Raw genomic sequence first — 41340 nt, 5'->3', positions numbered from 1 at the left:
CTTTAACTGATCGGCATTAGTCTTAGTGACGGCATTTTTATTTCCATTCAACTTCACTAAATCATTCATTTGGCAAAACTAACTCGCAAATAGCCCACTGACACTCTCCTTTAAGAGACTTGCCAATTCATGACAAATTCAAACCTCGAAAGCTCATCAATCGCCGCGTTGACTTCTCAATGTCATCAAGTATTTATGTTGCTTTGGTACATGTCACTTTTAACCAAGGCTAGAAATGGCTCTGTATAATCCTGTTGCAACTGCAAACTCCTCCCTACATCGAAACCAAGAAAACTAACCTGTTTACATAGGGTTAGGATTAATCACGTTCTAAAAACCAACCTTAAACACCTAGCCATGAGTGGTTGAGAATACTTCATGTGTAAATACAAGCTCGTACGAGCGACCTAAGCTTATCGTTCCCAGTATCATTGCATGTAACCGCTATTTACTAAGATAGGCACGTGAGGCGAATGGGAAGCTGTATTGAAGATTGAGCAAAGGATAGGGAGGCAAATTTAGAACTGAGCACCAAGGCCAACCACTAGCCCTCTACTTGATCTATTTAACGGCCTAATATTTCCTCTACCTAAACAGCAGGCACAAAAAAGCCTCCAAACCCTGAGGCTGGAGGCTATTGCGATAACTTAAATATTAAGTGTTATTCGATCAGATTACTTTTGGTATTGATCGTGCGATACGTCTAGCTGGTAGAAAGTCGCTTGTGAGTAATCGTCTAGATCGCCGCTGATGTTTTGGTTGTAAACACCTGCTTTGAAGTACATGTACTTGCCGCCTACGTCGTAACCGCTGTTGCTCATATCAACCACTTGTACAACGTCGTCTTTGCCTTCACGCATTAACGTTACAGTCATCGTGTTGCCTTTAACGTCAATACGGTAGCTGAACACTTCGCCAAGTGCGATACCATCGTCACCCACTTCAGCCGTCATGTCGCCCACTAGAGGGTAGAAGTCCTCTTTAGTTGCATCTTGGCTTTCGTGTGCGAAGTAAACCGCACCCGTTGCTTGGTTTGGCAGTTTACGGTAGTACAAACGAATTGGTTCATCGTTTTGATCGTGAATCTGACCAATGATAAAGCGGCCTACTTCGTTCGCATTACCTGTCGTTGTTGCGTGATCGATTTTCAACGTTGCTTCTAAAACGCCATCAATACCAGCAGCAGCTTCTAAGTCAGACTCAGGTGCGCTTGAGAATACCCAGTTGTTCTTGTTAACACCTTTAGTGCTAATAGACTGGTCACCACGGCGCATCATTTCGCGAAGCTCAGTACGCGCATACTTAGTATTTTTAGAGGTACGAACACCTTTCACGTAAGACTTGAAGACTAGACCACCATCGTCAGCTGTGTAGAAGATCTCTGGGTGTTGGTAACCGTTTGCAAGGTTCCACTCAGAAACATCATCAGGCTTACCGTTTTTGTCATGGTCGAATGGTTGAGATAGGTACCAATGCGTCATGTCAAAGTTTTCGCTTGGCGCGTTACCTGCAACTGGTGTCGCTGGCAGACCTGTCGGAACTGGCAGTGCACTGCGTGTGTCACATTCAACTGAGGTCTCACAAGGGTAAACCGCTGCTACACCAAAGTTACCTGAACGAAGATCTTTGCGCGCATCTTTACGTGCTTTTTCCACTGCTTTCATTTCAGCGATCATTGCCGCTTCTGCAGCTACTACGTCTGAAGTGATGATATGGCTAGCAGGACAAGCGTTAATGTTACAGTTAACCGCAGCTAACCCTGTCACACTGTTCCAACCATTTTTGGTGTTACCGTGACCAACGTATCTTACGTAGCGCGCTTGCACTGCTGGCTCGAATTGGAAACGCTCTAGGCCGATCGCTTTACCTGAGCTCAGTTGGTTTTCAAGTACGGTTGTCCAGTTTTCGCCATCGACACTTACTTGAATATCAAATTTAGACTGGCGCTCGTTACCTTTGCTGAAAGATGCTTGAACCGCATCAAATTCTTGTACTGAACCATAGTCTAGTGTTGCCCACTCACCGTCACCCGCAGATGACCAACGTGTTGTTAGGTCTTGGTCAATGAGACGATCAGGTCCGTTACCATCATGGCTACTAGCGGCAACAGCAACTGGCGTCAGAAGCGCTTCACCAGTTTCTTTGTTATTTGGGAAATCAACAGTCGGTGTGCTCGTGCTCGCACAACCAACTGCAAGTAAAATAGAAGAAGCGAGTAAGGTTTTTAGAGTAATTTGTTTCATATCTAATCCATTATTATAATACAAAGACAGCGTTCGTAAGTGAAAGATAAATTGGCAAACACGAGCTATAAGGCGTTTTCTCTCTCAGTATTTGCGATAACACAAAAATATTACGTAATCTTATAATACAAATAAAACACTTCGTTGAATAAATGAGACTGGGAACACTTTTCGCTTTTTCCATACTTTAACTGGATCACACTTCCTATTGATAAAAGACAACATATGAAAATTTAGAATGCGAAATGGGCTATCAAGGGCGAAAAATCCGAGCGGTAATGGTGAGAATGTGCATCACTCGAGCAGAGCATTTATCGTTCAGAACATCTCATTCACCAGTGTCGCAGCAGTTAAAAAAAGACCACATTGTTAGGAATCAATATGGTCTTTAAAGCAGTCATTGTTGTTACTCAAACGTTAGCTAATTCAATAATGTTCAGCTCTAAGAGAACTAAAGCTCACATCAAACACTTCACCCGCATAGTCGCTATCAGGCTTAAATTGTGGGTAGATGCCCGCTTTGAAATAGAAAGCGATGTCTGTCGATGTCCAATCTGATGTTAACGAAACCGTGTCCCCATCTTTATCTGTGTAATCTTGTCCCCAAGGGATTAAATGAGAAATGGTGTTGGTTCCATCTAAATCATGAGTCGCCAAGTAGATACCGTCTTGATTGGCACGAATCGTATATCGCCACTCTTCGCTTGCCGAATAAGTACCTAACTCGACACTGAACGGGTCACAATGATTACAGTCTTGGTTGTTGCGCTCAAAATCAGAGTTCAGTATCACTCTTACTGGCTTACTCTCTCCTTCCCATAATAGTTTCACCAATGCTTGATTGATCTTCCAACCATGGATTTGTCCAAGTACCACTTTTGGATCTTGATTGTTGATGTTCGGGTAATCTTCAACTCGCAAAGTTGCGGTGAGCTGATGGTTGGTTTTATTGGTTCGTGTATCGTTCAAATACCAACTTGTATCTTCATCGCTGGTGCTGCAGTCCGGTTGAGTACTGCTTTGATACAACTCCCTTAGCTCAGAGCGAATATAGTTAGAGTTTTGTGTACTAGTGCCATAACCCATATCAGCTCTAAAGTGCATTCTTCCTTCATCGGTATTGAAATAAGAAAGACCAATATCGCTGTCGTAGACATCACTTTCATTTGAAAGAAGATCTTTACTCGATTCACAACGTTCTGGTTCTAACTCAGCAGCACTGTCACCACCGCTTCCATACCAATCATTCTTACTCGGTGGAATAGTCAGCTTCCAATCATTAATGTCCCAATCGTTTGATCCATCGATTTGAGTCGTGGTGTATCTCAACGCCTGATAGTAAGCAATCGCTTCACCATTCTCAAATTGGTTATAGATACCCGCTTTGAAGTAGCTCAATAAATGCTGCCAGTAAGCGATGTCTTGATTCACTTTTACTTCATCATTCACTTTGAGCGACAGTGTGTTCTCATAAACAGAAAGATCAAATTTGGTAAAACTGTCCAATTCCGCCTCACCTAAATCGTAGCGATTGTATGACGTGGCATAACAATCCGAAGAGTCAGCAGCGCTGCTACAATCAATGGCATTGTTTTTCATGACTGCCCAGTAGTGACCTGTGAGGCCATCTCGTTCTTGCTCCCAAACCACACGCAATAGCGGATGAGGGATATAACCCGTACCACTCTCATCAGTCCCCTTATTGTGTATCTGCAGCAACGTCACTTCATCATGGTCGGCAGGTGAACTCGCCATTGCATGCTCGATATCAGGTAAGCTTATTTCCGCATACAAGCTTCGTCTTACACCCGTTTCATTGATATCGAAGTTTTCTCCCTCACGAACCTCAGAACGCATCTTATAGTTCGCCATTTTAAAAATTAGGTTTTCCGTCTCTTCATCTGCGTAAAAGTAATTACTGATGTAACCATCGAAATCGCCATCTTTCACTTCAGAGGTTTTGTTGCCCTCTGTGCCGTTAGGATCCGATACCTGAAGGTCAGAACTGGAGAGGATGTTTTGATACTTGGTAATATCATAGGGAGCAACAACACCAGCGGGCATTCCTGGGTTATTGGTGTCACTGGAGCTGCTTCCACCGCAGCCATACGTAAGCGAAGCGAGTACTACGACGAAGATTGGCTTATTCACATTTATCTCACTTATCCATAAGAATAGAGTGACAATGTATATTTGTACTATTTTATGTCAATTATATATTTATCAGAATGTGAGATGCGGCAAATGAAGTGGGATGAATGAGTATTGCGTAGAGTTAGACTCAAGAAAAACGCAGAAAGGCCACTCTAAACTCGCAAGCTATTGAGTGGCTCTCAGATCAACAACTAAACTTAGTATGTTGATTTTTAAATATAAATATTAGAAAAGTTAAACCTTAAAGCTGCTCATCAAGTCACTAACGCTGCCGTTAAGTGTTTTGATTTCTGCTGATTCAATCAACTGATCTTGGCTTAGCTTATTAAGCTCCTCAACAAAGCTTTCAATCTTATGCATGTTCTTAGCAATGCTCTGAATAAGGGCGTTCTGCTCAACAGACGAACCCGAAATATCGTTATTAAAACGACTTACCGTTTCCATCTGTTCCGTTAGCTTGGCCAACATATTTACCGCTTGAACCACTTGGGCACGCGTCATTTCACAGTTACTTTTGGTCAACTCAATCGATTTAACCAAACCATCTGATTTAGACTGCAAGCCAGACAGCGCTTCATCAATTTCAGAAGTACTGATTTGAGTTCGGTTGGCTAACGCACGGACTTCATCAGCAACCACCGCGAAACCTCGGCCATGCTCACCCGCTCTCGCCGCTTCAATTGACGCATTCAATGCCAGCAAATTAGTTTGTTCCGCAATTCCTCCAATCACAGACACGATAGACTGGATGCTCTGCGTTTCATTCGCCATTGAGCGAATATCATCAGAGGTGGTGCAGACTTGCTTCTCAAGATCACTGATATAGGTTTCCGTCACGGTGTTAATTTGTTTCGTCTCATCACTGAACACAGCGGCCTCTCTTGCTGCTTCTGCCGCCGACTGAGAACTCTTCTCGACTTCGTTTGATGCTTCAGATAAGCCGTTAATTGCAGAGACCACTTGAACCGTTTCATCAGTGTGAACTTTCAGTACATCGCTGGTTTCTTTACAACCTTCACGAATACTCAGTACCTTAGTATCGAGATCCGAGTTCTTAAATTTGACGTCCTTAACCATCTCTTGCAGACCAATGATGAACAAGTTGATGTCTTTGGCGATATGCCCTAAGTCATCATTCCCCTTCTCAACAAGCCTTTGAGTCAGGTCTCCGTTACCTTGAGATAGATCGTGGACGATTTTTCTCAGTGACACGATTGGGCGGTAGAAGCGATTCAGCAGTAAAATCATCAATATCACCGAGCCAAGCACACATGCCACGATAAGGATACGCGCACTCGACATCACGCCATTCAACTGATTGAGCGCGAGATCAGGATCGATACTAGATATCATGTACCATTCTTTCTGGCTGCCAATATCCACTTTCTTGGCCATCAAAATTCTCTGGTTGCCATCAATCACACCCTCAATGAATTGGTCAGGCTGTTCAATGGCACTATTGAGTCTCATCTGAGTATCTGCAGAAGATATATTGCTTTGCGGAAGTACGTTTTCGACTGTTGAAGCGACCACCATCCCTTTCTCGTCGATAATAATGCCTTTGGCTTCGTAGATACTGTCCAGCTGTTTAAGCTGAGTTTCCAAATCGTCAAAACGTATGTCGGCCATGATGACACGATCTTGGTATGAGTAGGTCACACCGATCATAGGCACTTGAGTACTCTTAGTGAAAAACAGATCACTAAAAGATAAGCCTGATTTCAATTTGGCTTGTTGATACCAAGGTCGAACGGTTGGATTGTATTTTTCTTTTATCCCTACACCGTTAGGAAAAGACTCTGAAGGGCGAGAGGTATAAGAACGGCCGTCGTCAAAACCCACCACAATCTTGTCAATGCCACCCAGCTTTGCAGCATAATGCATGAGTGCTTCATTCGGCACTTGGTATGGGGATTTCATGAACTCTTGTGCAACAGAGTTAACGGTATCGATGGTGCGCTGAACGGTATTTTCTATTTGATTAATTTCTATCGTTAACGAGTGATCAATCTCGTTATAAATCGTTTGGTTTACTTGATCAGTCGCCAAGTTAAGCGTGAACCAGTTCGTAAATGCCAAGGCACTGGAACTGACGATCGCCACCATTAAAATCAATTTTCCTTTAAACCCTAGAGACAATTTTGAATTCATAAAACTCATAATCCATATCAACCTATGTCTATTATTTTTATCCGAATGAAATGGTCATTTTTTAGATATTCGAAGATACGGGAAGCAAAACTTGTTCATGCCGTTCCATCGTCACAACCATCAATTTAATTAATATTGTATGTTTAATTTACTGCACTTTCTGTGAGCAATCTTGACATATTAAAACTGGCTAAAATAGCCCTGTGACATAGTTATCATTTATGCGTTTTGACTTTCATCTCATTGAATAAAATCACTATAAATTTGTAAAACGTCCAATTTCATAGTGAAAAGTCATATTTCTGTCGATAATTATCATCACCAGATTTTACTGTCCCACGCTACCTAATAGTATGCAAAAATGAGTCTTAACTCACACTTCTACCAACTAACCATTCACTCAAGGCATTCAATCTTAAAATTTATTTGTAATACAATAAGCCTTAAGTTATGGTGTATTTGAATCATAACTTAAGTTCTTTCTGGATGCTTTTGTTCAGTTCAAAGTGATAATTGAAGCAGCCGCTTTAAGGTCATTGAACTCGTTTAACGTAGAAACTGTCGGGGGATCTCGTTATTCGTTTTTTCACTTTCTATTGATCATTTGTTTTTCCAGACGGCTCGTCCGAACATGCCCATACAGTCACCAGCTGTGTGGGTTTTTTTTACTTTCTTTTCAGACCCGATATACGAGCGGTGTTAAGCCATCGCCAACAATCAGTTAAGTGCACTGGTTTAAGCTTGCGAGGAAAAGTGAGTGAGTTGGTGCTAGAAGGCTTTGAATTTACAAATAGATATAGATATAGAAACAAAAATAGGAATTGAGGCAGTAACAAAGTTGAACAGAGTTTTGAGTAGGTGTAGCTGAGGAAGTAGAAGTAGAAGTAGAAGAGTTTAACGAGGGAACAAAGGGTTGGGTATGGCAGATAAAAACGAACCTCGCTGAGGTATCGCCGCCTAAAAAGACAGGCAATACCCTAGCGAGGTCGTACGTCGATTACTTCTCTAGTTTAGCGAAGTAGTCGAAGATTACTGGTACGTCGTTGTTACCCATTCCTGCGTCAACAGCAGCTTGTAGGCTAGTTGCAGTACCTTGAGCAATTAGAGACTCAGTACCTAGCTCTTCACAAAGAGCAAGGAAGTAACCAAGATCTTTGTTAGCGTTAGCAACAGAGAAACCTAGCTTCTCTTCGCCGTCTACTGCGTAGAACTTACAGAATTGCATGAATGGTGAGTTAGATGGACCTGCAGACATGATGTCAAACAGTTGTTGGCCATCAACACCAGCGCGTTGAGCAACAGCGAAAGCTTGAGACATAGTCGCAACAGTCGTCATACCCATGAAGTTGTTTACAAGCTTAGTAACGTGACCAGAACCTAGAGCACCTAGGTGGAATACGTTTTCGCCTTGCTCTTCAAGAACAGGTTTAACTTTGTTGAAAGTTTCCATGTCGCCAGCAGCCATGATGTTCAGAAGACCATCTTTAGCGTGTGCAGGAGTACGGCCTAGAGGTGCGTCGATCATGCCCGCGCCTTTTTCAGCTAGAGCTGCGCCGATTTTCTTAGTAGAAGCAGGGATAGAAGTACCGAAGTCTACTAATACTGCGCCTTCTTTGATGCCAGCTAGAACGCCGTCTTCGCCGTAAACGATTTTTTCAACAACAGCAGAAGTTGTAAGACAAAACTGAACGATATCACTTGCAGCCGCTAGTTCTTTAGCAGAAGTGAATGCAGTCGCATTGCCGCGATCTGTAACGCGAGCAACAGCTTCAGCGCTTAGATCCATTACGTTTACGTGGTAGCCGCGCTTTTGTAGGTTTTCAACCATGTTGCCGCCCATAAGACCTAGGCCAATGAAACCGATTACAGGTTTAGTCATGTTCAAACTCCAAATATAGTATTGTATGATTATATGGTCATTATAATAACGACGTCTTTTCCGTTACGCAATAGTTTTAGGGTAATCCTTCAATGCTTAGACGCAAGTTGTGACGGGGATTCACTTTACGAGAAAATATGGTCACGCTTTGTACTTACAAGAGCGATATCCCAATCAAAAAATAACCTATTGATGAAATAATGCACTCTAAATGTCATACGATTAATGAGAATAAGCCACTCCAATAACGATTATTAACCTGCCGTCCCTTTTTTCAGACAAGATTAAGGCTGCCCACTGTCAGTAGTTGACAAATTATTGGAAGACAGTCACTGCCCTAGCCTTAGTAAGGTTTACTGAACACGGGTTTTAAACCAAGTTTTGTCGCCACTTACTAAGCCTGGCACTCTTGCTACTTAGCCTCTAACTAACCAACGCAACCTCTTCCCACCTCGTAGGCTACTGCCTGTTCTTTGCAAACAAAAAAACTCCGAGCTTTCACTCGGAGTTTTTAGTATCTAGCTTCTGTTACTTCAGCGAATTACAGTTCGATTGAAACTGTTTCACCGTCAACATTTAGCATTAGCGTGTTGCCTTCAAGCTTGTGAGACACTTCAACTTGCTCGCCTTCGTTCTTATTAGGAACAAGAAGCGTCAGGATGTTGTGCTCTTTCGATGGCTTGAATTCCACTTCAACGTGACGGTGGATTTCAAGATCTTTGAACTCGTATGGGTCAACTTCGCCAAAACCTTCAACGTTCTTAACTGACGTGATGTTATCAGCAGACTCGTTGATGAAGTTTACGTCTAGGTGCGCAACTTCGCCACGGATAGTGAAAGACTTGTCTGCCACGTCGTTTGCGAAAGTTGTGTGCATTAGCCAAGTCATGTCTTTCTCTTCAGAAAGCGTTGCCTTGTCTTGCATTACGAATACTTTACCTTGAACAAACCAGACCTTACGCTTGTAAGATTCAATTTCAGGAACGAAGTACTTGTAAGATGCCGTTGCATCACCTTCAACCATCTTCACATCAGATTCAGTGTCGAAATCAGAGATGTTGCCGCCCGCTTCGATACAGAAGCGATCTTGGTGGTTTTCGTAGCCCGTGTTCTTGTTCTCGCCGTACTGACCTTTACCGCCAAATAGTGGAAGGTTCTTAGAGAACGTTTGACGACGCCATTTCGTGTGCATATCAACACCGAAACCACCGTAGTAGCCAGTGATTGACGCTAGCGTTTCACCGAATGCATGCAACGTGAATGCGTTTTGGTCACCGTGAGAGTGGCTGATTGAGCCAAACGGAGAACATTTGAATACCATGTGAATATGGTTATCACGCTCAGTCATCTTGTTGTGGAATGCAGCCCAACCCGTGATTGGGAATACTTTCAACAGTGGGTCATTCGATGGTGCTTTCTCTTCAGGTGCATCCCAAAGGAAGTTAAAGCGAAGATCATCGTAACCGAAGTCCCACCAACCGAAGTTGTAGAATTTGGTGTGTGCTTCAGTATCACGGCCTTTCAGTTGGTTGTAGTACCAAACATACTCAGGCTTCTGGTTAACACCTGCGTAATGCTTGATGTTGTAAGCCAGTTTTAGACCTGGGAAATCACCGATTGAAGACTGGTCACAGAAGCTCGCGCGCTTAGAGTGAACAGGCATGCAGTAAAGCGGGAAATCACCTGTGTTTTCGTAGAATGTTTTGTTGAACATGTCTACGCCACAGTATGCTTTCAATAGGTCGAATGCTTCGCCTAGGAATGCAGTTTGCGTGTTCCAGTAGTCAGGACCTTCAGCCCAACCGCCGTCTACACCGCCCCATGGTGGGTAGTGTACTGCGTAGTATTCTAGTGCGTATGCAATGTACTCGCCTGCTTTCGGGTGATCGTGGTAAAGCGCGATACACGTTGGGATGATAGCAGAAGAGATAGAACGAACACCGTGGCTGTTCAGTGGGTTGTTCAATAGATCAACCGTCACTTTCAGGTGGTGCATGATTTCGTCTAGACGCTCAATCAAAGCATCTTGAACTTGCTGACGTTCTTCATCTGTGAAGTAGCCGTGTAGCCAGTCGTAACCCCAAGCCATAGCCGCGATAACACGGAAAGCCGCTTCATCGTTATAGCCACGAGAAGTCACGCCTTCTGGATCGTACGTAGACAGTTTTAGAGTCCAAGCTTTTGCTTTAGCAATTAGCGCTTCGTCTTCTTTCACAACACCAGCAATTGCTAGGTTACGTGTCGCGTTTAGTGCCATTTGGCAATCAACGTACATTTGACGCCAGTAAGGACGCCATAGAGAAGCTTTGCCTACCGTGTCAGCTGGGTACGCTTGAGGCTCTTCGAAAGGAGCAGTCTCAAGGAACTTAACTGTCGAGTTATTGTAGAAATCATCAAACATGCAGTGAGCTTCATCAGCTTTCACTTTCGCTTTGAATTCTTCTAATTGATCTGCTTGAACAAGAAGACGTGGACGTGCTTCGCTCAAGTTGTCTAGGAATGATAGGTCGAAGTCACGTTTCTGTACTTCGATAGGGAGTAGGTCTACAAGATTACCTGCTGAAGTATCATTCTCCAGCTTCATCTTCCTGATTGCATCAAGAGATTTTTGGTCGCTCATTCTAACTCACTTATTTTTCAAGTTGATTGAAAGGAATTAGCAATAATATACGTCTTATTGTAGGACAATTAAATCTATTTCGGTTCGATTGAACCATTTTGTACAGTTTTCGTGATTTAGGTCAGATATCTTCCACCTGACCGTTTTTCCGTTTCGCAGAGCAAAAAAAATGCGACGCCCTTTCGAGTCGTCGCATTCTATTATAATCGTTTTCTATGTATTAGCTTTCAGTTACTGCTTTCGCTTGCTTGCCGCCGTCATCGACCGCTTTAACCAATAGCACACCAACACCACCAACAATCACACCACAAAGTATGAAGACTAGACGTCCCCACATTGGGTTAGTGAGTAGAGCCATTAGCATGATACCGACACCCGCTACCGCAATCAGTTTACCAAGCATTTCACGCTGTTTGTTATCCAGTACTTTCTGTTCTGCTGACTCCGCAACTAATGGAGTAGACAGGTTACCGAAGAACTTATCAACGTCTGCTTGACGCTTCTCAGTTAATGGCTTGTAGAACAGAGTTGATAGGATGAAGAAACCACCTGTCAGCGTAATGTGAGCAATCAGACCGATAGCAACCTTAACATCAGACCATTCACGGCTTGTTAGCTCTTCTAGACCGAAGATTGAAGACACCATTTCAGCGTTAACAACGAAACCCACGTAGTAAGAAACAAAACCACCAACCACTAGCGTACCCCAACCAGCCCAGTCCGGAGTCTTCTTAATAAAGAAGCCAAGGAATGCAGGAATTGTCATTGGGAAGCCGATCAGTGCGCCTACATACATCATGGTATCGAACAGGCTCAAACCTTTAAGCGAGTTGATGAACTGTGCAATAAGGATGATAGCAATACCAAACACGGCAGAAGTAATCTTAGAAACCGTTACTAGTTCTTTTTCGCTAGCCGTACCTTTACGAACGATTGGTTCATAGAAGTTCTTAACAAAGATACCCGAGTTACGGTTTAGACCAGAATCCATTGAAGACATTGTCGCTGCAAACATCGCCGCAACTAGAAGGCCAACCATACCTGCTGGCATGTACTCTTGTACGAAGTATAGGTAGGCAAAGTCACCCGCTTTCTTACCTGCATCTGGGTAAGCTGCTGCTAGGTCGACACCTTGACCTGCAATGTACCAAGAAGGCATGAACCAGATAAATACACCACAAAGCATTAGCACACACGCTAGTAGCGCCGCTTTCTTCGCGTTCTTTGAGTCTTTAGCCGCTAGGTAACGGTAAGAGTTAAGCATGTTGTTAGTAATAGAGAACTGCTTCACGAAGATGAAGAATGCCCAAATGCTGAAGATGCTTAAGTAGTTAATGTTGTTACCAGAAAGGAAAGAACCGCCTTCCGCTACAGGGAAGTTATTCACGATTTCACCAACACCGCCACCTTGAACAACAGCAACAACAGCACATGTCACGGTTACTGCCATGATGATAACCATCTGCATAAAGTCAGATGCAATTACCGCCCATGAACCACCCGTTACAGACATTGCCAATACAACCAAACCGGTAATCCAGATAGTTGCTGTCATGTCGAAACCGAAGATACCAGAAGCGATGATTGCTAGTGCGTTTAACCATACACCGGCAGAAACAACACTGTTTGGCATTGAAGACCAAGTGAACACTTGTTCGTTAGTCGCACCGAAACGCATACGAATTGCTTCGATTACCGTTACTACACGTAGTTGACGGAACTTTGGAGCAAAATATGCGAAGTTCATGAAGTAACCAAATGCGTTGGCTACGAAGATGACCGCTACTGCAAAACCATCGTTATACGCTTTACCTGCCGCACCGGTGAATGTCCATGCACTAAACTGGGTCATAAAGGCGGTTGCACCAACCATCCACCACAACATGTTACCGCCCCCGCGGAAGTAGTCACTGGTGGTACTTGTAAATGTTCTAAACATCCAACCTATCGCAATCAAGAATAGGAAATAAATGCCGACAATAATCGTGTTGAGTTCCATCGTGTATCCTTTGTCCGTTGTATTTTGTTACGAGGACTATAGGAAATCTCAAACTTTATTTGTAGTACAATAATCCAAATAAGTGATGGCGATCTTATTTTGATTGATTAAGTTAATTATATATATGACATAGGATGGAATATGGCCAATCCATTAAGGAAATTACTGGTGTTTGAGATGAAAACTCAAAAAACCAAGACCAAGGAACATCACACCCATTAAAATCAAAGACTTATAAAAAAGCGAGACTTTGCACACTTATTAACAAATACAACCAAACACATATAAATATAAAATTCTCAAAAATAATAAAAGCCAAATCTGAGCTAAATCCCCCTCATTTATCACACAATAAACCAGTGTTTTTATCTATTGAGAGTGGACAATTTCATTAGAATTCAACTTAAATTAATCCATATTGAAGCGGCATATCCTGTTCAAACGATGGCGGATTAAAAATATACAAAAATGAAAAATCATGGATGACGCATAATTATTTGGGGGGAGCTCGAGTGTCTAAAACGAATATCGAGCGTAATATTATTTTTATTTTGATGGTAAAGAGAACGACCGCTAGGCGTATACAAGAAGGAACTGACTTAAGAAGGAGTTAAGCGGGGGTGAACCAAAACAGTGCCACACATGGTGCAACACGCTTTCTAAAAACAAAAAAGGCATGCACTTGGCATACCTTTTTGACTGGTTCAAATGAAGTTGAAAACCGTGTTTAGCTTGCAGTGGCTAAACGGTGGTTAGCATCTTGCAAGTGAGCCGCTGACATTGTACGAGCTTTTTCACTGTCGCCAGCCATAATCGCTTCATAGATTCTACGGTGTTCATTGATACATGTGCTGCCCTCTTCAGAAGAGTGCACGATGAAGTTAACGAACATGGTCGTCAGAATATTGCCGAATGGCAGGTAGAAATCGTTACCTGTTGCATTGAAGATCAAGCTGTGGAAACGAATGTCGATGTTTGTCCAACTTTCTTGGTCAAATACTTCAGCAGCATCCACTTCTACCATCTTCTGGAAGATCTCTGAAAGCTCGATACGTTGCTCAGCAGTCGCAAATTTTGCAGCTAATGCACACGCTTCAGGTTCAATCGCACGGCGAAGGCCTAAAAACTGAGAACAGAATTGGTCTATGTCGGTTAGACCATCCATCCATTCAATCAGTTGAGGATCAAGAAAGTTCCAGTATGCGCGATCCACTACACGAGTACCGATTTTCGGGCGGGACTCTAACAGGCCTTTAGAAGTCAGTAGTTTAACTGCTTCCCGAAGTGCCGTACGGCTGATACCAAACTGTTCACACAGCGCCATTTCACCAGGAATAATAGAACCTTGTGGCAGTTCACCAGACAAGATTCCACGAGCGATTTCACGCGCTACTTGCACGTGCAGGCTGCGCTTCGAGCCCGAGATTGAATTAAAAGTGCTAACCATAAGTTCACTTATTTTATATGTTATGTTTATGTATTATTTAAGGATCACTATAACAGGATTTCAACCTAGCGCCAATTGAGTAAATTAGCAACGAGTCGCGTTCTATTAATTTACTCAATGAATCAAACACTTATAAAGCATCTAACTCCACACAGCTAGAAACATTATGTTACACCATTCATAAATCCGTCATCAAAACGCATCGGTTCTGTCATCCTCGATTTCTATACTCCCTTCCCAAAAAATCACTCAATTGGACTGAAATAATGAAACCGACAAAAACAAATCTCACGCTTAAGAGCGCTATTACTGCTGCGCTGATTTTTTCTGGTTCTGCATTAGCAATGGATACACGATACGAAGACCGCTCTGGTAACTTGGTCGCCGATGTACCTCAAGATGAATCACAATGGGTGGATCCAAACACGCTAATTTTTGCTTACACGCCAGTTGAAGATCCAGCAGTATACGCTGATGTGTGGAGCGAGTTTTTGAGCCACCTTGAAAAAACAACGGAAAAAACGGTTCGTTTCTTCCCTGTTCAAAATAACGCAGCTCAAATTGAAGCAATGCGTTCAGGTCGTCTGCATATCGCAGGTTTCAACACAGGTTCAACGCCACTAGCAGTTAACTGTGCTGGCTTTGCTCCATTCACCATGATGGCGGCTGAAGATGCCTCTTTCGGTTACGAAATGGAAATCATCACGCACCCAGGTTCAGGCATCGAAAAGGTTGAAGACCTAAAAGGCAAAAACCTAGCATTCACATCGCAAACGTCAAACTCTGGTTTCAAAGCCCCTTCTGCGATTCTGGATGCTGAATACCAGCTTCAACCTGAACGTGATTTCAAACCGGCTTTCTCTGGCGCGCACGACAACTCTATTTGGGGTGTGGCACACAAAGATTATGACGCAGCAGCCGTCGCTAACTCAGTATTGAACCGTATGCTTTCACGTGAAGTCGTGAAAGAAGGTCAAATCAAGAGCATCTACAAGTCACAAACCTTCCCAACAACAGCTTACGGCACAGCGCACAACCTAACACCAGAGCTTCAAGAGATGATTCAAAAAGCGTTCTTCACTTTCGACTGGGAAGGCACAAAGCTTCAAGAAGAATTTGAGCGTAACGGTGAAGCGAAGTTCGTTCCGATCACTTACCAAGAGCACTGGGAAGTGATCCGCACTATCGATACAGCCAATAAAGTCTCTTACACGTGTAGCTAAGTTCAACCGAACTAAAAAGCCAATCACACACCGATAAAACTAACTGCAGGTGTAATCGCCTGCAGTTATTCACCACTCTTTCCGGTTTACTTTCCATGCCTGTCTCAGGCGAACTCTTAGTACACCGCTCTTATAGGAATTCTATGTCTACTCTTACCTTTAAAGGGCTTACCAAGCACTACTCCAGTTCTGATAAAGCCCTTACCAACGTTAGCTTGTCGGTCAATGCCGGTGAAGTGGTTGGTTTAATTGGTCCATCTGGTGCGGGTAAATCAACGCTTATCCGTTGTATTAATCGGCTCACCGAGCCCACCAGCGGCGAAGTGATCTTTTCCAATACCAATCTAGAAACGCTGTCTAAGCGACAACTGAGACAATCACGCCGTGAAATCGGGATGATTTTCCAAGAGTACGCGCTGATTGAGCGTTTAACGGTGATGGAAAACGTACTTTCAGGGCGTTTGGGTTACGTGAACTTCTGGCAGAGCTTTACTCGTCGTTTCCCTGAATCGGATATCCAAGCCGCTTATGCGCTACTCGACCGTGTTGGGTTGTTAGAACACGCCAATAAAAGGGCCGATGCTCTGTCGGGTGGTCAGCGTCAACGTGTTGGTATTGCACGTGCACTTGCTCAGAAACCGAAATTACTGTTGATTGATGAACCAACGGCCGCACTTGATCCACGTACAGCGCGCCAAATCATGCGACTGATCAGTGAGATTTGTTCAGAGCAACAGCTCCCTGCCATCATCAATATTCACGATGTTCAATTAGCAAAGCAGTTTGTTGACCGTGTGGTCGGATTAAATGCAGGTTGTGTCGTATTTGATGACAAACCAAACCTGCTCACTGAAGATGTTTTAACGCAAATCTACGGTGAAGAAGACTGGAGTCAACAAGCAGAAGAAGAGGCCGATGAGCTCATCAGCATTTAAAGTCAGCACAACAACATTTAAATTCCAAACAATACCCGACACAGTGGACAAAGCCGCCACTGATTTCTAGCCCATGGCTACGCTGGAGCTTAATCATCATTGTCGCGGTTTACTTGTACTTTGCGACTCAATCGGTACACGTCAACTGGACTCGAATTTACGAAGGCAGCGAACGCGGCTGGCAGTTCATTTTGGCTTTCATGAACCCAGATTTTGGTGGCCGATGGAACAACATCTCACAAGGTTTGATTGAAAGTTTAACCATGACCCTCACATCGACCGTGGCGGGTGTCCTTCTTTCAATCCCATTCGGATTAGGCGCAGCGAAAAACCTTGCCCCTACGCCTGTTTACTTATTCTGTCGTGCGTTTATTTCGGTTGCGCGTAGCTTACAAGAAATCATCGTAGCGATTCTGTGTGTTGCTCTATTTGGCTTTGGTACGTTTGCGGGCTTTGTCACGCTCACCTTCGCCACCATCGGCTTTCTCGCAAAACTGTTTGCTGATGAAATTGAAGCCATTGACCCAGCACCACTCACCGCAATGCGCGCAACGGGCGCGAGTTGGTTACAACAGGTCAATTACGCGATTCAAGCGCAGGTAATGCCGCGCTTCATCGGACTTTCGATGTACCGACTCGACATCAACTTTCGTGAGTCAGCCGTGATTGGCATTGTTGGCGCAGGTGGTATCGGCGCAACGTTAAACACAGCAATGGACCGTTACGAATACAGCGCAGCAGCCGCTATTCTATTGATTATTATCGTGATTGTGATGTTGTGTGAATACCTTTCAACCATCATCCGTAAGCATGTGCAGTAAGGAACGACCAGTGAGCACGCTAAATGAAACACCGACAAGCGCCATCAATCGTACCCAATGGCAGCGTTACGACAGTAAACAGAGCCTCATGCTTTGGCTAGGCTGGCTTTGCTTTGTTGCTTTGACAGTATTCGCATGGCAAGTCATGAACAAAGATACGATTTGGTACTTTGTGACTCACTCACCGAATCAACTTGCTGATATATCTTCACGTATGTGGCCGCCGAGATGGAGCTACTTAGATTCACTTTGGAGCCCGTTGTGGGACACCATTAACATCGCGACACTTGGCACACTGTTAGGGATGTATCATTGCGATAGCGCTACGTTCAATTGGCTTCGTGGCGAAGTTAATGTACGAAGCGATTGAAGAAGTGAATGCAACACAGATGTCTGCAATCCAATCGACTGGAGCTTCTCCGCTGCAGGTATTGAACTACGGCATTCTTCCGCAGGTGATGCCAAGCTTCATCGGCACGAGCTTGTTCCGTTGGGATATCAATATTCGTGAGTCTACGGTTTTAGGCTTGGTCGGCGCTGGCGGTATCGGCTTGAAATTACAAGAATCGATGGCGATGCTGGCATGGCCTCAAGTGACTGTGATTTTCTGTGCGATTCTAGTGACGGTCATCTTCTCCGAATGGGTGGCAGCCAAAGCAAGAAAAGCCCTTATCTAAATAATAAAAACAACGTCAAATAGACGGTTAGTTAGGACCAAAGCCTACTCAGTGAGTAGGCTTTTCGTTTGTTGAAACGTTCTATTCTGTTTCCTACACGCATAAAAAAACCGAGCAACTCGCAATGAGTTACTCGGTTTGACTTATTCCCGATGTATTCAGTCGTTGTTGGTATCAACGAACGATTTTGCAATCACGACTGAATTCAATGTGACGCTTCGTTCCCGCAAAGCACCACATCAACACAAGCCATCGTTAAATAACTTGCATGTGATACCAATCGTAGTAAATAACTGATCACCCTAGCTTGTTAAAAAGCTCGATAACTTCGTTAGAATTTTTGATTGTAGAATAACTACTTATCGAAAAATTCTGCCTTGTTCTCAAGCTTTTTTCCTGCGCTATTTCTGCTCACTTACTTACTGTGATTAGTATTAATCATTTACAGTTGAGCAAATGATCCTTCCCACGAGTATGTCTCACCAGCAAACTCAACAGTGTGAGTTGCTTGCTGCTTATCTTCAGCTTGGTTTGAGATACCGTAGTGGTAAGTGTTACCAGAAGTAGTCTGAATGCGAACAACAGTCCCGACACTGTTATGGCCCACAACAGATACTGATTTAACTAGACCACGAGCGCCTACAGAGGCTTCGATAGACTCGTTAAAGTAACCATGCGTTTCTAGTACAGAAGCAAACACGTGGTTTTGACCAGACTGACGTAAGATGAACGCAGGCTCACTCTTAAGGTTGAAGTCTGGATCGTTAGCACCAGTGCGAGCAAAAATCACTTCGCTGCCCGCATTCGCGCTGGTTACTAGGCTGTAGTAGCTGCTGTCATGTAGCCAGCTTACTAAAGAACCTTCTTCGTTTACTTTGCCTGAAGCCACGTTCCATAGATGTTGGTAACCGTTGTCTTCACCTAGCGGCTTAAGCGTTTTTTCCATGTTGTAATCAAAGTCAGTACGGATGATCTGGCCAGAGTGGTGAACTGGTAGGTCGTACTGGTGCTCAGCGTCAGCTTCGATGCGGTACACATCAATCACTAGCGGTTTTTCGAACTCAGGAAGTTCAGCAAGAATCACGCTGCGTTGCATGTCTACGCCAGTGTAGTACTCAGAAATAGTGCCGCTCATGCCTTGTAGAGACTGGTCGTCTGCTACGAAGAAGTGCTTCTGACCAAACTTAGACTCAGCCAATGCTGTGTTGAAGTTGTTCTGCGTTTTCTGATCAACCGTTACTGTGTTGTGAGCAACCGTCTGCTTACAGTAAGACTTGTTCTCTGGAATGTAACGACCGCCAAACTTAGGCTCAACGTTTACCCAGCGACCGAAGCCGTAATCGTGCAGCACTTCGTGGCCACGGTTGAATACGCTTAGGTGCAAGCCATCGTAGTGACCGTGGTCTAGCGCAGAGTGGTACTGGTGGTCTGAACCGTGCTGACCAAACCAGATCAACGCCATTGTGTCGTCGTCTTGCTCATCACGGTGACGAAGGATGCTTACGCCGCCTTTTTCGCCTTCAGGGCCGTCCGTTACAAACAGGCTACCCCAGTTGAATGCTTTGATGTCGGCTGCGGCATCAACAGCGTCAGACAATGTTTTACCTGAAGCATGAACCCAAACGTTTTGTTGGTGATCAGCCATGCCAAGCAGAGTTTCTGTCTGTTCGTAACGGTGGTAACACACAGACGTAGCCATGATAACGCCTTCATCGTTGATAGAGATTGTCTTCGATGAATCGTTCAGAGCTGGCAATGTACCGTCTGGGAATGCTGTTTTAAATACAGAGTACGACGTTGTCTTGATCACTGAGTCGTTGAATTCATAGATACCAACTTCAGGCTGACGACGTTCAATTGCTTCTGCGAACAGGTAGATTGGACGTAGCGAGAAACGGTGGTAGTAAGGACCTTCCATGTAGTAGCCGTCTGGCGAAAACAGTTGGTCAAGTTGTGCTAAGAAACCGCCGCTTACTTTGTCTAGTTTCAGGCCGTAAAGCGCTTTGTCTACAGACTCTTGATCGTTGATTGCGTAACCACAGATACCTACCGCTGCCACAGCCCATAAGCCGTGGTTGTGTACGATATCGAAGTCGTGTGCGTAAGTCACAACGAACATTTCGATCATTTGCTTAAGAAGATCGTCTTCGATCAGACGCTTTTGCTCTTCAGAAATGGTGTGGTAAATACAGCTGTACGCACAAGAAGCGTAAAGCATCCACATGTTCTCGTTCAACGTTTGGTGGAACAGCTTACCCGGAGGGTTAGAGTCACGGCTTACGTTGCTTTCAAGTGTTGGGTACACCGTCGCGTACGCTGTTAGCATATCAACGATGTAATCACGGTACTTTGTTTCCTCAGTGATAAGGAACAAACGGCCCGCTAGATCCATATGGATGTAGTTTTGCTTGTGACGGTTGTGCTCGTAACCGCCGCCTTCACCGTGACCAGGTACTTCAATGCCAACTTCCGCCATGTAAGCGTCAGTTTGTTTAATGTCGCGAGTCAGTGCGTTACCTAAAAGGCTATCCTTGCCAAGTTCTTTACGAAGCTCTGCTGCTTCATCAAAGTTAAGTAAAAGTGGTTGATAGCTCATTATTATTTCCCTTGCTCTGCTAATTCTGGGTTTAAAGTTTTTTCTACTGAGTAGAAGCCTGTCCAGCTGTATACTTTGCCGTTCAGCTCTACTTTGTGTTCAGTGCTGTCAGTCGCGCCAAGTTGGTTGCTGATCATCACTGTCACGTTTGATTTCTCTGTGGTGATCTCAACTACCGAACCAATATTGGTGTGAGCCACTACCTTGATGTCTTTCACAACACCACGTGCATTAACTGATTGCTCGAACTCTTCGTTGAAGTAACCGTGCGTTTCAACAACAGAAGCAAACAGTGTTGTTTCGCCTTTGCTGCGTAGAATGAACGCAGGTTCTGAACGTAGGTTGAAGCTTGGGTCGTTAGCGCCAGTGCGAGTAAAGATAACTTCAGCATTGTCGTTAGACGTTGCACCTAGCCACGTGTAGTAGGTGTTGTTCTGTAGCCAGCTTACCAGTGCTGTGCCCTTCACTTCACCGCTTGCCACGTTCCATAGGTGTTGGTAACCGAAGTCTTCACCTAGCGTGTTCAGCTCTTTGTTTGCTTGGTATTCAAAGTTAGTACGTACAACCTGACCAGCATATTGGTGTGAGTAGTCATATTGGTGTTCGCCTTCGCCGCCTTTCTGAGAATCTAAACGGTAAAGATCTAATAGTAGCGGAGATTCTAATTCTTCAAGGTTTAGCATGAACACGCTGCGTTGCATGTCAAAACCTTCGTAATGATCGTTAGCAAATGCGCTCATGCCATTGATTTGGTCGTCTTCTACTTTGAAGAAGTGTGGCAAGCCGTGTACTGCATCTGCACGTTCAACGTCAAAGTTGTTCTGACATTTTTCATCAATCGTTACTGCGTTATGTGCAATTGTTTGACGAGCGTAAGATTTGTTTTCGTCTAGGTAACGGCCGCCGAATTTAGGCTCAACGTTCACCCAACGACAGAAGCCGTATTCACGCAGTACTTCTTGACCACGGTTGAAGAAAGAAATACCCAGCGTATCAAAGTTACCGTGACCCATGCCGTGTTGGCCGTAGTTCATAACAAGTTGAGAAACGTCGCCTTTCTTATCCTGCATACGGATAAAGCCTTGCGCGCCGTTGTGACCTTGAGGGCCTTCGTTCAATTCAACACTTGGCCAGAAAGGCATGCCGATTTCTTTCTCAGCAGAAGCTGCTTCGTAGGCTTTAGATAGCTCAAGACCACATGGATGCATCCATACCGCATCTTGAATCTTCGCCATACCAAGAATGTTTTGGTCTACGCCGTTTTCAGAAGAGTAATGCTTGCTGTAAACACTTACTGCAACCTGAACACCCATGTCTGTAATGCCCATTGTGCGAGATGCATCGTTCAGAGCTGGGAACTCACCGTTCGGGTAAGCCGTCGCAAGCATGGCTTGTACTGTGTTACCAATCACGCCGCCTTTGTAGTTGTAGATATCAACTTCAGGCATATGACGGTGGATCACTTCCGCGAATACACAAGTTGGGCGAATCGCGTAACGGTGGTAGTAAGGACCTTCCATGTAGTAGCCAGACGGTGCAAACAGCTGAGAAACTTGCGCTAGGAAACCGCCAGTATCATTACGGTCAATGCCGTACACTGACATTTCAAGGTACTCACGCTTACCTAAAGCAAGACCACAAATACCGACAGCGGCTACAGCCCAAATACCGTGGTTGTGAATTCGGTCGAAGTCGTGTGCGTATTTAACTGTGAACATTTCTAGCATTGGTTCGAAAATACGAGACTCAATATTGTCGCGTTGTTCTTGTGTCAGGGTTGAAGCAACACAAGAGTAAGCTAAGCTTGAGAACATTAACCAGCAGTGTTCGTTCAGGATTTGGTGGAACAAACGACCTGTAGGGTTAGTGTTTTTCTGTACGTGGTAATCAAACGTTAGGTATTTGTCTGCGTACTCTTCTAGTAATTCTGTAACAAAGTCAGCGTACTTTTGCTCTTTAGTGATCAAGAACATGCGACCAGCTAGATTCATGTACGTGTAATTTTGCTTATGGCGGTTATGTTCGTAACCACCAGCCTCACCATGACCTGGGACATCAATAGGTAACCGCATGAATGCTTCTAGATCTTTCGCGTTCGCTGCAATGGTTTTGCCCATTAAGCTAGAACGGCCCACTTCAAGATGAAGCTGCTCGATTTCTGCTTCAGTCAACAATACTGGTTTAGTCGTCATATTCTTTGTCACCCTCAATAAAGAGTTTATCTGCTTAAACTTTGATTAAATTTTCAAACTTCATATAAAGTAATACAATATGAGCTTTAATTATACCTATTCGTCGCTAAATGATGAGTAGAGTCACACAATTAGCCATAAGTCATTGATGTAGATGACTAATGGTAAATATTGGCCATTTATTAAGTTGTTGATTTATTTACGCTATATAAAGTATCGCTTGATCGATATCACACAAATTTAGATATATTGTATTACAATTGAACTCATTCCCTTATGATGGATGCAAGTTAAGTAACACTTAAAAGATTTAAACAGATTAGGAGATACACAATGAACTCTTTCTTTATCCTAGATGAAAACCCATGGGAAGAACTTGGTGGCGGCATTAAGCGTAAAATCGTTGCTTACACTGACGATCTAATGGCAGTACACCTATGTTTTGATAAGGGCGCGATTGGCCACCCTCATACTCACGAAATCCATGACCAAATCGGTTACGTAGTTCGTGGCAGCTTCGAAGCTGAGATTGAAGGCGAAAAGAAAGTCCTTAAAGAAGGCGATGCTTACTTCGCTCGTAAACACATGATGCACGGTGCAGTTGCACTAGAGCAAGACAGCATCCTTCTTGATATCTTCAACCCTGCGCGTGAAGATTTCCTAAAATAATAAACAGCGCAACCTCAGTTGCTAAGGTAAGCATATGAAATCATTAAACATCGCGGTCATTGGCGAGTGCATGGTTGAGCTACAAAAGAAACAAGACGGGCTTAAGCAAAGTTTCGGTGGCGACACACTAAATACTGCACTTTACTTGTCTCGCTTAACAAAAGAGCAAGATATCAACACGAGCTACGTAACAGCACTAGGCACTGACCCATTCAGTACCGACATGTTAGAAAAGTGGCAAGCGGAAGGTATCGACACTAGCTTAATTGCTCAGCTTGATCACAAACAACCAGGGCTTTACTACATCGAGACCGATGAAACTGGTGAACGCAGTTTCCACTACTGGCGTAATGATGCTGCAGCAAAATTCATGTTTGACCAGGAAGACACACCTGCTCTACTTGATAAGTTATTCTCTTTTGATGCGGTTTACCTAAGTGGTATTACGCTTGCTATCTTGACAGAGAATGGACGCACGCAGCTATTCAACTTCTTAGACAAATTTAAAGCGCAAGGCGGCCAAGTATTCTTCGATAATAACTTCCGTCCAAAACTTTGGGAAAGCCAACAAGAAGCGATTTCTTGGTACTTGAAGATGCTTAAGTACACAGACACGGCTCTACTGACGTTCGATGACGAGCAAGAGTTGTACGGCGACGAAAGCATTGAACAGTGTATTGCACGTACGTCTGAATCTGGTGTGAAAGAGATCATCATTAAACGTGGTGCTAAAGACTGCCTAGTAGTTGAGAGCCAAAGCGCACAGTACGTTGCTCCAAACCCAGTAGACAACATTGTTGATACAACAGCGGCTGGCGATTCGTTCAGCGCGGGCTTCCTAGCTAAGCGCTTAAGCGGTGGCAATGCACGTGATGCAGCGTTAGCAGGTCACATTGTGGCAGGGACTGTGATTCAGCATCCAGGTGCTATCATTCCTCTAGAAGCGACGCCTGATCTGTCTCTATAATTACGAACTTTAACTATTAATCAAGGGTTTGCTTAGTTGAAAGCAAACCCACATTTAACGTGAGAAAGAATTCATGACGACATTAAATGAACAACTAGCAAACCTAAAAGTAATTCCTGTAATCGCTATCAACCGTGCTGAAGACGCTATCCCTCTAGGTAAAGCACTTGTTGAAAACGGCATGCCATGTGCAGAAATCACGCTTCGTACAGAATGTGCAATCGAAGCGATTCGCATCATGCGTAAAGAATTCCCAGACATGCTAATTGGTTCAGGTACTGTACTGACTAACGAGCAAGTTGATGCATCTATCGAAGCTGGCGTTGATTTCATCGTAAGCCCAGGTTTCAACCCGCGCACTGTTCAATACTGTATCGATAAGGGTGTTGCAATCGTACCGGGTGTTAACAACCCAAGCCTAGTTGAGCAAGCAATGGAAATGGGCCTTCGCACGTTGAAGTTCTTCCCTGCTGAGCCTTCTGGCGGTACTGGTATGCTTAAAGCACTAACAGCGGTTTACCCTGTTAAATTTATGCCTACTGGTGGCGTAAGCTTGAAGAATGTTGATGAATACCTATCGATCCCTTCTGTACTTGCGTGTGGCGGTACTTGGATGGTTCCAACTAACCTTATCGACGAAGGTAAGTGGGACGAACTAGGCAAGCTGGTTCGTGACGCAGTTGATCACGTTAACGCTTAATCTATTTTAGATTGAGTGATGAAGCCTCACCTCGGTGGGGCTTTTTGTTATCTGGCGTTTATTGCGCTGACTAACCGTAAAACACGCTCAATCAACATTATGTTTCCCCCACACCTTATCGCCTTTCTCTCTATGGGCTCGTCCAGCTCCGCGACTAAGACAGGCAATAACAAGTAATGTAAGCTTTCAATCGACTTCAGCACGCATCTAACGAAGCGTTACTGGTGCCTCCTATCGCCTATCCAGCCCCTTACCCAGCAATGTTCCTTTTCGATACGTCGTCAAACATCTCTCATGGCATGCACTGAAGACCACAATAGACAAAGTGAGCCGCAAAATGTGTCCCGCCCGTCCAGTTTAACGCCCACTCAGTGACAAAAATTCCAAACACGCACCTCTAAAGCACAAAAAATAAACAAATGGCATAGAAAGGCTTCATAGCCGCAGATAAACAGAAAATAGCGAAGTGAAAACAATGAGCTACACTTGAAATCTCAATACAAAAATTTTCAGTATAGAGTTCCAAATTAACGTGAATGTCGTCGCACAACACATCGATTTGTAGCACATTTGTTACGGTTATAATTAAAATCTTATAGATACGGCAAAGTAAGCGCCCTTGTTTATATTGTAATACATATAAACATTTAACCCTCAATTTATTTTAGATCTCAAACAAAATACACTCACATTTAAATTCAATTAAAACAAATGCTTACACGATCACACATTGGCACTAGAAAAATCAATGCGACCTAGATCATACTAAAGACATATTGTAGTACAAATAAAACTTAGGACGCGTTAATCTAAGCCCAGTTAATTATGATATTTAAAAGGCTGAAAAGATGACTATTGATACTTTTGTTGTTCTCGCCTACTTCTTCTTTTTAATCGCGATTGGTTGGATGTTCCGTAAGTTCACCACCTCTACAAGTGATTACTTCAGAGGGGGCGGCAAAATGTTGTGGTGGATGGTTGGTGCAACTGCCTTCATGACACAGTTTTCAGCATGGACGTTTACAGGTGCCGCAGGACGCGCGTTCAATGACGGTTTCGTTATTGTAATCCTATTCTTAGCCAATGCTTTTGGCTACTTCATGAACTATATGTACTTCGCTCCAAAGTTCCGCCAACTTCGTGTGGTAACGGCGATCGAAGCAATTCGTCAGCGCTTTGGTAAAACGTCTGAACAGTTCTTCACATGGGCAGGTATGCCTGACAGCCTTATCTCTGCAGGTATCTGGCTAAACGGTCTAGCTATCTTTGTAGCAGCGGTATTCAACATCCCAATGGAAGCGACCATTGTGGTAACGGGTATGGTTCTAGTATTGATGGCTGTAACCGGCGGCTCTTGGGCGGTTGTTGCTTCTGACTTCATGCAAATGCTTGTAATCATGGCCGTGACAATCACTTGTGCGGTAGCAGCTTACTTCCACGGTGGCGGCTTAACTAACATTGTTGCTAACTTCGACGGCGACTTCATGTTAGGTAACAACCTAAACTACATGAGCATCTTCATCCTTTGGGTTGTATTCATCTTCGTGAAGCAGTTCGGTGTAATGAACAACAGCATCAACGCATACCGTTACCTATGTGCAAAAGACAGTGAAAACGCACGTAAAGCGGCAGGCCTAGCATGTATCCTTATGGTTGTTGGTCCACTAATTTGGTTCCTACCACCTTGGTACGTTAGTGCATTCATGCCTGAGTTCGCTGAGCAATACACATCAATGGGCGACAAAGCCGGTGATGCTGCTTACCTAGCATTCGTACAAAACGTAATGCCAGCAGGTATGGTTGGTCTTCTTATGTCAGCAATGTTCGCTGCAACGATGTCTTCTATGGATTCAGGTTTGAACCGTAACGCTGGTATCTTTGTAATGAACTTCTACAGCCCGATTCTTCGTAAAAATGCGACTCAGAAAGAGCTGGTTATTGTAAGTAAGATAACGACTATCATGATGGGTATTTTCATCATTGCGATTGGTCTATTCATTAACTCTCTGCGTCACTTAAGCTTGTTCGATATCGTAATGAACGTAGGTGCGTTGATTGGCTTCCCAATGCTTATCCCTGTCCTACTAGGTATGTGGATTCGTAAGACACCTGACTGGGCTGGTTGGTCTACTCTAGTGGTTGGTGGTTTCGTTTCTTACATCTTCGGTATCTCTCTGCAAGCAGAAGACATCGAGAACCTATTTGGTCTAGAAACAGCGCTTACAGGCCGTGAATGGAGCGACTTGAAAGTAGGTCTTAGCTTAGCTGCTCACGTAGTGTTCACAGGTGGTTACTTCATCATGACTTCTCGCTTCTACAAAGGCCTATCGCCAGAGCGTGAGAAAGAAGTTGACCAACTATTTACTAACTGGAACACGCCGCTTGTAGCGGAAGGCGAAGAGCAACAAAACCTAGATACTAAACAGCGTTCAATGCTTGGTAAGCTTATCAGCACAGCCGGTTTCGGTATCCTAGCAATGGCTCTGATTCCAAACGAACCAACAGGACGCTTATTGTTCCTACTATGTGGTTCGATGGTACTAACCGTTGGTATCCTACTGGTTAACGCATCTAAAGCTCCGGCTAAGATGAACAACGAGTCAGTTGCCAAATAGCTAAGCAGCTAACAAGTTAAACCAAAATGAAGCCCATGTTATTCGATAACATGGGCTTTTTGTTTGTCTTCGGTTTATCAAAACGGAATATGAAACGCACCTCGATCAATGCTCACAAACCATAGAAATACCTATCTCCTGCCCTCGTTTCATCTTCTTTTCCAACCTTTCCAATGGTTTGATCTCTTTCTCTGATTGTTTCTGTTACTTTGAATGACAACACAAACACAACAGACAATTACAATGAAAAAAACATCACTATTACTTGCTTCCATTGCTCTGGCACTTTCTGGTGTCGCACACGCTGACCAGCTAGAAGACATTCAAAAATCAGGTACTCTGCGTGTGGGCACCACAGGTGACTACAAGCCTTTCTCTTACTTCGATGGTAAAAGCTACTCTGGCTACGATATCGACGTTGCACAGCACATCGCGGAACAATTAGGCGTTGAATTGAAGATTGTTCGTACCACATGGAAAGATCTACTGGCCGATCTAGACGACGATAAGTACGACATCGCAATGGGCGGCATTACACGTAAAATGCAGCGTCAGTTAAACGCGGAACAAACTCAAGGCTACATGACCTTTGGTAAGTGTTTCTTGGTTGCAAAAGGCACCGCAGAACAGTACGACAGCATTGAGAAAGTGAACCTCTCTTCTGTTCGTGTGGGCGTGAACATTGGCGGTACTAACGAGATCTTTGCCGACGCGAACTTGCAGAATGCAAGCTTCACACGCTACGAGAACAATCTCGACGTACCGAAAGCAGTAGCAGAAGGCAAAGTTGATGTGATGGTAACAGAAACGCCTGAAGGTCTATTCTATCAAGTAACTGATGAACGTCTTGAAGCGGCACGCTGCGAAACTCCATTCACCAACAGTCAGTTCGGCTATCTGATTCCTAAAGGTGAACAACGTTTGTTGAACACGGTGAACTTCATTATGGATGAGATGAAATTGAAAGGTGTTGAAGAAGAGTTCCTGATCCACAACTCCCTTAAGTAACTCTTTTCAATTTATACCGTAACAAAAAAGAGGCCAGCAATGCTGGCCTCTTTCGTTATGGTTCAATGGTTCGCTTTAACCGTGAGTTATCACATTCTGCTGTACCAATGCATCCAGAATGTCCGAAGGCATGGTGCTACTTAAGGTTAGCTGTGGCGCAAGGTCTTCAACCACAATCACCTGTTCCGTAGTACCTAAGCCATCCGGGTTGATCGTAAGCTCAATATCATCCCCGTCCACTTTCGCGTCTATTTGTTGTAGCAACGCGGTCATGTCTGGAGATGTATTTTTAAGCTCCGGCAACACTTCTCTCAAGTCAATGCTGTCCCCTTCCGACAAATCAAAGTCGGTAATCGTATCTTCAACACCATCTTCGATGTTAAGCCATACGAACGAGTCCATACCATCACCACCAGTCAGAATGTCTGAGCCTCCGCCGCCAATCAGGGTGTCGTTACCGTCACCGCCAACAAGTCGGTCATTACCAGAGCCCGCAGTTAGGTCAGTCGCATTGGTGCCAGCAAACAGCTGAACATCATCGGTTTCCGAAGCCAGGTTAATATCAACCGCGTCAGACACAATGTTCAAGTTCAGGTCAATCGAAGCCGATGTCGCTGTATCGTTGTTGTCAGTCTCTTCAGAAACTGCCTCAACTTTCAGTGTGTAGTTGCCTGGCGTTTGAGAAAGCCCAACCGCTTGCAAGCTTTCAATTGCATCCGCCGTTGCCACCCATACACCGCCACCGAAATCGGTCACAGAACCAACGTCACTGGTGATTTGAGCACCTGCCGGTACATCACTGATGTGCAGCGTTAGCTCTTCTGTGATGTCTGTTAATGCCGCGATAATTCCAACCAAAGGAATACCACTCGCACTCACTGATTGGCTCGCAGTAATGTTTCTCACGTAGTTAGATGCAGGGTCAATCGATAACGTTGGCGCGTTAGCCACTGGTGTCACCTGTATCGTAAACTCTTCTGGTGGTGTTTCGATAATAATTCCAGATGGATTACCACTATCCTGAGCTACCACTTGTAACTGAATACTGTTCGATGGGATATATTGCGTATTCACAAACACGCCAACAGGGGTGGTTGGTGTATTAATGATTGCATTGATATCCGCCGGTGTACCTTCCAGTATGATTGAGCTTGTGTCCTGCCCGCTAACAGTGACAGTGGTTGTTCCTGGCAGAGTTACCGATAAAGCACCAAAATCGACACTCAAGGTAACCGTCATGAAATCGTCGGCATGAACGCCTACATAGTCAGGGTCTGCTACGGTAATGCCACTAATCAATTGCTCGACATCTTCGTCAATGACAGGCGTGACACCGTCACCATTAATGATTGGCGAATCATTAACACCTGTCACTGTTAAGCTCAAATCGCCGGTGTCTGTTAGGAAGTCATCAGCTCCATTGGTTTGCCCATCGTCTTGAACGGTATATGTAAAGCTGATATCTCCACTGGTCGCATCGTATTCATCGTTGGCATCAAAAACCCAATATGGGCCAGTAATCGACGGATCATCTACACCACCACTGTTTTCAAAGTAGTCCAACTGCCCTTGACCCGAAGTGAGACTGACATCGGTTATTGTCAGGTTATCACCTTCAGGATCGCTTGATGCTGCAATCAAATCTTCAGCTTTAATTACGATTTGATCATCTTCAGCAATCGTGCCCAAGTCGATGTCCGTTGCCACTGGCTGATCATTCACTTCCGTTACCTTAATGGTAAAGGTCGTTTGATTGGTTTGAGCAGTATTCGGGTCTCCAGCATCAATCAGACCGTTATTACCACCATCATCAACAGTGGCAGTGACTGTCGCAACACCTCCCTGATTTAGGTAATTCTCATCCGCACCCAATTCGAATCTGACACTACCTGTATCCAGAGCAGTATTTATATTGGCCAAAGTTCCAGAGAGAACAATGGCGCTGCCACTAGTTGGCGTAGAGGTAACACCCGTTGAAGAGGTGTAGGTCAACGTACCTTGATCGACCGATAATGTTAGTGTGTAGATCGCGTTCGGATCATCATAAACGGCGTCCGGGTCCTCTATCTTAAAGCCCGATATATCACTCAATGCAATAGAGGTGTCTTCCGGCGTCTCTAAGTTTTCAATATTGACAAATGTTGGTTGGTCATTGATCGGATCAACCACCAAGTCGACACTGAAAATGGTTTCCGCCCCTAAATACTCAGTGTTATCCGCATCTGTATCTACTGAGCGAACAGAAATAGACAACGGTGTATCAATACCAAGCGCATTACCTGTGTCTGAATTGTGCTCACCGGAGTTAAACACGATCTTATCGAGTGCTGTTGCATCTACGTCTAACGTCCATGTATCAGAGGCTGAATCGTAAATACCTAGTGTTGTTCCATCCGGATGCAAAATTGACGCGTCTTGTGGAACATTGCTGACCACAACACGGATGGTTTCTGGCGAGTTTTCAGTATAAGTCCCACTCCCCGATGCAGAAAATGCGTTATCCAGAATAGTCGTGTTGATTTCAATATCAATATTTTCGCCTTCTAAACCGACTACCGAATCAGTCGGATCCGTATCAATATCGTCCCCTACAGGAAGTACATGCACTTGGAAACTTGGCAGAGTACCTGCGTTAGTTGGTACACCGAGCAAAGATTCTTGCGTAAACACCTCAACACCAAACTCAAAAGTACCGCTGAAATCTTTCGGAGGCAGTACCGATATTTCGCTCAAATCGAATGAATTCGAGACACTTGAAGGTAATTGGACACTCCACACGCCTCCACCATTATTCTTAACCGTGAAGTCTGAGGAGTTATCTACCCTGAATTGGAAGCCATCAGGGACATCAGTAAACTTGATAGAGACAAACTCTTCCGAACCATCTAAATCCGTCAAAGCAATCGACACTGGACTTGAGCCAGCGAGTGAAATCTCTTGGTCTTCACTACCCGTTATTTCAATGACATCTGCGTTCGTTCCAGGACCAGTGATCGCAATATCATCCACCACAGGGACTACGTCAAAGCTAACCGACGTTGAGAAAAACTCGGGAGTTGCATCTTCCGTTGTTGTTGAGCCATCTTCGTTGAACGTCGCAGTGTCTATAATATTACCGCTCACAGTAACGCTAACGCTATCAACATCCATATCAGTTACATCATCGTAAGTCGGGAAGTTTTCTTTCGGTCTAAACAGAACACCAGACAAGGCTCCATTATCAATTTCCGTCTCAGTGAAAGATATTGATGTGCCTAAAGCCGTTCCAGTATCACTGTAAAATTCACCATTACTTGTGTCAGTTAAGGTTAGAGTAATATCGGTGAAGCGCTCATTACCGCCTTCAACACCATTAACTTGGTCTGCAACCGAACCCGAGAAATCAAGCACAATATAGGTGTCTTCATACCCCACAGCTTCAGCCCCCGGTTGGCCATCGATATCAACGGGATCCAACGAGTCATCTAAAGAACCCGCGATATCGACAGAAATAGTTGGCGCTACGTCAGTTACTGCGGAGACTTTAATAATGGCGCTTGTATCAAGTACATTTTCATCACCAGAGATGAGGTCTTTGGTAATCACCGTAAATGGCAATTTAAAGTCCCCAGAATAATCTGCGGGTAAATTCAGCACCAAATCAGAGAAGTCTGGCGTTACACCTTGTACCAAAGTGGACTGATACACATATTCGCCGTTAACGAAGTCAATCTCACCACTACCACCGATGCTGATGTTAAGTGTTTGGGTAAGATCTGATGGGTCAAGAAACACGGTATCATCAATAACGATGGTAATTTCGTCGTTAAATACATCGCCACCACTGAAAGTAATGATACTTTCAAGCGCGTCACCAAGCATGAGCTGAGTATCTTCAATCGCGTCGATTGTCTGGTTCGGAGTTGCAGCGATATCAGCAGCAATTTCTCCTCCACCAACGATCTCTTCAGGGAAGGTCAAAATAACATTACCCTCTCTTGGAGCAATCGCAGAATTCTGGTCACCCAATTCGTCCCCCAAGTCTTCAACTTGAGTAAACACCGTCATCTTAATGCTGCTAGTGTTAGTCGAGATACCATCATCATATGGCGCTGTTAGATCTAAGCCTTCTGGTGCGCTAATCGTAAATGCATCTTCATCTGTGACTACCCAACGGCCATCCCCCTCATACACTGCACCAGTCACGAGCAGTTGACTCAACACATCTTCTGGTAACGCGCCATCAGACGTAGTAGTCAACTGAACCACGACCTCGTTAACGACTTCGTTGATAGGAAATACAGGAGAGACATCATCTTCTTTGTAACGGATAACGTACTCACCATCCAAGATCTCAATACCACCACCATCTACGGCTTGGTTATCACTATTGGTTGTGAATTTGATTACACCCGCAGCATCAGATGTAATTGATGTTAACTCACCGCTACCGTCTTCATTGGAGAAAACGATAAAGTTATCGTCAACTCCATCTCCATCTGGATCTTTAGGTTCCACAACAGGCACAACTTGTACTGTGATGGTGCCTGTAATTGCTGGATTAGCAACTACTCGGCCGCCCTCACCAACAATCGCATCGTCGGTGTACTCGAAATCTCTCTCCTCCATCTCAACGACGGTTGTCAGCGTAAAGTCGACACTTGAGTTTTCTGGTGGTGTCATTTGGATAAAGTTGTTCGCCAAAGCAATCTGAGTAAATTGCTCCGGTGTCTGTGAGGTGTCTTTCGGTGTAATGATTAGGGTGCCGGCCATGCTGGAATCGACCGTAACATCACCATTGACCACCGCGACTACATCCGTTGGAATGCCATTAATGGTAATTGAAGTGAAATGTTCGTCATCATCAATGTAATCATCACCTTGTGGATGCCAATCAATATTAATAGCGGTGTCTTCATCACCGGTTGTGGTGTTGCTATAGGTTGCAGAAGTGTCGATTCTAGGTTCAACCAACACTCGAACTTCTTGATCAAACGTTAAGGTGTGTCCATCGTTCTCGGTAACGACAATCTGCCCCTTGATATGAATATTTTCTGTCGACGAGTCAATCGGACGAATTCGGATACCAGAAGTAATACCTTCCTCTGTGATATTCGCTTCATAGATTGGTTTATCTAAATCAGGGTTTCCGTTAATGTCATCTTCATACCCAACGAAATTTAGGTCGATAACCGTACCATCACCGTCTTCGATTACCACGCCCTCAGGGATACCTGATAGAATAACAGTTATCGATTCGGAATCATCGCCGACAAGAGGATCATCAGTCGGGTCATCTGGTTTTCTCTCACCAGACAACACCGTGAAATCTAGAACAGCGTAGTTATCTCCGCTTTGACTCTCTTGGATTGTGGTTTGTACCCCACTCACACCGCCATCTGTAAACTCTTCCCAATCGGTACCATTAGTTCCACCAAATGGCACATCAGCAACACCAATGACCTCAACGTTGACTGTTTTAGGACCAAATGTGATTTCATCAACTACTTCACCCGTTGAAAGATCTGCCTTGTCTTTGACAACACCTAACACATCAAAACTAAAGTCTTCATTACTGTGCTCTTTGGGTATCACTTCTACGTTGGCAAGTTCAGAGTAAAGAATCTCTTGATAATCGACACCCTCAATTGTCACGGTTGGTACAAGGGTATCGGTCCCAAGTAAATAAAGCCCAGCCCCCTGAGTGATATTATTGATGCGTACGTATAGAGTTTCCGACGTATCCAAATCTTCAGATGGTGTCATCGTAATCACTTCATCAAGAGTGAACGCGACTCTATTGCTAGGATCCCCAACAGTATCTGGATCGAGAATATTATCTTCATTGATGGTTTTGCGATTCACGCTTAAGGTGCCTAAGTCGGCGTCTGGAAGTACATCAATAACTAATATTCGTTCTTCAGAGGTGGCAACCTGTTTACTGTTAGCACCGCTATTATCGCCATCTAGGAATGGATTACGGGTTTCTTCCGTCAAAGCTACTACTTTAAAGCTAATGGTGCCCGAGAAGTTATCAATCGGATCGACGACTGTGCTATTGATATCTGCCGCATCAATAACATATGGGCCTCCAACAGGCCCTATCGGATTACCTGAGCTATCCAATAGAGTGAACTTCCCAGCGCCCTCATCAACAGTAAGTTGATATGTGAGTGTTTCAGGGCGAGAAGTATCTTGAGAATCAGCCTCGAGGTTAAGAGTGATCGTATTTCCATCTTCCGTTACCGGAATCTCTGCACCCATGCTGTCTGTATCAGGAAGATAAGTGTAAGTGCTATTTGCATCATCCCACTCAGCCTCATCTGCTACGGCTTCAATTTCAATTCTAAAGCTGGAGCTTACCGTATGGTCAGGTACCCCGCTGTTGTCGATCTCCAATTCATAATTTATTGTGGCTCCATCATTACCGGTACTAAAGTTTCGGTCTGGTACAAAATAAAGATTATCGATGGTAGCTATAACATCTTTTGGATCAGTTGAGTCATCGGGATCAGGCATGAACGTCTGAACGATATTTGCACCATCTAGAACATAGTTTCCATCTACATCTGTAGACAATTTCACATATTCAGCACCATCAAAGTAATAGAATGTACCTCTATGGTTGGTATTATCGAAGATCTTCAGTTGGCCGATCGCCTCTGTGTTATCTTGGTCGTACAAGTTTACTTGTAATGCTACTTGAGCAGGTGCATCAGGCAGACCGTCTTGATTATCAAAGGTGTTTTCTAGGTCTGTTGGTTCACTACCCGCCGCATAATCAATTGATGCATCACGACCAATATCCTCCGTTGTCGTCACTTTCAGCGACACAGCCGTTGAGTCCTGATCAACGATAGTAATATTCAGTGGCGTTTCTGAGGTATCTAAATCCGAATCGGTTGCAATTACATTGATCGAGAAGTTGATCTCATCGCCGTCATGATCTAGATAACCATTTGCTCTAAATTCGACTTCACCGTTCGAGTTTATACGTAAGCGACCCAACTCTCTCTCTACTGTTCCTCCACTTCCATCATCGGTTTGTTCATAAACACGAACCTGCTGGCGCCCTAAGTTCAGGTCATAACTATCACTAAATGCTCCACTCGTTCCTCTCCTGAAAACGATATCAACACCACTATTTGAAATACCTTCTATTTGGGTGAGCACAGCAGCGTCGGCACCTGGGTCTGTTGCACTCGCAAACATATTAACCAAAGAGTCATTGTAGTTTTGCCCTTCTAGGCGAGAGATAGACTGAGTTGTCACTAGAGGAATGTCATCGGTGACCGTAATATCCAGTGCGATTGCATTAGACTGGTCGCCATCGAAATCTTCGGCTACGACAGAGAAATTCAGCACTATGCTATTTTCACCGTCAGCTATAGGGTGTGTGAGCGGTTTAAACAGTTCAAACTGATAGCTGTTGTCCGTAGTATCAAACACAACCTCAAACACAGCCTCGTTGCTTGTCTCAGTTTGTGCTGTGTAGGTAAATGTCGTACCACTCTCAACAACCGGAAGCCACTCTAGGGCTTCACCATTAGACGTAAGCCCTGTTAGCACTGCATCAGGGTTAACCAACTCATACAACACAACACCATCCGCACCTTCATCAATGGTAAACAAACCATTAATGACGGTATCTTCAGATTGGTCAGAGCCTATACCCGCTAAGTCATCTTCATCGACAATCACTTCACCCGTCGGCGGCGTCATTTCCGGAATATCATCAATGACTTGAATTGGTAATTGATACTGGTTGGAATCATCGCCATCACTATCAACAGCCACTACATCAAAGGAGATAAGCAGCTTATTTCTCGCCTCTGAGCTAGGCTCATGGTCTAGAGGACCAAGCAAGGTAAATGTGTAAGCACCATCATCAGTCAGAACTAATGTGAAAATTGGCGTTCCGCCAGGGTCAGTTGCACCTTGGTAGGTGGTCGTGTTAGCAGCACCTGTGATCTCAGTGATCTTAATACCTTCATTGCCAGACGATAGCGTCGCTTCCAACATTGAGATATTTCTCAATTCGTAAGTTTCAACTTGGTCAGCTCCTTCGGTCGTCACAAAACTTCCCGAGGCTTGCGTTGGTGTTCCAATCTCCTCTTCATCCACAACAAAGGTGCTGCCAACCTCTATCTCAGTAATTTCAGGCACGTCATCGGTAATGGTGACACTGAGTGGTGTCATTGCTGAATCGGTTTCATCGGTGTCTACCGCGTAAACAGGCAAGGTAAATAGTTGATCATTGTTACCTTGAACGTCCGCATGGTCGATCTCTTCGAGGAGCGTAAATGTGTACTCGCCTAGCACTAACGATGAGAAGCTAATTTCAAAGATTTCAACTTCTGGCCCAAGAAGAGGGTCTTCCGTAGTAAATCCTATATAGCCACCGGCAACTGAAGGGTCCTCTTTCAATTGAATCGCTAATCCATTAGACGTTAGAGCTCCGCCGACATTAAATTCATTGGTCGCAATACGGAAATAGCTAACGTCGTCACTACCCGCAGTAAAGGTTATCTGCTCTGTTTGGCTCACAGGTAAACTTGGTGAAGAACCATCGGCTAAGTTCACTTCACTCAAGCTCACTGGTGGAATGATATCAATCGTCGGTGGAGCACCATCACTAATTACTAACCTAACGGTTGCGTCTTCTAGATCGAGATCTTGGTCTTGAGATGCAACAACGATGTTCTTAATGATATCGCCATTTTCATGGTCTAGGTTTCTATTCGGCTCAAAGCGAATATCACCATTGAGTTTAATAAACAGTGTCCCTTCTGGGTAAACAAATACTTGCTCATTAGTATCGTTTTGATCGAGAAGAACCTCGGCCCCACCATCATAGGTAAATTTAGTAACTGTTGAACCATCTGCACTTGGACCCGTTATTGTTTCAAACACATTACTGCTCGCCATGCCCGAGGTTGGCTCAGTGACTAGTAAGTCTCCAGATTGCATCACTTGAACATCATCCCCGATAACCACTTCAAGTTGCTTAGGAGCGGACACATCACCATCGGTGTCTTCGGCATAAACCGATAAATCGAAAGTAATGTCATTGTTGCCATCGCCTGGCGCATGGTCTAGTCGCTCTAGTAGTGTAAAGGTATAAATGCTTGGATTTGAACTATCGAACGTTAAGGTGAAGATAGGCACCTCTACGCCCGGTGAAACCGTCGTGAATGCTAAGTAGTCACCAGAGTTTGCTGGCTCTTCCCTTAGATCAACCACTAGTCCATTCGACTTGATTAATCCGCCAGTGTTAAATAGAGACGTGTCGACAACAATTATTGCAATGTCGTCACTGCTAGCGATGGATGTGATTGTATTGGTTTCACTAATCAGCACCGAGTCAGGAGAAGATCCGTCTGCTAAGTTACTTTCAGATAAGTTAACGCCGGGGACTACATTCAGCGCGGGCCCTTCACCATCAATGATGGTCAGTCGAACACTCGACATGAAGATATCGTTATCGAAATCCGATGAAGTGAAAACGATATTTTTAACGATATTCCCGGCAGAATGATCAAGGTTTCGATTTGGCTCGAACCTAACATCACCATCTAACGTGACGAACAAAGAGCCTTCAGTAAAGGTAAACTCTTGCTCCCCCGTCACGGTCTGATCGAGCGAAATGGCTAATCCACCATCGTAAGTAAACTCGGTGATGGTCGCGCCGTCCGCGCTTGGCAAGGGCATAACATCAACCGTTGCTGTTGTCGGCGTGCCAGAGCTTGGTTCTGTGATCGTAAGAACCCCATCCTGCATTTGCTGAATGTCATCTTCAATGGTCACAACGACATCTCGCCTTGTTGATTCAGAACCATCTGTATCGACAGCATAAACTGGCAAGCGGAAATTCAAATCGTTGTAATTGAGACCATTAAGGTGATCGAGTGCTTCCAGCAAGGTAATGGTAAATTGGCCCTTGTTAACACTATCAAAACTAATCGTAAAGACATCGGTTTCTGCACCGGAACCGTTTGTGGTGAATCCGACGTAGCTGCCCGAATCCGCTGGCTCCTCCTTCAATTCAACGACTAAACCGTTTGATTTCAATAACCCGCCAAAATTAAATTCATCCGTAGCGATTCGGAAATGACTCAGGTCATCACTCCCTTCTGTGTAAGTGATGGTATGAGTTGAACTAACTGGCCCTGCCGTCGGCATTGAACCATCGGATAAGTTCACTTCAGATAAGTAAACGTCAGGGACAATGTTGATAACAGGATCAACGCCATCCGTGATAGTAAGCGTCACCGTTGCGGTTTCAACATCATTATCGAAATCGCTTGTTTTCACGGTAATGGTTCGAACAATATCGCCATTCGAGTGGTCAAGGTCTCTATCTGGTTCAAAACGGAGCGAGCCATCCAACTTAACGAACAACCGTCCGTCAGCAACTGTGAACTCTTGCTCTGTAAAATCAGTTTGAACAAGCGTAAACGGCCCATCTGCCCCATACATAAACTGGGTAACGGTCGCACCATCTGCACTCTCTGTAGGCATAACATCGACAATACTTGTAGTTGGCGGACCACCTGCTCCTGAAGTCGTCACAGGTTCAACAATACTTAAAGTACGATCTTGCGTTTGCTGTAAGTCGTCGGTAATGGTGACGTTCAAAGAGGGCGATGCTGAATCGGTGTTGTCGGCATCAACCGCTATCACAGGGATATCGAAATCTAAGGTATTAGAAAGGTTACCATCAGCGTGATCTAAAGCCTCTAAAAGCGTAAATGTATATTGACCAAGATTGCTGTTCGAAAATTCAAGTGTGAACACGTTCGTTTCAACATTTGAAGCGCCGGTAATAAAGCCAACATAGTTCCCCGAATCAGTAGGTTGCTCTTTAATTTCCACTGTCAGGCCGTTTGACTTCAATGCACCTGACGAATTGAAGTTCGTGGTATCGACCCTAAAGTGCGTCACATCATCGCTACCATCAGTAAAGGTAATGACTTTGGTTTCACTGACAGCTGTCCCTGTAGAGGCAGAACCATCAGCTAAGTTTGCTTCATTCAGAGCAACATCAGGAATTAGATCAATCACTGGTTCATCGCCATCTTCTATCCTCAGCGACACAGAGGTGCTGACAATATCCCCATCTCCATCGACTGAATTAACCGAGATAGTTTTGACGATATCGCCACCAGAATGATCGAGGTCTGACACAGGTTCAAATCGCATGTTTCCGTCTATAGTGACGTATAGCGTACCCTCGTCATAAGTGAACGACTGTTCGCTTGCGATGTTTTGATTAAGAGTTTGTAAAGCCCCCCCATCATAGCTGAAGCTCGTTAATGTCCCTCCGTCCGCACTGCTGTCCGGCATAAGGTCAACAGTATTGGATGTTTCAACACCTGTTGATGGCTCTTTCGCTGTCAATGAGCCAGCGACTAAGGCTTGAATATCATCGGTAATCGTCACCGATAGTGGTGACATGAGAGAGTCATCGCCATCGGTATCAACGGCATAGACCGGCAAGCTGAACGTCAGATCGTTGTTACCTTGGATTGGTCTGTGATCGATAGCTTCCAAAAGTGTGAAGGTGTATTCACCCAAGGTAGTGCTGCTGAAATCGAGAGTAAACACCGTGGTTTCGACATTCGAAATATCGGTCGTGAAGCCAATATAATTGCCTGAGCCCGTTGGCTCTTCACGAATTTCAATGATCAAGCCATCTGATTTGAGTGAGTTATCTGTATTAAATTCGGTTGGCTCTAAGCGGAATTTCTCAACATCGTCGCTTTGATTAGTGAACGAGATGGTTTCTGTTTGACTCACTGCCCCCATGATTGGTGACGAGCCATCCGCTAAATCTGCTTCAGCAAGCGCGATGCTTGGCACCGATTCAATGGTTGGGATATCACCATCAATAATCGTCAGTGTGACAGTAGCCGTTTCAACATCCACATCACCATCACTCGAAGTAAACACCAGTGATTTAACGATATCGCCACTCTCGTGGTCTAAATCACGGTTCGGCTCAAAACGCACATTGCCTTCAATGGTGACGAACACATCACCCTCAGTGAACGTAAATTTCTGCTCGCCCGTGATTGTTGGATCTAGAGTTTGAGCGGTACCACCGTCATAGGTGAACTGAGTAATCACTGCGCCATCGGCACTTTGCGCTGTCATTACATCAATCGTATTGGTCGTCACCGTACCGTCAGCTAAATTCGGCTCGGTGATATCCAGCGTGCCGTTCGCCATGATTTGGACGTCATCACCAATGGTCACCGACAACGGAGACATTAATGAATCATCGCCATCTGAATCCACTGCATAAACTGGCAAATCGAAGGTCAGATCATTATTGTCGAGACCATCGGCATGGTCTAACGCCTCAAGCAACGTGAAGGTGTATTCACCCAACGTGGTACCTGAGAAGCTTAAGCTGAAGACAGGAACGTCCGTTCCAGCGTCATCAATAAAGCCGGTATAGAT

At 44.4% G+C, this 41340-nt stretch carries 18 protein-coding genes and 1 pseudogene; 9 read left to right on the top strand and 10 right to left on the bottom strand.

Annotated features, from left to right (window positions below; translation table 11 throughout):
- Positions 1-674: 674 nt before the first annotated feature.
- From AB4209_RS21535 to AB4209_RS21505, 7 genes are all read right to left on the bottom strand, one after another.
- Positions 675-2243: a polysaccharide lyase family 7 protein gene (locus AB4209_RS21535; RefSeq protein ID WP_102332120.1), complete on the bottom strand. Its 1569-nt coding sequence runs from the start codon at positions 2241-2243 to the stop codon at positions 675-677.
- A 426-nt stretch (positions 2244-2669) separates the two neighbouring features.
- Positions 2670-4394, bottom strand: coding sequence for a polysaccharide lyase family 7 protein (locus AB4209_RS21530; protein ID WP_372057313.1), 1725 nt, complete (start codon positions 4392-4394; stop codon positions 2670-2672).
- Between the two features lie 237 nt (positions 4395-4631).
- Positions 4632-6503 (bottom strand): methyl-accepting chemotaxis protein, encoded by a 1872-nt coding sequence (locus AB4209_RS21525; protein ID WP_372057318.1) that lies wholly within the window; start codon positions 6501-6503, stop codon positions 4632-4634.
- A gap of 1042 nt (positions 6504-7545) precedes the next feature.
- Complete coding sequence (locus AB4209_RS21520) at positions 7546-8427, bottom strand: NAD(P)-dependent oxidoreductase (RefSeq protein ID WP_004733521.1); 882 nt, start codon at positions 8425-8427, stop codon at positions 7546-7548.
- Between the two features lie 541 nt (positions 8428-8968).
- Positions 8969-11047 carry a DUF4962 domain-containing protein gene (locus tag AB4209_RS21515; RefSeq protein ID WP_017061476.1) on the bottom strand — a complete coding sequence of 693 codons (2079 nt, stop codon included), beginning with the start codon at positions 11045-11047 and terminating at the stop codon, positions 8969-8971.
- Between the two features lie 220 nt (positions 11048-11267).
- Entirely contained in the window at positions 11268-13046 is a 1779-nt protein-coding gene (locus tag AB4209_RS21510) for a sodium:solute symporter family transporter (RefSeq protein ID WP_102332117.1), read from the bottom strand.
- A 727-nt stretch (positions 13047-13773) separates the two neighbouring features.
- Positions 13774-14493 (bottom strand): FadR/GntR family transcriptional regulator, encoded by a 720-nt coding sequence (locus AB4209_RS21505; RefSeq protein WP_017069949.1) that lies wholly within the window; start codon positions 14491-14493, stop codon positions 13774-13776.
- Positions 14494-14759: 266 nt separating this feature from the next.
- Here AB4209_RS21505 and phnD point away from each other — a divergent pair, with 266 nt between their 5' ends.
- The 4 genes and pseudogenes from phnD to AB4209_RS21485 all read left to right on the top strand — a co-directional run bounded on the left by phnD (position 14760) and on the right by AB4209_RS21485 (position 18149).
- Complete coding sequence (gene phnD / locus AB4209_RS21500) at positions 14760-15716, top strand: phosphate/phosphite/phosphonate ABC transporter substrate-binding protein (RefSeq protein WP_372057311.1); 957 nt, start codon at positions 14760-14762, stop codon at positions 15714-15716.
- A 143-nt stretch (positions 15717-15859) separates the two neighbouring features.
- Positions 15860-16651 carry a phosphonate ABC transporter ATP-binding protein gene (phnC, locus tag AB4209_RS21495; RefSeq protein ID WP_372057309.1) on the top strand — a complete coding sequence of 264 codons (792 nt, stop codon included), beginning with the start codon at positions 15860-15862 and terminating at the stop codon, positions 16649-16651.
- A 59-nt stretch (positions 16652-16710) separates the two neighbouring features.
- Entirely contained in the window at positions 16711-17472 is a 762-nt protein-coding gene (gene phnE / locus AB4209_RS21490) for a phosphonate ABC transporter, permease protein PhnE (protein WP_372057317.1), read from the top strand.
- 10 nt (positions 17473-17482) lie between these two features.
- A pseudogene (locus AB4209_RS21485) lies at positions 17483-18149 on the top strand (PhnE/PtxC family ABC transporter permease).
- A gap of 442 nt (positions 18150-18591) precedes the next feature.
- Here AB4209_RS21485 and AB4209_RS21480 read toward each other — a convergent pair.
- Positions 18592-20745 carry a heparinase II/III family protein gene (locus AB4209_RS21480; RefSeq protein ID WP_372057307.1) on the bottom strand — a complete coding sequence of 718 codons (2154 nt, stop codon included), beginning with the start codon at positions 20743-20745 and terminating at the stop codon, positions 18592-18594.
- A gap of 2 nt (positions 20746-20747) precedes the next feature.
- Positions 20748-22937 (bottom strand): heparinase II/III family protein, encoded by a 2190-nt coding sequence (locus tag AB4209_RS21475; protein WP_372057305.1) that lies wholly within the window; start codon positions 22935-22937, stop codon positions 20748-20750.
- Between the two features lie 333 nt (positions 22938-23270).
- On the opposite strand from AB4209_RS21475, the gene AB4209_RS21470 reads away from it, so the two are divergent.
- From AB4209_RS21470 to AB4209_RS21450, 5 genes are all read left to right on the top strand, one after another.
- Positions 23271-23606 carry a cupin domain-containing protein gene (locus AB4209_RS21470; protein ID WP_009846518.1) on the top strand — a complete coding sequence of 112 codons (336 nt, stop codon included), beginning with the start codon at positions 23271-23273 and terminating at the stop codon, positions 23604-23606.
- Between the two features lie 34 nt (positions 23607-23640).
- Positions 23641-24573: a sugar kinase gene (locus tag AB4209_RS21465; protein ID WP_017061485.1), complete on the top strand. Its 933-nt coding sequence runs from the start codon at positions 23641-23643 to the stop codon at positions 24571-24573.
- Between the two features lie 73 nt (positions 24574-24646).
- Entirely contained in the window at positions 24647-25273 is a 627-nt protein-coding gene (locus AB4209_RS21460; RefSeq protein WP_017069898.1) for a bifunctional 4-hydroxy-2-oxoglutarate aldolase/2-dehydro-3-deoxy-phosphogluconate aldolase, read from the top strand.
- Positions 25274-26121: 848 nt separating this feature from the next.
- Positions 26122-27888 carry a sodium:solute symporter family protein gene (locus tag AB4209_RS21455; protein ID WP_017061487.1) on the top strand — a complete coding sequence of 589 codons (1767 nt, stop codon included), beginning with the start codon at positions 26122-26124 and terminating at the stop codon, positions 27886-27888.
- 243 nt (positions 27889-28131) lie between these two features.
- Entirely contained in the window at positions 28132-28896 is a 765-nt protein-coding gene (locus tag AB4209_RS21450; RefSeq protein ID WP_017067326.1) for a transporter substrate-binding domain-containing protein, read from the top strand.
- Between the two features lie 75 nt (positions 28897-28971).
- Here the strand turns inward: AB4209_RS21450 and AB4209_RS21445 are convergent.
- On the bottom strand, positions 28972-41340 hold a 12369-nt coding region (locus AB4209_RS21445; RefSeq protein ID WP_372057315.1), incomplete at its 5' end, for a cadherin-like domain-containing protein.

Source organism: Vibrio sp. 10N.286.48.C11 (genome assembly GCF_041469805.1).
In the GTDB taxonomy this organism is placed as follows: Bacteria; Pseudomonadota; Gammaproteobacteria; order Enterobacterales; family Vibrionaceae; genus Vibrio; species Vibrio crassostreae_C.
Note: the sequence above shows the minus strand (reverse complement) of the source record. Positions and strands in the feature narration are given on the sequence as shown.

What these genes read in the sequence shown, in the direction of transcription:
- AB4209_RS21535 (WP_102332120.1), bottom strand. Translation starts at nt 2,243, where the DNA reads ATGAAACAAATTACTCTAAAAACCTTACTCGCTTCTTCTATTTTACTT.
- AB4209_RS21525 (WP_372057318.1), bottom strand. Translation starts at nt 6,503, where the DNA reads ATGGTGGCGATCGTCAGTTCCAGTGCCTTGGCATTTACGAACTGGTTC.
- AB4209_RS21520 (WP_004733521.1), bottom strand. Translation starts at nt 8,427, where the DNA reads ATGACTAAACCTGTAATCGGTTTCATTGGCCTAGGTCTTATGGGCGGC.
- AB4209_RS21515 (WP_017061476.1), bottom strand. Translation starts at nt 11,047, where the DNA reads ATGAGCGACCAAAAATCTCTTGATGCAATCAGGAAGATGAAGCTGGAG.
- AB4209_RS21510 (WP_102332117.1), bottom strand. Translation starts at nt 13,046, where the DNA reads ATGGAACTCAACACGATTATTGTCGGCATTTATTTCCTATTCTTGATT.
- AB4209_RS21505 (WP_017069949.1), bottom strand. Translation starts at nt 14,493, where the DNA reads ATGGTTAGCACTTTTAATTCAATCTCGGGCTCGAAGCGCAGCCTGCAC.
- phnD (WP_372057311.1), top strand. Translation starts at nt 14,760, where the DNA reads ATGAAACCGACAAAAACAAATCTCACGCTTAAGAGCGCTATTACTGCT.
- phnC (WP_372057309.1), top strand. Translation starts at nt 15,860, where the DNA reads ATGTCTACTCTTACCTTTAAAGGGCTTACCAAGCACTACTCCAGTTCT.
- AB4209_RS21480 (WP_372057307.1), bottom strand. Translation starts at nt 20,745, where the DNA reads ATGAGCTATCAACCACTTTTACTTAACTTTGATGAAGCAGCAGAGCTT.
- AB4209_RS21475 (WP_372057305.1), bottom strand. Translation starts at nt 22,937, where the DNA reads ATGACGACTAAACCAGTATTGTTGACTGAAGCAGAAATCGAGCAGCTT.
- AB4209_RS21470 (WP_009846518.1), top strand. Translation starts at nt 23,271, where the DNA reads ATGAACTCTTTCTTTATCCTAGATGAAAACCCATGGGAAGAACTTGGT.
- AB4209_RS21465 (WP_017061485.1), top strand. Translation starts at nt 23,641, where the DNA reads ATGAAATCATTAAACATCGCGGTCATTGGCGAGTGCATGGTTGAGCTA.
- AB4209_RS21460 (WP_017069898.1), top strand. Translation starts at nt 24,647, where the DNA reads ATGACGACATTAAATGAACAACTAGCAAACCTAAAAGTAATTCCTGTA.
- AB4209_RS21455 (WP_017061487.1), top strand. Translation starts at nt 26,122, where the DNA reads ATGACTATTGATACTTTTGTTGTTCTCGCCTACTTCTTCTTTTTAATC.
- AB4209_RS21450 (WP_017067326.1), top strand. Translation starts at nt 28,132, where the DNA reads ATGAAAAAAACATCACTATTACTTGCTTCCATTGCTCTGGCACTTTCT.